We start from the raw sequence: 55,079 nt of genomic DNA on the forward strand, positions 1-55,079 counted from the left end.
AGCTGGCGGAGCTGCAGGGCAGCCTGCCGCCGGGCGTCGAGATCGTCACCACCTACGACCGCAGTGCGCTGATCGAGCGGGCCATCCGCAATCTCACGACCAAGCTGGGCGAAGAGTTTCTGGTGGTGGCGCTGGTCTGCGCATTGTTCCTCTGGCATCTTCGTTCTGCGCTGGTGGCCATCATCTCGCTACCGCTGGGCGTGATGACGGCGTTCCTGGTCATGCGCTACCAGGGCATCAACGCCAACATCATGTCGCTGGGAGGGATCGCCATCGCCGTGGGGGCGATGGTCGATGCAGCGGTAGTGATGATCGAGAACGCCCACAAGAAGCTGGAGGCTTGGCAGCACGCGCACCCGGATCAACGACTGCAGGGCAAGGAGCGATGGGACGTGATCACACAGGCCGCGGAGGAAGTCGGTCCTGCGCTCTTCTTCTCGCTGCTCATCATCACGCTCTCGTTCACCCCGGTCTTCACCCTCGAAGCGCAGGAAGGCCGGCTGTTCGGCCCGCTGGCGTTCACCAAGACCTACGCGATGGCCGCGGCCGCAGGGCTGTCGGTGACGCTGATTCCCGTACTCATGGGCTATTGGATTCGCGGGCGTATCCCGGATGAGCAGAAGAACCCCATCACCCGCATCCTGATTGCAGCCTACCAGCCAGCACTGGAGTGGGTACTGCGCCGGCCCAAGGCGACGCTGCTGATCGCCGTGCTGGCCTTGGCGACCACGGCCTGGCCCTTGGCGCGGCTCGGCGGTGAGTTTCTGCCGAGGTTGGACGAAGGGGACCTGCTCTACATGCCCTCGGCCCTGCCGGGACTCTCGGCGCAGCGCGCCACGGAGTTGCTGCAGCTGAGTAACCGCATGATCAAGACCGTACCTGAAGTGGACAAGGTGTTCGGCAAGGCAGGACGGGCCGAAACTGCGACCGATCCGGCGCCCCTGGAGATGTTCGAGACCACGGTGAAGCTCAAGCCCAGGGAACAATGGCGTCCAGGCATGACGCCCGAGAAGCTCGTGGAAGAGCTGGATCGTGCCGTGAAGATCCCGGGCCTGTCCAATATCTGGATTCCCCCTATTCGCAATCGCATCGATATGCTGGCTACCGGCATCAAGAGCCCAATCGGGGTGAAGGTGACCGGCAACGACCTGGGCGTGATCGATCGCATCGCTGCAGAGGTCGAGCAGGTCGCCAAGGGCATTCCCGGCGTGACGTCGTCACTCGCGGAGCGCTTGACGGGCGGGCGCTACGTGGATGTTCAGATCGACCGCGTAGCCGCCGGTCGCTACGGCCTGAACATCGCCGATGTCCAGGCGGTCATCGCCGGCGCGGTGGGTGGCGAAAACGTCTCGGAAACGGTCGAGGGGCTTGCCCGCTTTCCGATCAATCTGCGCTACGCGCGAGAATGGCGTGATTCACCACAACGGCTGGCAGAACTCCCTATCTTCACACCGATGGGGCAGCAGATTACGTTGGGGACCGTGGCACGCATCGCGATCACCGACGGGCCGCCCATGCTCAAGAGCGAGAACGCACGGCCCTCCGGTTGGGTCTATGTCGATGTGCGCGGCCGTGATCTAGCCTCGGTGGCCAACGAACTGCGCGATGCCATCGGGCAGCAGGTCAAGCTGGAGCCGGGTGTGAGCATCACCTACTCCGGGCAGTTCGAATACATGGAGCGGGCCAATGCACGCCTGAAGGTTGTAGTGCCTGCCACCCTGTTGATCATCTTCGTTCTGTTGTACCTGACCTTCGCGCGTGTAGACGAAGCGGGGTTGATCATGGCGACCTTGCCCTTCGCGCTCACGGGGGGCATCTGGTTCCTGTACCTGCTGAATTACAACCTGTCCATCGCCACCGGCGTGGGATTCATCGCGCTGGCAGGTGTGGCGGCGGAGTTCGGCGTGGTGATGCTCATCTATCTGAAGCAGGCCTTGGCGGAGCGTTGCCCGGATGGCCGCAACCCAACGCGAGAAGAACTGCTCGATGCGATCCGGGAAGGGGCGGTGCTGCGCGTGCGCCCAAAAGCAATGACCGTCGCGGTCATCCTGGCGGGCCTAGTACCCATTGTCTGGAGCAGCGGTACGGGCTCGGAGGTCATGAGTCGCATCGCAGCCCCGATGCTTGGTGGGATGGTGACCGCACCACTGCTGTCGTTGTTCGTGATTCCTGCTGCGTACGTGCTGATGCGCAGGCCGCCCAGGGAGCGTGTCTGATTGCGTGAGCATTGACGCCTCGCTGCACCGAGCGATTTGATGACGTGGCCCATGTGGCCGGCGGCAGGGGCACGCCGCTGGCCCTGAGCCGCCGGACGTAAATTCATGCGTCTATACGACGTGCAGCCATACCGACTCCAAAAGCGGGCGTTACTGGGAGTTCTCTTCAGCGAACCTTCCAAATGCAGGAAGGTCGAAGCTTGTTGGAATGTCGTACAGGAACGGTGCGTCAATGCTCTTTCGCCAATTCCGGCTAAGGTAGGGACCACGGTCCCAAGTCCAGTCTCTTCGGCTTCGCATTACCGATCCGTCACCTCGTAGGATGTGGCCTTGCCCCCGCATAACCGGACACGGTCTATACGCTGGCTGACGCGCTCCCGGTCTGGGCGATTCGCTGTTGATGTTGCCTGAATTCTCTGGGTGACCGCATTCTCAGGCTCGAAGGCGAATGCACATTGTTGAAGTGCTCGAAGGCCAAGTGCAACTGCGCCATGACCGTTGTGGCGTCCGCTAAGTTTATGCGGCTGACGTAGTCGCACTTGAAGGTGTTGATGAAGCTCTCGGCCATGCCGTTGCTTTGCGCGCTGCACGACGGCGTGGTCACTGGCTTGAGGCCAAGGGGCCGAGCAATCGCGCGCGTGTGACCGGCGATGTACGCACCGCCGTTGTCCGTCAGGAGCTCCTGGCGCGGGCTCGCGCTGCGGGCGCAAAGGTCATCCATGTCGTCCATGATGGGGGCCGGGGCTCGCCTTACGACCTCGCCGCCGAGACCGGGCAGATCCATCCCGCCGTTGCATCGCTAGCCGACAAACCCGTCGTAGTCAAGACGGCGCCCAATGCCATCTTCAACACCGACCTGGGCAAGCGCCTGGACGTGGTTGGCAACAAGCAGGTCATCGTCATCTGGTTCATGACCCACATGTGCGTGACCTTCACCGCCGATGGCGCTTTTCCTGCGTGGCAATCAGCCGACCGTCGTGGCGGACGCTTGCGCGACGCGGCCGATCCGCACCGACGCTGTGTATGTGCCAGCCGAGATGCTGCACGAGGCCGCACTGGCGACGATTGCCGACCTCTACGCGGTCGTGGTGCGCTTGGGCGCGTCGTTGAAATAAGGCGAAATGCAGCAGGCCATAGACAGGCACCTGCCGCTGGCCATTGTGCTGCCGCACTTCGTATTACGCCGTCTCAAGCACCGCGGCGCTGTCTACCAGTCGCCGAACGCTCTGCTGCACGTCCTCGGGGATAGGCTTCGGCGGCAGGCCAGCCGTCTGTTGGCGGGTACCCGCGATGATGCGGACGACCAGGCCCAGATTCCCCGGCGTCACGATGTCGACGGCAGGGCGCCCCCCCAAGTCAGGGTGCGGCTGCGTCAGCATGCGATACAGGTCCCAGGAATCCGCCTGCGGGCATTGGTTCATGAGCACCTGGGCCAGCTTGTGCTTGAGCGGCACCAGTTGCCAATCGGGAACTCGCTGCCCCCGGTTGCCCAGGCTGATGGAGAGCAGCTTGCCGGCCTTCAACTCGCGGTTGACCTGGTCCTTGGACTTTCCGGCCAGCTTGCCGAACAAGGGCACCGGCAGACTGCTCGGCGATTCGTAGATGGCCAGCATTTCCTCACGCTCGCGCTGGATGGCGGACACCTCGGGTTCCGGCGCATGCGTCGGAGGCGGTGGCACCTGCGACAGCCGCTGGAAGGTGATTCCCGCGTCGTTTGGCGTCACGACAATGGGGGAGGCCACCACGGGCGGAACGGGAGTCGCAGAAGAGGCTGCAGCGATGTCGTCGGGGTTGTCCTCCCCTGCGATGGCCGGCACGCCCTCGATATGGATGGTGAGGTGGGCACTGGCCGCTTCGACCTGGCCCTGTTCGAGCAAGTCGAGGCGATCTGCCCAGTCCTGCATCATCCGGCGGCGCGGCTCGACGTACTTGGCGTGGTTGTAGGCCGAACTCACCTTGTTCGGGTCCGAGTGCGAAAGCTGCGCGTCCACCCAAATCTTGGGATAGCCGATCTCGTTTAGCGCCGTCGAGATGGTTCCGCGGATGCCGTGCCCGGTCAGTTGATCCTCGTAGCCCATCCGCTTCAAGGCTGCGTTGAGGGTGTTCTCGCTGATGCGCTTCTTGAGTTCGCTGCGGTGCGTGAGCAGATGGATCTGGGCCGGCCTCATCACACCCAACAGGTAGCGCACGATCTCGATGGCCTGGACGGAGAGCGGCACGATGTAGGGCGGCACGTCCTGCGGGCGCTTACCGGCCTTGCGCATCTCGTCCTGGAGTTGCTTGACGATCTGCGGCGGGATGATCCACAGGCCACGGTCGAGGTCGAACTGGTCCGGGGTCGCCAGCCGCAGTTCGCCGGTGCGCACGCCGGTCAGGAACAGTAGCCGGATGCCGAGCTGAGTCTGCCAACCACGAGGGTTGTAGAGCCTGAGCTTCTGCAGGAATTCGGGAAGCGCCGGGAGATGCAGGTAGGGGTTGTGGTTCACAGGGGGCTTGGGCTCGGCCACCACGTCCAGGTCGGAGGCCGGATTGGCTTCCAGCCCCTCCACGATGACAAGGGCATAGCGGAACAACTGCCCCAGCCAGGTGCGGACCTTTTCAGCAGTGGTGAACGCCTTGCGCTCCTCGATCCTCGCCAGGACGCCCAGGAGCTGGGGCCGGCGAATGTCGTAGATCGACATCTGCTTGAGGCTGGGCAGCACGTCCTTGTTGAAGATCCGCAGGATCTGCGACAGCGTGCTGTTCCTGCCTTCCTTGATTTCCTTGCGGCGATGCTCGACCCACGCATCGAAGACGGCCTTGAAGGTGTAGTCGGCCGCCAGCTTGACCGCGTGTCGCTTCTGTTTGCGATCTGTATGGGGGTTGATGCCCTTGGCCAGGAGCGCGCGGGCTTCATCGCGCAAGGCGCGCGCTTCGCGCAGTCCGATCTCGGGGTAGTTCCCGAGGGAGATGCGCTTTTGCTTACCGAGCCAGTAGTAGCGCAAGTGCCAGGACTTGCCGCCAGTGGGGGCAACCACCAAGCCGAGGCCATCGGTATCGGGGATGCTGTGGGTTTTTTCGGCAGCCTTGGCTTGCCGCACGGTCAGATCAGAGAGTGCCATCATCAAGCTCCTAAGTCGTGAGACTTAGGCTCGATGCTGCTGGTCATCCCGGTCCAACCCCAGCAACAACCCGGAACCGGCACCACCCGCATTCTTTGGCCTTGTTTTTGGCCTCAAAAACGCTGGCTGTCGGTGGATTTCCGTGGCTTTTGCTGGAATGAAAAAAGGAGCCGAAGCTCCTCTTTTCAATGACTTACAGACGTCAATGGAAGTCTGCAGATCATAAATTGGAGCGGGAAACGAGACTCGAACTCGCGACCCCGACCTTGGCAAGGTCGTGCTCTACCAACTGAGCTATTCCCGCATCGTCTTGGTGACGGGCGCCATTCTATAGCATCGCGGCGCCGTGTCAACTCCTTGATTCAAAAAAGTTTATTTCTCTTTCGGGGTGGTCGACAGATGCGGCCATGCGGCCAGCAGGTAGTGCACCATGGACCACAGGGTCAGCGCCGCGGAGATGATCAGCAGCACGTAGCCGAGAATCACCCAGAAGGTCATCAGCGGCGGATTCGCCAGGAGAATGACCAGCGCCAGCATCTGCGCCGCGGTCTTCCACTTGCCCAGGTTGGACACCGCGACCTGCGCCCTCGCCCCCAGTTCGGCCATCCACTCACGCAAGGCGGAAACCACGATCTCGCGGCCGATGATGATCACCGCCGGCAGGGTCAGCCACAGGTTGGCGTGCTCTTCCACCAGCAAGACCAGCGCAACCGCCACCATCAGCTTGTCCGCGACCGGGTCGAGGAAGGCGCCGAACGGCGTGCTCTGGCCGAGGCGCCGGGCGAGGTAGCCGTCCAGCCAGTCGGTGGCGGCGGCCAGGGCGAACACGGCACTGGCGGTCAGGTAGCTCCAGGACGTCGGCAGATAGAACAGCAGAATGAAGATCGGAATGAGCAGGACGCGCAGTAACGTGAGCAGATTGGGGATATTCATCGGACCATCTAGGCTGCGAGGTGAGCCGGCATTCTACTCGCTGTGCAGGACGGCATAAATCTGCTCGGCAAGCTTTTTACTGATACCGGGGGCTTTGGCCAGTTCATCGATACTCGCCCGCGACAATTCCTGCAACCCGCCGAAATGCTTGAGCAGGTCGCGCCGACGTTTCGGGCCGACGCCAGGGACGTCCTCCAGCGTCGACGTCCGCCGTGCCTTGCCGCGCCGCGCACGGTGGCCGGTGATGGCGAAACGGTGCGCTTCGTCACGTATCTGCTGGATCAGGTGCAGCGCCGGCGAATCGGCCGGCAGGGTGAACTCGTGGGAGGCATCGTTCAGGTAGAGGGTTTCCAGCCCCGGCTTGCGGGTCACGCCCTTGGCCACGCCGAGCAGGATCAGACCGGCGACCGCCAGTTCCTGGAGCACCTCCTGGGCCATGGCCAATTGCCCCTTGCCGCCATCCACCAGGAGAATGTCGGGCATCTTCCCCTCGCCGTCCTTCAGGCGACTGAAGCGGCGGGTCAGCGCCTGGTGCATCGCCGCGTAGTCGTCGCCGGCCGTGACGCCTTCGATGTTGTAGCGGCGATAGTCCGACTTCAGCGGCCCTTCCGGGCCGAACACCACGCAGGAAGCCACGGTGGCCTCGCCGCTGGAGTGACTGATATCGAAGCACTCCAGGCGTTGCGGCGGCTCCGCCAGGTCGAGCGCCTCGGCAAGGGCTTCGAAGCGTGCCGCCACATGCTGGCGGTTGGCCAGGCGTGCGCCCAGGGCCTGTTCGGCGTTGGTCACCGCCAGTTGCTGCCAGCGTGCGCGGGTACCACGCACCCGGTAGCTGATCTCCAGTTCGCGGCCTCGCGCTTCGGCGATCGCCGAAACCAGCACCGGGAAATCCTCGTGCGTCACGTTGACGATCAACTCCGCCGGCAGGTCGCGCTCCTGGTGGCTGAGATAGTACTGGCCAAGGAACGCCAGCAGCACTTCGCCCACCTCCTCCTCGATCGCGACCTGCGGGAAGAAGTTCTTGCTGCCCAGCACCCGCCCGCCGCGTACGCTGATCAGGTGTACGCAAGCGCCGCCAGGGGTGACGATGGCGGCGACGATGTCGACGTCGCCGTTGCCACCTTCCATGCTCTGCTGGTCCTGGACTCGCCGCAGGATCGCCACCTGGTCGCGCAACTCCGCCGCCTTCTCGAAGTCCAGGCGCATCGCCGCCTGCTCCATGCCGACGTTCAGCTCGTCGGCCAGCGCGTTGCTCCTTCCTTCGAGGAACATCACCGAGTGGCGCACGTCCTCGGCGTACTCCTCAGGACTGACCAGCCCCACGCAGGGCCCCTTGCAGCGCTTGATCTGGTATTGCAGGCAGGGCCGCGTACGGTTGCGGAAATAGCTGTCCTCGCACTGGCGGACGAGAAACGCCTTCTGCAGCAGGTTGAGGCTCTCGCGGATCGCTCCCGCGCTCGGATAGGGACCGAAGTAACGCCCCTTGCGCTTCTTCGCGCCACGGTGCAGGGACAGCCGCGGATACTCGTCCTCGCTGGAGAGGAACACGAAGGGATAGGACTTGTCGTCCCGCAGCAGGATGTTGTAGGGCGGCCGCCACTCCTTGATCAGCGTCTGCTCCAGCAGCAACGCCTCGGTTTCATTGGCGGTGATGGTGGTTTCCACCTGGGCGATCCGCGCCACCAGCGCAGCGGTCTTCGGCGCCAGGCCGGACTTGCGGAAATAGCTGGCCAGGCGCTTCTTCAGGCTCTTCGCCTTGCCCACGTAGAGAAGCTTGGCGTCCGCATCGAACATGCGGTAGACGCCCGGACGATTGCTGCAGGTAGCGAGGAAAGCGCTCGCGTCGAAAACGGCGCTCATCTAGCTGGCGGCATCGACCATGCCGTGGCGGACGGCGAGCAGCGCCAGCTCCACGTCGCTGGTGATCGAGAGCTTCTCGAAGATGCGGTAGCGATAGGTATTCACGGTCTTCGGCGACAGGCACAGCTTGTCGGAGATGCTCTGCACCTTGTGGCAGTTGGCGATCATCAGGGCGATCTGGATCTCGCGCTCGGACAGCGAATCGAAGGGGGAATCGTGCTGCTGCGGCTGGAAGGACTTCAGCGCCAGTTGCTGGGCGATCTGCGGGCTGATATAGCGCTGGCCGGCGAAGACCTGGCGAATCGCCTGGACCATTTCCTCCAGCCCCGCGCCCTTGGTCATGTAGCCGGCGGCGCCGGCCTGCATGAGGCGGGTGGGGAACGGATCCTCTTCGCAGACGGTGACTACCACGACCTTGATGTCGGGCTGGCTGCGCAGCAGCTTGCGGGTCGCCTCCAGGCCGCCGATACCGGGCATCTTCACGTCCATCAGGACGACATCCGGCTTCAGCTCGCGGGCCAGTTTCAGACAGTCTTCACCGCAGTCGGCCTGGCCGACCACTTGCAAGCCTTCGATGTCGGCCAGCATGCGGGTAATACCGGTGCGTACCAGATCGTGGTCGTCGACCACCAGCACCTTAATCACGCTGCACCTCGTCGCGCATTAGCAGACAACCGCCCACACGGGCCCCCAGGAGATTTCGGCAACCTTAACAGAAAGCCATCCCATGACCTAGCTTGGCGCAAAGGCGTCATAAATCAAGCGTCATGGAAACATCATTCGACGGCATCGAACGGGCGCTGCGAAGTATACCGCCAGCCCCCGGCGAGCGGCAGACCGGATCGCAGCAAAAACCGGCGAACCTGTGGAGAGCCCAGCGACGCCGGGCCTGGTAAAGCGCAAGCGCCCTGGTTGCCCGGGACTCCTCCATAGCGACCATCGCCGAAGTCGAAAACAGGCGACCAAGACGCCACTGGCACCGGCGGCTACTGCGCGGCCATCTCACCGACACCGGTGAAAAGACGCTGGTGCAGGCGCCTGCGACTGGCATTCGGCACCAGGCGAACGAGGGTATTCCTCAGCCAGACGCTCCAGGGCGATTCCCACTGACCAAGGCGGCCGACGATCCAGGATTGCTTCCTGATGAACTCGATCCGCGCCTCGCGTTGCTGCTGGAACAGGATCAGCGTCTCGGCGCGCGGCGCCAGGCACCACAGGCGCGCCAGCAGGAAGGCGTCCTCCAGGGCCATGGCCGCGCCCTGCCCCAGGTTCGGCGTCATGGCGTGTGCGGCGTCGCCGATCAGCACTACCCGTCCGCGGCACCAGGAGGCGCCGGCCAACTCCTCGAGGTCGTTGTGCACCAGCGTGGTGGCGCTCGGTATGAGCCGGGCGATGCTCGCGCCGATGCCGTCGAAGTCCGCGTAGTGGGCGGCCAGCCGTTGCGGGGTGACGAAGCCCTCCTCGTCCTCGGGCTCCTCCCGGCGCACCTTCAGGGTCGCGTAGACATACATCTCGCGCGGGCTGATCTGGATGAAGCCGAGGCGCTTGCCGTGCCCCCAGACCTCTCCCGCCAGCTCGGCGTCCTCCAGCCGATGGGGAACGACCAGGCGCCAGCAGGTTTCGCCGGAATGACGCAAGGTCGCCTCCGGCCAGACATAACGTCGCACGCTCGAACGAATGCCATCCGCACCGACCACCAGCGAACAGTCGTGGACAGTGCCGTCGCTCAGGGTCACGCGTTCGTGGTCGAGTCCGTCGAGGATCTGCACGATGGAGACCCCGACCCGAATGCGCGATTCATCCAGCCCCTCCAGTAGCGCCGCATGCAGCTCGTGGCGCTGCAACGCCAGGCCGCCGCGGGAACTCCCACCCAGACTGGAAGGCATCGACATCAGCATCGAACCGTCGTGGGCGTATACGTTGATGCCGGCCAACGGCATGCCACGGCGGAACAGCCGGTCGAGATCCAGGGTGCTGGACAACGCCGTCAACGCATTGCTCGCCAGGGTGATGCCGGTACCGATGGGCCTGATCTCGCTGGCCCGCTCGACCAGCAGCCAGTCGATGCCTGCCTTGGTGAATTCGCGCGCCAGCGCCAGGCCGGCGATCCCGGCCCCCTGGATAAGAACGGTCATCCGTTGCTCCTTAGCAGCGGCATCCGTCGCGACTTCGCGCGGTCGCGACAGGCCTGCCCGAGACGATGAAAATGTCCATCCTAGCCGCCCCGGACAGCCCACCGACCCTATCAGAAGATCGAGTTGACCCTGCTCGCCGACACCTCGCCGCTCGCTTTTCCTGTCCTCCAGGCCACCGGGAGTCCGGCGCGCCGGGAAGGCAAGCGAGGCCCGGGCACGGCACGCGTGGCCGGAAATCCCCGCTAGCCGCCGCCCGCCGCGGCGCTACGGTTTTCCTTGGCCAGCGGCCTCCCGAGCGCCGGCAAGCGGCGATGGCGCCTGAAGCTCAGGGCAACCGGCCCGCGCCACCACCGCCCACGACGATCATCCAGGCGCAGCCACCCCGGCGAGAGTGGCCGGGACGGCAGTGCTCAGCCGGGCCACGGCAAGCATGCACGACTGATCGGCACGGCGTCGCGGAGGCGCGGCTATACGCAGACCCCGCTCCTGTCAACCCCTTACGCAAGGTAGTGATTGCCGGAAGCCCAGCGTACGAAAATCAACCGAAACGACATCCGCATGGAATAACGAAGCCCTGACGCCTTCAGGGCGATAGCATCGCGTGCAAGAGGTAACCGATGAGCCCGTCCGAAAACATCCAGTACGATTTCGAGTGGCGACCACTCAACAACTACCTCGCCGTGCAACGCATCACGCCTCCGGACATGCGTCAGGGTTCGGCTGCCGAGCCGCGCCTGCCCAGCGAAGCGCTCTACGAGTGGATCGTGCTGAACGGACGCTCCCCCCTGGAAGGCCTGAGCCTGGGGGAGCACTACCGCCTTTCCGACTACGGCGTCGCCGGGCTGGCATTGCAGAGTGCCGGCACCGTGGGCGAAGCCTTGCAACTGATCAAGACCAACATGCTGCTGTTCCGCAAGGATATCCGCGGGATCGCGGTGCGACGTTCCAGTTGCGACACCGTGGATGTGGATATCGACCTGCAGGACAAGCCGGACTGGCCGCAGTCGGCCCGGCTGTATCACGCCAACGTCCTGGCGTCGGCCGCCTACGCGGTGTTCCGCGACCTGCTGCTGGGCGAGCTGGAACTGGTCCGCCTGCGCCTCCCGGAAAGGAACGGCGACGTGCGGGCATACGAGGAGTATTTCCGGGTGCCGGTGTATTTCGCCGGCGCAGGCATCACCTTCACCCTCCCCGAGGAATTGCTCGAGGCCGAGATCGCCACTGCCAACTCCGCCGTGTTCCAGGCCTCGCTGGCGCTCGGCAGCAAGGCCTTCAACACCCGCGTCACCCGCGAGATGGGCGGCTACCGCCAACGCATCGTGGCACTGCTGGAGGTGCTACAGGACCGCTACCCGAGCATCGCCTGGGTCGCCCGGCAGTTGAAGGTCACCGAACGGACGCTGCGCCGACGGCTCGCCGACGAGGGCACCAACTACCGGGAAGTGCTCGACCTGGTCCGCCACGACAGGGCGCGCCAACTGCTGCGGGACGAGCGACTGCGCATCGAGGAAGTCGCCGAGAGGCTGGGCTACATGGATACCTCCAGTTTTCGCCACGCCTTCCGTCGCTGGACGGGACAGTGCGCCAACGACTATCGCAAGGCCCGCCTCGCCGGCAAGACCGCGCGGCGCCAGGGCGAACGCTAGCCGGCATGATTCCCTTCAGGGCAATTTCTGCGGATAGGGGCGAAAGGCGAACAGGCTGCACGCAGCCAGGGAAAAAGCCGCGAGCAGCACCCATTCGGCCGTCCCGTAGCCTTCGGCGCGGTCGTACAGCCAGCCCAGCAGGTAAGCGCCGAGACTGATCGACAGGGCGAAGGTGAACGGCTGGATCGAACCGTAGATCACACCGAAGCTGCGCAGGCCGAAGTAGCGCATCAACAGGTACTTGGTGGTGCCGCTTTCCCCTCCTCCACCCAGGCCGACCAGGAACACCGCCAGCCATAGACCGCTCGGTGTGTCGCCCACCAGGAACCAGGCCATGCCGAGCACCGCCGCCAGGGCGAAGGGCAACGCCACCCGAGGCGTCGCCACGCGGTCGAGAAGCCAGCCCATCAGCGGCTGCGACAGCATCATGCCGACCCACAACGCCGACAGCGCGGTGCCCGCCTCGCCCCGGGACAAACCGCGCTCCACCAGCATCGGCACGCCATGGGTCATGATCCCGGACATCACGAACACCGCCAGTACCTGGTTGCCCAGCACCAGCCAGAAACTGGCGCTGCGCCAGGCCTGGGGCGCCGTCGATCCGCTCAGCGCGGTTTCCGCTACGGCCGTGCCGGCGGCCACGCCAGCATCCGGCGCTGGCTCGCGGAACAGCCAGGCCAGCAGCGGCAGCGCCAGGCCCAGTTCGAGCACGCCGTAGACCAGGAAAGCGCCGCGCCAGCCCCACGCTTCGAGGCTCTGGTGGCCGACCAGCAGGCCCAGCGGCCCGCCCACCCCGAAGCCCAGGCCTAGCAGGCCGTAGGCCACGCCCAGGCGTTGGCGGAACCAGAGTCCGAGGATACGTCCGTAAGGCAGGTTGCCTGGCGCCAGCAGGCCGATCAGCAGGAACAGCGCGTAGAGTTGCCAGACGGCATTCACCGCCGCCAGGCCGAGCAGCGGCAGCGACAGGGCGGCGGTCAGCCCGAGCATTGTCCGCCGCGCGCCCCAACGATCGATCAGCCAGCCCTTGAGCGGGCTGGTGATGGCGACCGCCAGTCCGAACAGCGTCACCAGCAACGACACCTCGGCGCGGTCCCAGGCGTACTCGGCGCTCATCGGTGCGATGAACAGACTGAAGGTGTTCAGCAGGATGCCGGTGGGCCCGAGCATGATCGCCACCACCGACGCCAGCAGCACACCGCCGCTGGTCGCGGAAAATTCTCGTTGCGCCACGCCTGGCCCTCTAGAAGCGGTATGCCGCGCGTAGGTAGTAGAAGGCGCCGTTGAAGCCGATCTGCGAGGCATAGGTGTCGTAGCGCAGCACGTCGCCATAGGTGGTGTTCTGCGCGGGCAGCTTGTTCGGACGGACGTCGAACAGGTTGTCGGCGCCGGCGGTCAGCGTCAGGTCGGCGCTGAGCCGGTAGCGCGCGGCGATGTCGGTGATGTACTTCGGGTCGTTGACGAAATGGTTGAATTTCTCCGTCGACCAGGCGTCCGGCCCTACCGTGTAGTCGAGTTCCGAGCTGGTCCGGCCGTAGCGCGTCAGGCGCAGGCTGACCTCCCAGTCCTGGCGGCTCCAGGTGCCGCCGAGGGAAACCTGGCTGCGCGGGGTGGAGCTGGTGATCCAGGCGACCTGCTGGGCATTGAGCAGCGGCTCGCCGTTGGCGCCTCGATGGTTCTTGCGCAAGGTGGTGCGGTTGAAGTTGGCCGACAGTTCCCAGTCGACCTGCCCGTACTCGCCAAGCGCGACGAGGTAGTGACCGGTGATGTCGACACCGCGGGTGCGGGTGTCGGCACCGTTGGCCAGGTAGTGGGTACTGACCGTACTGGCACTGGCCGGCAACGAGATCCCCGCCGCGGCCAGGGCATCGATGGCTTCCTGGCCGGAATAGGTGGCGCTGTCGACGATGCGGTCGCGGATGCTGATCTGGTAGGCGTCGATGTTCAGCCCGACGTTTTCCCACGGGCTGAGTACCAGGCCAAGGTTGAAGCTGGTCGACTTCTCCGGTTGCAGTTCGTCGGCGCCGAGCATCTTCGCCGCCGGCGAGTTGGCCGCCAGCAGGCCAAGGGCGATGGTCGGGCCGACGCTGAGGCCGGTGTAGTGCTCCTGGACCAGGGACGGCGCGCGGAACCCGCTGCTTACGCTGGCGCGCAGCGCCACCCGCGGATCGAACTGGTAACGGGTGGCGAACTTGCCGTTGGTGGTGCTGCCGAAGTCGCTGAATTTCTCGTGGCGCACCGCCACGTCGACCTCCCAGGCTGGGGTCAGGGAGGTACCCAGGTCCAGGTAGGACGCCCAGGCGTGCCGCGACCATTGCCCCTCGCTGAGCGGCGAGAGGCCAGCCAGGGATTCCGCCCCGCCGCTGTAGTAGGACGCCGGGTCGCCGGCGTCGATGCGGTAGCTTTCCCGCCGGTATTCCGCACCCAGCGACAACGCCAGCGGAGCAGCGAGGAAATCCAATTCGAATTCCCGCCCCAGGTCCAGGTTGCTGGTCCATTGGCTGTTGCGGTAGCGCGCCAGGTCGAAGCTTCTCGGGCTGTTGCCGGTTTCACGGTAGATCGCCGCGTTCACCGACTGGGTCATGCCGATATCGGGACGGTCGGCGCCGTAGCCACTGCTCAGGTCCCAGTGCCAGGCATCCAGCAGATGCTCGCCGCGCACCCCGGCGAGGAACGCATAGTCGTCCTCGTCGCTGTTCGGGCGCGGCGTGAAGCCGTCCGGATACAGCGTCGGCGCCACCGAAGCCAGGCGATAGTTGGCCGCCGAAGAGGCCTTGCGCCGAGTATAGGTGCCGAAGCCGTACACCTCGATATCGTCGCCCAACCCGAAACCGGAGTTGAGCGCCAACGATTGCCGGTGGAACGCGGGATCGCCCATGGAAATGTTGTCGCGCCGACCGGTGCGCTCATCGATGCCGCTGCGCATCGTGCGCTCCTGCTCGCGATATTCGGCGGTGAGGTTGACGAAGCCGCTATCGCCGAAGGCCAGCCCGATGTTCCCCCCGCCGCCATGGGTGAAGCCGTCGCCGTCGCCGGTCTGCCCGACGTCAGCGGCCGCCGACCCGCCGCTGTCGGCGGACTTGAGGATGACGTTGATCACCCCGGCGATGGCGTCCGAGCCGTACTGCGCCGAGGCGCCGTCGCGCAGCACCTCGACCCGCTCGATGGCGTTGATCGGGATGGTGTCCAGATCGACGCCGGTGGAGCCCTTCTCCAGCCCCCCGCTGATATTGAGATTGGCCGTTTCGTGGCGACGCTTGCCGTTCACCAGCACCAGCACATGGTTGGGGCTCAGCCCGCGCAGCGACTGCGTGTGGGTCAACGCCGAGGCGTTGAACGGCTGGGCCTGGCGGGTCAGCGAGGGCAACAGTTTGACCAGCGCATCGCGCAGGTCGACCGCACCGCTGCTGCGTAGCTGGGTAGCGCTGACCACATCGATCGGGCTCAGGCTGTCCTGCGCCTTCACATCGCTCTTGCGCGTGCCGGTGACCACCACGGTGGACAAGGTCGGTGCCACCGCCGCACCTCGCGTCTCCTGCACAGGCGCCTGTCCGCGGCGCAGGACGAAGGCACCGCTTTCGTCCTGCGCGTATGCCAGCCCGCTGCCGGCCAGGGCACGCCGCAAGGCGTCCTCGACACTGAGCCGGCCGCGGATATCCGGTCCGCGCAACCCCGCCACCAGGCGCTGGTCGAAGGCGATCGGCACGTGTCCCTGGCGCACGATGTTCAACAACACCTCGGCCAGTTCGCCGGGCGCTATGTCGAATACCCGGGGCGCCGTGGCCGCGTCGCGCGGCCCACCGTCGGCGGCCTGCACCTCGCCCTGCAGCGCGCAGGCGAGCCCCACCGCACAGAGCATGGGGGTCAACGAACGAGAGGAAAGACGTACATCGGGCATGGTCGAATCGTCCTGGATGGAATTCGCCCATGAGTGCAATCCGACGCCGGCTTTTTCAGCGTCGGGCAATATGAATTTCGCATAACCTTATGCGCCCGGATTCCTCCGCAGGCGGCGCACTAGCGTGCGTCGGCGAGCCGCGGCGCGGGCGGGTTGATCAATAGCGCGAATATCTCGGAGTGGGACTTCACGTTCAGCTTCGCGTAGATGTGCCGGCGATGCACCTTGATGGTGGCGATCGACAGCGTCAGCCGATCCGCTATTTCCTTGTTCGAGTATCCATCCAGCATCAGGCGGATGACATCCGACTCCCGCGCGGTCAGCGGCGATATCAACCCTCTCCAGGGCTGGACTTCCACCTCCGCCGCTGCGATCGGTTTCGCCTCCTCCCTGACCGCATCCTCGAAGTGGATGCGTTTTTTCATCAGCGCGATGACCCACGGGCGAAGCAGCTCGAACAGCGCGATCTGCTCGGCGCCGAAGCGGCTCTCGCTGCCCAACGACAGGCACAGGGTTCTTTCACCATCCAGCGGGACGTTATATTGAACTTCGTCCGTCACCACATAATGCGCAAAGTACGTATTGTAATATTCGGTCGTTTCGAAATCTTCGGAGACGATATCCGCAAGATGAAAAAGCCCGCCGCGCCGACAGTTTCTGGATACCTGGTAGAAAGGATCTTGCAGATAGAGTCCGGTTATATATCGACTGATCAGCGGGTCCGGCTCGACTTCTTCTCTCTCCTCCTCCATGAAGGAAAGAATCAAGGGACTGGAATCGCTGAATATCAGGGCCGCCCAGTTGTCGACGGGGGCGAACTGGCCGAGGGTCTGCGCCAGGATCCGCCAGAAGAACGGCCGGTCCAGCGCTTCGAGCAACTTTCCCAGTGACTCGTGCCAGGCGCCGCCGTGCAATGCGATATCCACACAACTACTCCTCTGGGATTAGTCACTCGGCGTTATGTCATGAAGAGTTCCAATGTGCATAATATCGATGCCTTCGAAGATAGCCACAGGTCAGAACTACCAGTTCTGGTAGGTGCAAAATCCAACTTGTTTCGTTTCGGAAAGGAAATCCAATGAAAAAAGTTTGTGCACTGGCGTTATCGATCCTGACGACGATCGGTGCGACAGCGGCGGACAGTGCATGGGCTGCGCAAACCAGCGTCCATCTTTACAACTGGTATGACTTCATCGCCCCGGAAACGCCCAAGGCTTTCCAGAAGGAAACCGGCACCCGTGTCGTCCTCGACACCTTCGACAGCGCCGAGACCGCGCAGGGCAAGCTGATGGTCGGCCGCTCCGGCTACGACGTGGTGGTGATCACCTCCAACATCCTGCCCGGGCTGATCAAGGCGGGCGTCCTCCAGGAACTCGACCGCGACCGGCTCCCCCACTGGAAGAACCTCGACGCGGACATCCTCGGGAAGCTTCAGGCCAACGATCCCGGCAATCGCTATGCCGTACCTTATCTCTGGGGAACCACCGGGATCGCCTACGACGTGGACAAGGTCCGCAAGCTGCTCGGCCCCGACGCGCCGGTCGACTCCTGGGACCTGGTCTTCAAGGAGGAGAACATCTCCCGCCTCAGCCAGTGCGGCGTGGCCACGCTGGACTCCTCCACCGAGCTGGTGTCCATCGCCCTCAACTACCTGGGCCTGCCGCACAACAGCCAGAATCCCGAGGACTACCAGAAAGCCCAGGAACTGTTGCTGAAGGTTCGCCCCTACATTCGCTATTTCGACTCCTCCAGAGTCGACACCGATCTCTCCAACGGCAACGTCTGCGTGGTGGTCGGCTGGCAGGGCACGGCCTACATGGCCCAGGTCAACAACGAACAGGCCGGGAACGGTCGCCATATCGCCTACAGCATTCCCCGGGAAGGCTCGCTGGTCTGGGCCGAGAACATGGTGCTGCTCAAGGATGCACCGCATCCGCAGCAGGGTTATGCGCTGATCGACTACCTGCTGCGTCCGGAGGTCATCGCCAGGACCTCCAACTACGTGGGCTATCCGAATGGCAACCAGGCGGCGCTGCCGCTGGTAGAGCGGAAGCTGCGGGAAAACCCGGCGGTTTACCTGAGCAAGGAAACCATGGCGACCCTCTTCCCGCTGGAAACCCTGCCACTGAAGGTCGAGAGAATCCGTACCCGGGTCTGGAGCCGGGTCAAGACCGGGAGCTGACACCCGCCCGAGACGCCCCCTGGAAGCGCGGGAGCGCCCGGAGCCAGAAAAATCCAGCGAGGTCCGCCAGGACCGGCGTTCGCGTCTTTCACCGGGCGAGGCTCTGCCTCGTCCGTCAGGATGCGGCTTGCCGGCTGACCTGCGACCGATAGAGATACCTCTCCCCCAGGGCGGGAAAGCCCCGGGCATGCCTGATGGAGAAAACCATGCTTATCCATTTCTGCCCCAGGCTGCTGACGCCTGCGGGGTTCGACCTGCCGTGCGAGTTGATCGACATCCGCATCAAGGAGTTCGACCTGCACCTGCTTGGCGGGCGCGACGTGGTGGCGCGTCACCCCCTCCCCGACAAGCGCTACCACGTGGCCTGCCGCAAGTCCGGCTGCAAGGCGGTGAATGGCCTGCTGGTGGACGTGGAAAAGCACGTTCCGCTGTTCACCGTGGACACCCGCTGGAGCATCGACGCCGAAGTGGTCCTGCGCCACCGCGTCGAGTACGTGGTGCTCGACGCCGAGCACGACGCGGTGAGCGACTACATGCTGCTGTGGTGCGACGAGGTGCCCAACTACTTCCTCGGCCAGAGCACCCCGGCCATGCAGGTTCCGTTGATGGAACTGATGCGCGGCAATGCGTTGCAGACCGAGCGGCAGGATGTGTTCCGCCTGCCGACGCTGAGGTCCGAACGCCTGCGCCAGGGCAACGCCGATGCCAACCAGCATCTTCCGAGCCGTGAGCAGGCGTTCCACGTCAAGGCCGAGCAGATCAGCTATGGGCTGGCCTGAAGGACGCGCGCCAGCGGCAAGCTACGCTGGCCGCCGGTGCCGCGCATCACAGGGCAGCCGCGCCGCTCAGTGCCGCGGCTGCCATACCTCCACGGCGCGCGCATCCACCGGTTTGGGTAGCAGTCCCTGGGCGTGGAAGGCGTCGGCGATGCGCTGTTGCTCGTCGAGACCATCTGCGCTCACCGGTTGTACGTCGTAGCTGCGCCGCGCATTCGCCTGCTCGACGGTAGCGGCATCGAGATTGCCCCACAGCGGCCCCAGCACCTTGGCCGCGTCGGCCGGGTGGCTCTTGAGCCAGCGCCCGGTGCGCTGCAGTTCGGCGAAGACCTGCTGGAGCACTTCAGGATGTTTCCTGGCGTAGTCGCTGGAGGCGAGGTAGTAGCGCTGGTAGCTGGCCAGGCCCTGGCCGTCGGCCAGTACCCGCGCGCGTTGCTGGCGCTGGGCGCTTGCCACGTAGGGGTCCCAGGTCACCCAGGCGTCGACCTTGCCGTTCTCGAAGGCGGCGCGGCCGTCGGCTGGCGTCAGGTAGGCTGGCTGGATGTCGGAGAACTCAAGCCCGGCGCTGGCCAGCGCGGCGATCAGCAGGTAGTGGCTGCCGGCGGCCTTGGTCACGGCGATGCGCTTGCCCTTCAGCTCGGCCAGGGACTTCAGCGGCGAATGTTCGCCGACCAGTATCGCCTGCGCCGCGGGCGAAGGTGTTTCGCGGGCGAAGTAGGTCAGGCGAGCACCCGCCGCCTGGGCGAACACCGGCACGGTGTCGGCGACGTCGGCGGAGAGATCGACGTTGCCGACATTGAGCGATTCGAGCAACGGCAGGCCGCTGGGGAACTCATGCCAGGACACCCGGATGCCCTGCCTGGCCAACTCGCGCTCGAAGGTGCCCTGGCTGCGGATCAGGGTCAGCAGAGTCGAGGATTTCTGGAAGCCGATGCGCAGGACCTCCTCGGCCTGTGCGCCACCAATGCCCGACAGGACGACGGAAGCGGCAAACACGATGGCCAAGCGACGCAGGAACGGACGAGACATGCGATGACTCCTGGGATAGGTGCGAGCGCCCGCAGGGACGGGAGTTCCAGCTGCCGGCGACGGAACGGATAGATTATTGGAATAAAAAACAATCGATAAATAACTTATAGTTATCAATTAATGCCCGGGCAGCGCCTACCGGATATCCGCATCCGACGCCTGCCTGACCGCAAAGCCGCTGGCGAAGGTCGGCCGCACATCGAGGCGCTGCGGAATCAATCCATGGGCCTGGTAGAAATCGGCGGTCTCCTGCTGCTGGCCGAGCGTTCGCTCATCCAGCGCCTGCCAACGCAAGCGCCGGCGTTCGAACTGCAAGCGCGCGGCGTCCTCGGGGAAGCCGATGATCTGCGCCAGGCTTCGCGAATACTCGTCCAGGTGCAGGTACGCCCAGCGCTGGGCGCTGGCCAGGCGTTGCAGGTAGTCCTGCAGCACGGCGCGTTTCGCCGGGTCGGCCAGTGCGCTATCGGTAGCAGCGAGGAAGCTGTTGCCAGCCCACAGGCCGCGACCGTCGACCAGTACCCGAGCCTTGTCGGCGGTCTCCGCGAGCGCGGTGTAGGGCTCCCAGGTCGCCCAGGCATCCACGGAACCATTGGCGAGGGCCATTTTCGCGTCCACCGGGCCGAGGAAGCGGAATTCGACGTCCTTCTCGCCCAGCCCGACCGAGGCCAAGGCCTTGAGCGCGACGAAGTGGCCGATGGAACCGCGCCCGGTGGCAATGCGCTGACCTTTCAGGTCGTTGGCCGAGCGCAGCGGCGAATCCCCTCTCACCAGCACGGCGGTACCGTAGGGATCGGATTTGTCGACGGCGATGGCCTTCAGCCGGGCACCGGCGGCCAGGGCGAAGAGCAATGGCGCGTCGCCGATGATGCCGGCATCCACCGCACCGGCATTGAGTGCTTCGGCGAGGGGGGCGGCGGCGGGGAATTCGAACCAGCGGATGTCGTAGGTCAGCTCGTCCAGCGCGCCGGCAGCCTCCAACTGAGCGCGCATGTTGCCCTTCTGGTCGGCCAGGCGCAGGGTCACGCGCTCGTCGGCACAGGCCTGGCCGACGAGCAGGCAGAGAAGCAGGAACAGGCTCAGGGTCTGACGCATTCCGTAACTCCTCAACGCTGGCCGACGCGGAGGTCGGCGGGCAACTGGCGGGCCACTTCGGCGGCACCGGCGGACAGGCTGAAGTCGAACGCCGGGGCGACCTCCAGCGACTTCGGCAGCACGCCTTCGGCATGGAAGAAATCGGCGGCGGTCTGCAGGGTGGCGGCAACCTCCGGACCGAAGACCACAGGACTGATGCGCGCCTCGCCAACCCAGCGCCGAGTGACTTCGCGCGGCATGTTCAGATCCTTGGCCAGGGCCTCGGCGAACGCCTCCGGATGCCTCAGGGCCCAGGCCTGGGCACGCGCCAGGCGGGTCAGCAGGTCGCTGATCGCGGCCTTCTTGCGGGCGATCGCAGCGTCGCTGGCCAGGGCATAGGAGTAGCCGGTCATGATCCCGGCACCGTTGTCGATGACCCGCGCCTGATCGAGCAGCACGGCGCTGGAGGTATAGGGCTCCCAGGGCACCCAGGCGTCTACCGAGCCACGCACCAGGGCGGCGCGGCCGTCCACCGGACCAAGGAAGGAAAAGCTTACGTCCTGCGGTCCGAGGCCGGCGCGACGCAACGCGCCAAGGGCGAGGAAATGCCCCCAGCCGCCGCGATTGACGGCAATGCGCTTGCCCTTGAGGCCGGCCACCGAACGGATCGGCGAGTCCTTGCCGACCACCAGCGCCACGGTCGCCGGGTTGAAGTGCCAGGCGCCCACCGCCTTGAGCGGCGCGCCGGCAGCGTAGACGAAGAGGAACGGGATATCGCCGGTAAAGCCTATGTCCAGGGCCCCGGCGTTGAGCGCCTCGAGCACCGGTGCACCGGAGGGGAACGCCGACATTTCCAGCTTGTACGGCAGGTCGTCGAGCTCGCCGGACGCGCGCAGGGCGGCGTAGCGGTCGCCCTTCACATCGCCCAGGCGCAGGCTGATGAGGTCGGCGGCGCTGGCGGCTCCAGCCAGCAGGGTCGCGGCCAGCAGGCCGGCAAGCACACACAGGGGTCGTTTCATGGGCAATCTCCAGGCAGCTCCGCACGGAGCCGGGGCTATCCTGGGCTATCCGTTCCGCCGGTGCGGTCGCCGACAAGGCCAGGGTCGAGAATCGTGGGAGGTACGTTTCAAAGACTCAGCGCCGCCCTCCCCGCCGCGCTCCAGACGCTATCTTTCTGTGGCGTGTGGACACGTCCGCAAAGCACGTCGCGGTAGTGCCGCTGTAGCGGATTGTGCCGGCTGAGGCCGTGGTTGCCGCTCAGTTCCAGGGCCTTCTCGACCACCGCCAACGCGTTGTCGATGACCGCGACCTTGAGCAGCCCGGAGTCGCTGGCGGGCAACTGTCCGCAGCACGCGGCATCGAGCAGCAGGCGGTTCTGCAGGAGCAGGCCGTCGATCTCGCCGAGCGCCTCCTGCATCCTCGGCAGGCTCGCCAACGGCGCGCCGAGACTGGCCGGCACGCGCTCGCGCAGCCAGCCGACGAGCCACTCGCGGGCGCTCCCGGCGATACCGTCGTAGAGAGCGCCGAGCAACACCGCGCTAGCCTGGGCGAAGTCGCGCAGCACGGCCTGGTCCGGCGCCGGAGGCTGGTCGTGGGGATGCAGGCCGATGGCGTTTTCCAGAGGCACCGCCACCTCTTCGAAGAGCACCTCGTGGCTGCCGCTGGCGCGCATGCCCAGATGGTCCCAGCTCTCCACGATACGGATGCCTGGGCTGTCGCGGCGCACCAGCCAGGTACCCACGCGGGGGATCGGCTCGTCGCTGCGCGCCCATACCGCCAGCCAGGTCAGGCCGGGAATGCCGGTGGTGTAGAGCTTGTGCCCGGACAGCTGCCAGCCGTCGCCGACACGCCGCGCCAGCGTACCCGGCAGACCGCCGCGTGACGGCGAACCCAGCTCGGGCTCCACGCGCAGGCTATTGATCAACGCCCCCTGCTCCAGCACCTCGCGCGCCACGCGCCGCTTGAGCGCGCCGGGCCAATCGGGGTTATCGGCCAGGCGCCGCAAATGCAGGTACTGCATGCACAGCACCAGGGCCGTGGAGGGTTCGCCGCGAGCCACCGCGCCGATTACCCGGCGCAGCTCGCCGAGGCTGGCGCCGGGACCGCCGAGCGCAGGCGGCAAGGCCAGGGCGAGCAGCCCGTGGTGTCGCAGCAGGGCCAGGTTGGCATGGGGAAAATCTCCGCTGCGGTCATGGGCATCGGCGCTTTCCGCCAGTTGCCGGGTCAGTTCTGGCAGCCGTTCATCGAACGCCGCCGAGGGAGTCTGCAGGACGGCCATGGGATCAGGCCGTGGCGCGCCGGCGCTCGCGCTCGGCGACTTTGGCGCGGGTCAGCGGGATCAGCTCGCGGCCATATTCCACGGCATCGGCGAGGGGATCGAAACCGCGAATGAGGATATTGCGCACGCCCAGGTCGTAGTAGGCGAGCAGGGCGTCGGCCACCTGTTCCGCGGTACCAACCAGGGCGGTGGAGTTGTGCCCGCCACCGACCAGCCTGGCGATTCCGGTCCAAAGGCGCTCGTCGAGGCGCTCGCCCTGCTCCACCGCCTTGAGCAGACGCTGGGCGCCGACGCTCTGCGGCTTGCCCTTGGGGAAGCCGGCCTCGCCCAGGCGCGCGCCGGCGCTTGCGCGTATCGCCTCGGCCTTGGCCCAGGCCTCGTCCTCCGTGCGCCCGAGGATGGGCCGGAACGACAGGCTGAATTCCACTTCGCGACCATTCGAGCGCGCCTGTTCGCGCACAGCGGAGATGGTTTCGGCGGCCTGTGCCAGGGGTTCGCCCCAGAGCATGAACACATCGGCCTGCTTGCCGGCGACCTTCAGCGCGGCTTCCGAGGAGCCGCCGAAATACACCGGAATGTGCGGTTTCTGCTGCGGACGGATGGCCGAGAAGGCGTGCTCCACGCGGTAGTGCGCGCCGTGGAAATCGAAGGGTTCGGTGCTGGTCCAGGTGCGCTTGAGCAGTTCGATGAATTCGTCGCTGCGGGCATAGCGCTGGTCGTGGTCGAGATAATCGCCGTCCTTGCGCTGGTCGGCGTCGCTGCCGCCGCTGATGATATGCACCGCCAGGCGCCCGTCGAGGAGGTGTTCGAGGGTCGCCAGCTTGCGCGCGGCCAGGGTCGGGGCGACGAAACCGGGGCGGTGCGCCAGCAGCAGACCGATCCGGGAAGTGGCCAGGCCAGCGGCGGCGGCCACCAGGAATCCATCCGGCTGGTCCGACCAGTAGCCGACCAGGATTCGATCGAAGCCGGCCTCTTCGTGGGCGCGTGCGAAAGCGGCGATGTAAGTCTTGTCGAGGATAGGTCCGACCGGCGCGAGGGTCTCCGAGGCCAGGCGATGGCCGATCATGCCGAGAAACTGGATGCTCATGGTCCGTACTCAGTGGAAGGCTTCGTTGAAGGACGTGTCGATCACCGTGGAAGTGTCGAACGGCTTGGGCAAGGCACCGGTCTGCAGCAGGAAATCCGCGGTCTCCTGGTAGTCGGTGGCGGCCTGGGCGTCTACCGGGCCGACGCTCATGCCGGCCTGGCCGATCCAATGGCGGGAGACTGCCCGGTCGAGATTGGCCTTCTGCGCCCAGAGGTCAGCGTACTGCTCCTTGTGTGCCTCGACCCAGGCCCGTGCCTTGCGCAGGCGGCCGAGGAAGTCGGCGATCTGCGCGCGCCTGGGCTCGATGGAAGCAGCGTTGGCGGCGATGCTGGACAGCCCCGGCATCAGGTCGCGGGCGGTGAGAATCGGCCGTGCGCCGGAAACCACGATCTGCTGCGAGATATACGGCTCCCACACCGGAAAGGCATCGATGCTGCCGCGCGGCAAGGCGGCGGCGGCGTCGATCGGCATCAGCTTGACGAACTCCACGTAGTCCTTCGGCAGGCCGGCTTTCTCCAGCGCGCGCAAGGTCAGTTGCTGGCTCCAGGCACCGGGCCAGTAGGCGACTTTCCTGCCCTTGAGATCGGCAATGCTGCGCACCGGAGAATCCTTCGGCACCAGCAGGGCTATGGTATCGGGGTTCTGCCGCGAGACGCCGACCAGCTTCACCGGCGCACCCTTGGCGGCGAGGAAGATGAAGCCCGAGTCGCCGAGGAAACCCAGGTCCAGCGCTCCGGCCTGCAACCCTTCGGCCACCGGCGCGGCGGACTGGAAATGCTTCCATTCGACCTGGTAAGGCGCGCCTTCGAGAACTCCCGAGGCCTCCATGGAAGCCCGCACGTTGTAGTAGTTCTGGTCGCCCACACGCAACGTCGGCAGCTCTGCGGCCTGGGCCAGGGAGGCACCGAGCAGAAGCGTGGCGAAGCTGGTTAGCAGGTATTGCTTGAGTTTCATCGGAGTTCCTCAACCGGCGTGCCGCAACAGCGGCAGGCGGGCGATATGGTCATGTATGGCGGGAATCAGGCCCTGGCCGTAGCGCACGGCGTCGCCGAGCGGATCGAAGCCTCGAATCAGGAAGGTCGAGACGCCCAGCCGGTAGTACTCGCCAAGCGCAGCGGCAACCTGCTCGGGGGTGCCTACCAGGGCGGTGGAGTTCCAGCGCGCCCCGGTCAGCCGGGCCACGCCGGTCCACAAACGGCTGTCGAGCACCTCGCCCTGCTCGGCGGCGGCCAGCAGGCGCTGCGAACCGACGTTCTGCGGCTGGTGGTCGCGCAGCGGCAGACCGAGGCGCGCACGGTTCTCGCGGACCTGTTCGAGCACCTCGGCGGCACGCTTCCAGGCGGCCTCCTCGGTATCCGCGACGATCGGCCGGAATGACACCGAGAAGCGCGGATCGCGTCCCTGGGCCTTGGCGGCGGCGCGCACTCGGCGGATATGCCCGTCGACCGCGGCCAGCGGCTCGCCCCAGAGCATGTAGGTGTCGGCGTGCCTGGCGGCGACCTCGATGGCTGCGTCGGAGGAGCCACTGAAATAGATCGGTATGTGCGGCGACTGGCGCGGGCGCACCGCTGGCGAGGCGCCCTGGAAGCGGTAGAACTCGCCGTCGAAATCCACCGGTCCCGTGGCGGTCCAGATAGCACGCAGGGCTTGCAGGTATTCGTCGGTACGGGCGTAGCGGCGGTCATGGTCGAGGTAGTCGCCATCGCGCGCGAGGTCCTCGTCGTTACCACCACTGACTACGTTCAGGGCCAGGCGGCCCTCGCTGAACTGATCCAGGGTGGCCAGTTGGCGTGCCGCCAGCGGCGCTGCGATCACCCCCGGGCGATAGGCCAGGAGAACGCCAAGGCGCCGGGTGGCAGCGGCGACGAAGGAACTGACCACCGCGCCCTCGGCGGCATTGCTGAAATACCCCACCAGCACCCGGTCGAAGCCGGCGTCCTCATGGGCCTGGGCGAAACGCCGGACGAAACCGGCGTCCACAGCCTCCCCCAACGGCTGGTCCACCTCGGAACTCGGTGTGGCGGTGATCATGCCGAGAATTTCCACGCTCACGCTGTTGCCCTCGCCTGGGCCGCTCGACTGATAAGGTTGGCGGCTGTCGTTATAAGAAAAACATCTGCATGGGTGCTTTTCTTAGAAGCTACAGGCTGAAACTACATGATGGAAATTCATTTTTGTCATATCTTAATATGCTAAAAGCGCATATTTAGCTTTTCCGTCTTTTCGTTTCCCAAGGCGGACACTATGCGTAGCCGCCCTCGCTCCCTCTTCCCTCTGAAGCGAAAAGGGGCTCGCAGGGGAATGTTGATCCCGACTGCAGCCCCTTCTCATTCACGCTCCCGTCTCCCGGGGATCTCCCGGCGCCGCTACTCAACCGGCTTGCATATCCAACCCCTCGGCCACCGCCCTGCCGAACAGCCGTGCCGGCGTCTCCAGATTGCCCAGCAGGCGCGGACGCACCAGCCAGAGCTGGATCAGCGGCTGGAAATCCTCCAGTTGCAGCACCTGCAACTGATCGCGGTAGCGGCTACGCGCCAGGGCCGGCGCCGGCACCAGGCCGAGACCCCGGCCCGCGACGACCAGGCCCAGTTGCAGCTCGCTGCCGAAAGTCTCTAGGTTCAGTTGCAGGCCCAGGCCCTGATCGGCCAGGGCCCGTTGCAGGCCGGCACGGAAGCCGCAGCCATCGGGGTTGAGCACCCAGCCATGGTGGTAGCAATCGAGCAGGCGTCGCGCCTGGATGGCACTGTCGCGGGCGACCACCACGCAGAGTTCCATGCGCCCTAGGGGCGTGGCGCCGAGTTCTTCGGGGAACACCTTGCTTGGCGGAAACAACACCACTGCCGCGTCCAGTTCGGCATTCTCCAGGCGCGCCAGCAAATGGCTGCCCCAGCCAGTGCCGACCTGCGCGCGCAGCTCCGGGTACTCGTCGGCCAGCCGCCGAAGGGCATCCAGCAACACCACCTCGCCGATACTCTGCGGCACGCCCAGGCGCAGCACGCCACTTGGTGTGGAGTCACCGGCCACCAGTTCGCGCAGGCCATCCACCTCGCGCAGCACCCGCCGGCACTGTTCGTAGACCCGCAGTCCGCTGGCGGTGGGTTTGAGCGGCTTGGTATTGCGGTCCAGCAATGCCACTCCGAGGGACTCCTCCAGGCTCTGTACCCGCCGGGTGATCGCAGACTGGGTCAAACCCAGGCTCTCGGCGGCCTGGCTCAGGGAAGCGTTGCGGATCACCGCGACGAAGGCGTCGATGTCATCGATTTTCATGGGGCCGGCACCAATTGCATTTCTCGCATATTAGCTTAGATTCAAAATGCATTTCAGGAATAAAAAAGCGTTTGCTACCGTACCGCCAGAACTTCCCGGAGTGAATCCCCGCATGTCATCCATCCTGCGCCTCGACCGCCTGCGCCAGTTCATCGGCGAGCTGGCGACACTGCTCGACAGCCGTCCCGACGAATCCACCCTGCTCACCCAAGCCCACCCCCTGCTGGCCGAGCTGGTGCGCCAGGACGACTGGCTGCCGGAAGACTGCGCCCGCCCCGATCCACAGCGCTACCAACAGTACCTGCTGCATGTCGACTCACGGCAGCGCTTCTCGGTGGTCAGCTTCGTCTGGGGGCCAGGCCAGATCACACCGGTACACGATCATCGGGTCTGGGGCCTGATCGGCATGCTCCGCGGGGCCGAATACTCGCAGCCGTACGCCTTCGATGCGGGGGGGCGTCCGCATCCCAGCGGAGCCCGTCGACGCCTGGAGCCCGGCGAGGTCGAAGCGCTGTCGCCACGCATTGGCGACGTGCACCAGGTGAGCAACGCCTTCAGCGACCGCACATCCATCAGTATCCACGTCTACGGCGCCAATATCGGTGCGGTACGGCGTGCCGTGTTCAGCGCCGAAGGTGAGGAAAAACCCTTCATTTCCGGCTATTCCAACAGCCGCTTGCCCAATATCTGGGACCTGTCGAAAGAGAACCCCGCATGAGCCAGATCGCCGTACGCACCTTCCACGATATCCGCGCCGCTCTCCTCGCCCGCCGGGAGCTGGCGCTGCTCGACGTGCGCGAGGAGGACCCGTTCGCCCAGGCCCATCCCCTGTTCGCCGCCAACCTGCCGCTGTCCAGGCTGGAACTGGAGATCCATGCCCGGGTGCCGCGCCGCGACACGCCGATTACCGTCTACGACGACGGCGAAGGCCTGGCGCCGGTCGCCGCGCAACGCCTCCTCGACCTCGGCTACAGCGACGTGGCCTTGCTCGATGGCGGCCTGTCCGGTTGGCGCAACGCCGGCGGCGAGCTGTTCAGGGATGTGAACGTGCCAAGCAAGGCCTTCGGCGAACTGGTGGAGGCCGAGCGCCACACGCCATCGCTGGCCGCGGAGGAAGTACAGGCTTTGCTCGACGCCAGGGCCGACGCGGTGATCCTGGATGCCCGTCGTTTCGACGAATACCAGACCATGAGTATCCCCGGCGGCATCAGCGTGCCCGGCGCCGAACTGGTGCTGCGCGTCGCCGAACTGGCGCCGGACCCGCGCACCCGGGTGATAGTCAACTGTGCCGGGCGCACTCGTAGCATCATCGGTACCCAGTCGCTGCTCAACGCCGGCATCCCCAACCCGGTGGCGGCATTACGCAACGGCACCATCGGCTGGACGCTGGCCGGTCAGCAACTGGAACACGGCCAGACGCGACGCTTCGGTGCGATCTCCCAGGACACTCGCAAGGCCGCCGCCCAGCGCGCCCGTGCCGTCGCCGACCGCGCCGGCGTCGAACGCCTCGACCTGGCCGGTCTGGCCCAATGGCAGGACGAGCACGACCGCACCACCTACCTGCTCGACGTACGCACGCCCGAGGAATACGAAGCCGGTCACCTGCCTGGCTCCCGCTCCACGCCCGGAGGCCAGCTGGTTCAGGAAACCGACCATGTCGCCAGCGTGCGCGGCGCGCGCCTGGTACTGGTGGACGACGATGGCGTACGCGCCAACATGAGCGCCTCCTGGCTGGCCCAGATGGGCTGGCAGGTCGCGGTACTGGACGGACTCTCCGAGGCCGACTTCAGCGAGAGGGGCGCCTGGAGCGCGCCGCTGCCGAGGCAACCCCGGGCCGACACCATCGACCCGACCACCCTCGCCGACTGGCTGGGCGAACCGGGCACCCGGGTGCTCGACTTCACCGCCAGCGCCAACTATGCGAAACGCCACATCCCCGGCGCCGCCTGGGTATTGCGCAGCCAGTTGAAGCAGGCACTGGAACGGCTGGGCACGGCCGAGCGCTACGTACTCACCTGCGGCAGCAGCCTGCTGGCGCGCTTCGCCGTGGCGGAAGTCCAGGCACTCAGCGGCAAGCCGGTGTTCCTTCTCGACGGCGGCACCAGCGCCTGGGTCGCCGCGGGCCTGCCGACGGAAGACGGCGAAAGCCTGTTGGCGTCGCCGCGCATCGACCGCTACCGCCGCCCCTACGAAGGTACCGACAATCCGCGCGAAGCGATGCAGGGCTACCTGGACTGGGAGTTCGGCCTGGTGGAACAACTCGGTCGCGACGGAACCCACGGCTTCTTCGTGATCTGAAGCCATTACCCGACGAAATCGGAGAGTCATCGAATCGACGCCGGGCAGGCTGCGGAAACGATCCGGAAGTGCGGAAGAGCGGCGCCCCGAAAATGCAAAAGCCCCGCTCAGCGGGGCTTTTCAGTACGCGGATATGGCGGAGGCGGTGAGATTCGAACTCACGGAAGAGTCTCCCCTTCGACGGTTTTCAAGTCTATCGCTGAATTCAAGGTTTACGCGGGTTTCGGCTGGATTTCGTTTCCGCAATTTAGCCATTTCTCATTCTCTGGATGCCGCTTGCTGCCTGGGTCAATGAATAAATTGCGGAAATGATTTCAGCCCCCTCCATGGCATGCCCGAGCACCACTCTCCGCTCGTCGGCCGCTCTCGAATATCTGATCGAGCCTCAGCGCTCCGCTTCGTAGGTCGCAACGCCTGAGCCGACGGCGATCCAGCCGTCCTGACTCTGCACGGTGTCGCAGATTGACACCTCAACAGATTGGCCATCTTTAGGCTCGGACGGCAGGATTGCCGCAGTACGCCGCAGGGCGTTCGAAGACGGCGCGAAAGTGCTTTCAGAGCAGTGGAATGCCCATATCCCGTGTTTGCCGGAACTGCCTATCTGCCTGTCGAGCTTCAGCGTCCACTTCCCCGCCAATCGAATCACCAGCATCACCAAGCTCCGTAGGAAAAGGCCGTAGTCTACTCCTACTGGCATGCTCTGTTGGCAGCCAGCAGTTGGGCTTCATACCCGATCCGCTGTCGCCGCTCGGCCAGCAGCGCGCGGACCTTGGTCTGTAGGTCGTCGCTCTTCTTCAGCCCAGCCGCTGCCCAGGCCGGCACCTCGACCGCGGGCGCTCGGCACGGCACCGCCACCGGAACTTCTACGCGCACCGTGCGCGGCTCGGCTTCCTGCCGGCCGGCGCATCCCGCCAGCGCGACAATCATCAGCATCAGCACCACCCTCATAGACCCATCTCCTGATCGATGACCGCCTCGGCGGCCGCACACTGCTCACCGGCGGTTCGCTGACTCAGCAGGCGTTGGGCTCCGGCATACTGCTCCGCGGCCTGCTGCCGCCCTCGATCCACAGCTTGCGCGGCATCCCGGGCGCGCTGCTCGCCGGCCAGGCGCAGCGCGGCAACCTGCCGGACCTGCTCTGCCACTGCGGACTCCAACTCTCCCCGGGAGGCACGGCAGGCAGCCAGATCCGCGCTCGCGGCATCCAACTGCGGCCGGTAGTGTCGCGCACCGAGCCAGACACCGCCGGCGGCGCCGAGGCCGACCAGCACCAGGCAGGTCAGCGCGAACGAGATCACGCGGGCCGAGATCACGACAGCACCCTCTTCGCCCGCTCCCACAGCGCAAGACGCTCCGCATGGCCGTTGAGCCCACCGTTGATCCGGCGGGTGATGGCGGCGAACTCGCCGCGGTCGGCCAGGTCGTTCAAGCCGTGACTGGCCCACCACCAGGCCGCCGACAGCGCAGCGAACTCTGGCTGCTCAAGCAGTTCGGGTTCCTGCTCCAGCGGCTGGCCCAGCCCGGCGCCGGCGGCGCGGTAGTTCGACCGGCCGGTGATCTGCAGCAGCCCGCGCCCGCGGAAGCGCCAGCCGTCGCCGGACGCCTCGTCGCCATTGCCGTTGCGCGAGGCGTAGGCGTTGTTGGCGATGGCTCGGGGGTTGCGCGCCAGGCGCTGCGCCAGGGCGTTGGGCTGGCCGTCGGCGCCGAGGTACCGGCTCGGCCAGGTCGAAGCCAGGCCGCGGGCGCTGTAGTTGAGGTTCTCCACCAGGTGGGTCAACTGGCCGCTTTCGTGGCCAACTTGGGCGAGGAACGCCGCCGCGCGCACAGGCGACGTGATACCGAAGCGCGTCATCCCGCGGTTCAGCGCACCAACAAAAACGCCGGCTCGAGGGCCGGCGTTCGGGAGTATCTGCAGCAGTTGCTGCTCAGTGATAGGCATGTGAGCTCCAGAAACGACGAAGCCCGCGCAGGGCGGGCTTTCGTTCGTCGATAGGTTTGTCAGGTCGGCAGATCAACAGGCCCGTCGAATTCGGCGGGAACATGAACCGGTTCGGGGTACCTGGCAGCATGGGTCGCGCCCGCCGGATATCTGTAGATGATCCACACCGAAATCGTGTCGCCTCGCCGCCGAAGATGGTAGACGGGATATGGATCGGCGAAGTCCTCCATCGTGAGTTCGGCGCCGTCGGCGAGGTCGGGGAACGCATAGTCACGACCCTCGACGGTAAGCACGCCGCCGGAAACCGAGACGGTTGTGTAGTCGCCAAATTCTGCGGGACCATACTGCGGCGAAAGAACAAGCAAGAAGTTCATCAGAACCACCTCCCCATCGCGGATGCCGAGATCACTGTCGCTGTTCCAGCCGCGCGCGAAACAATGTCAAATCCGCGCAACGTAGCCGCCGTCGCGCTTGCGATACCGCCAACAGTGCCCCAGCCTGCTCCAGTCCCCCAGCGAAATAGGCCGGGGTTCACGGTTGGGCTGCCAGAGAAGGCGATAGGAAACGACCACGAACGGGTTCCGGTAAACAGACTTCCATATGGGACATCAATCGCCTGATCAGTAACGCTGGCGTTGAACCAACACATCTGTGTTCCGTCGGCATATCGCACGTAATCGCCATTTGCATTCGCGCCGCGCTCAATGATCGCACCAGACGGTATGCCGCTCGCCTGAGAGACTGCGCCGAGAATGCTGTCTCGCGAGTACAGCGCGCCCGAACCACCAAGTGCCTCCCGTACCGCCGCACTGCCGAGGCCGAGATCCCCCCGCGCTGCCGCCGCATTTGCAGAAAGCGCCCAGGGCTTGATCCCCGCCAGGGTTGCCCCCCACTGGTTGGCGATCAGGTTGAATCGATCTGACAGGTCCTTGTCGTAGCCCAGGATCGGCGCCACCGCATAGGCCTGGCCGCTGGCCGTGCTGCCCTGGTAGTTGGGTTTGATCGAGATGACCGTCGAACTGGCCACGTTTGTGACCTCATACCAGCGCCCATCCGGCCCCTTGAAGGCATCGCCGACCCGGACGTTCGCGGAGAATGTGGTCCCAGTGCCGGTGACTGTCGGCGAATTCAGCGTGACAGCGACCGTGCCGGTGGAATACCAAGCCATATAGTCCTCCAGATATATTTACGCTACTGCAATGAGCGGCCAGTTGAATTGCTGATTAGTTTCCGTCTGAACAATTGATGAAACAAATATCAAGCTCATTGAGTTCTCAAGAAACCCAATACGCGGAGCCTCGGCAGTGATAAATGCGCTTACATTGAAGTGGCTAACTTGAAAGTAAGCCTCAGTTCCGTAGGGGAACGGCAAATACCACGTCTGCAGCGCCAAACCGCCAGGCCAGTTCGGGTTATACGCATATTTATTCCAAACCTGCGCACCACCGAGATAGCGAACGATGTCCCGGTTACTGTCGAACATCACCCGCGACTGGGTGTCGAAAACCTGCATTCCCCACCCTCCGGTTTTCGGCAACATGACCGCGCCCGCCTTCCACTTTCCGCCGTAGACAGGGGGATCCACGTCTCGATAGATGCTCTGCCAGAAGGCGAATCCAGTCCAGTTCCCTGGACTGCCGATATGCCTGAACAAGTAGATCTGATGTGGACCATTGGGCCTAAAGTACACATACGGCTCGTACGGGGACTGGATCGCAGATGGATAACTTACGATAGTTTCGCTAGTTGTCTGTACGCCGTATGTTCCTGATGCCGCAATGTGAATACAAGGGTTCGAGTCATCGATAATTGTCTGCCCACTGTTTCCCCGGATTAATACCCCATAGCTCATGAGAACATCACCGCATGCAGTACATAGGTTGTTCCGGATGAACCGTTCCAGTGGAACGTCACCACGTTGCCGGAAATTGTGTATAGGGGCACTTCACCGAATGCGTTTCCGCTCGCAATGATGAACACAACACCGCGCGCAGGATCGAACCCCGGCACCGTCACCGTCATCCCGTTGGTAATGGCGCCGAGCGATTGCCGGTAAACCGTGCGCGCCGATTGGCCGGTGAGTTCCATCAAGATGGAGCCGGCCGCATTTCTCAGGCGGATGCCGTAGCTCATACGTCGAGATTCCCAATCTGGACTCGTAGAACTAAGTTTCCGTCATACACTTTGATCGCCTCTGCCGTTTGCCGCATAAAACCTCCGCTAGTGGAACTGTTCATCGTCAAGCTCCCCGCTTTATCCAGCTTCCAGAGCGGTTCGCCGTTGGCGCCGAGTGCGGTCGACTGGATCACGTTGCCGATCTTCGCGTTGTTGATCGAACCGTCCTGGATCATCGCGTTGTTGATGAACATCTGGCCGCCGACGATCGAGACCGGCGCCACGGTCTGCCCGCTGGAACTGTTGAACCAGAGGAACCGATCAGCCTGGAACGCCATGGTCGTCACGCTCGTACCGCTGTCGAAGCCCAGTTGCCAGCCAGCGGCGTACTTCTGGCCATTGGCATGCGCCTGGAGCTTCACGCTGTAGAGCGCCTTGACGTTGCCATCCAGCGAGGTAACCGCTTGAGAGGTGGTCTGGATGTTCGCCTCGTTGGTATCGGTGCGCGCACTGACGGTATCCACCCGCTGCCCCAAGGCGGTGTCCGCGTTGGCGCGGACGGTCTGTTCGGTGCTGATGGCCGAGGCGTTGCTCGCAACCTGGCCGGTGAGCTGATCCAATCGCTGGACGGTTACAGTATTGTTCGACGCAACGACCGACTCGACGGTGGCGATCCTGCCCTCCGCAGTCCCGGTACGCGCTTCAAGCAAGCTCGTCCGCTTAGCCTGCGCTTCATCCTCGTTCGCCCGCACGGTGACTTCGGTGGCGGCTCGAGCAATGGTGTCCCAGCCCTTCAGCGCATCCGCCTTCTCTCCCGTCGCCGGCTCCCGGCGGGCGGCAGCCTGCAGAACATCCAGACTCGAAGCCGCCGCTTCGACCTTACCGTCGAGCTCGGTGATATCTGCGGTGTTGGTGGCCACCTGCTGGGCCAGGCCGTTGGCCGTCTCGATCGACTGTCCGATGTCGGCCCAGTAGGTCGCGTTCGGCGGCGAGGCGTTGAGCGGCACCGCCTGCTTCGCTTGATACAGCCGGTTGCCAACCCGCACGATATCGTTCTTCGCGTAGGTCTTCGTCGGGTCGTAGGCCAGCACATCGGTCAGATTGTCGATCTGGTCCTGCAGGCCAGTGATATCGACCTGCATCTGATCGATGTCGGCGAAGAACTGCTCGCCCAGTGCGGACTCGACGTACTCCTTGGTGATCAGTTCGTTGTACTCGCTCGCATCCGTCGAGCTGATGCCGTCGACCCAGGCCGACCAGGGGCCAACGTTGCCGGTCCGGTCGATCAGGCGCCCGCGGAAGGCCAGGCGAGCGCCAGCCGCCAGCGAGGTCAGCGTGTGGGTGTCGGTCGGGTATGCGAACAAGCCCAGGGCAGTTGCGTTCTGCTCGCTGCCGCCCGGGGTGACCGACTGCTGGATCTCGGTGTAGGCGGTGTCCGCCGCGCCACTGGCCGGGAATCCCCATTCCAGACCGATCTTCCATGGTCCGCTGGTGGTACGCAGGAACGCCAGCGCCGGCGGCGCGCCGGTCTTACCGCTGAGCTGGGTCAGGATCGAACTCTTCCAGACCGACGTGATGTCGAAGGCCGAAACCGCGCGCACTCGCGCCAGATATCCACCTGCGTAGATGCCGGTCACATCGACGCTGGTGGTGCCGGCACGCGGCAGGCGGATCCAGTTTCCACTGTCCTTCTTCCACTCGACGTCGTAGGCGACAGCCCCTTCCACGGGGGGCCAGGCGATGGTCATCGTGCTGACCGCCAACCCCTGATCGAACTGGTAGTGCGAGGTCAGCGTGACGCTTGCCGGCGGAGGCACCGTGGTGATCGGGATGACGCTGATCGGGCGATCTTCAAGACGCGCGCCGGTATCGATGTGGTCGAACTTGCTTGGCTCGTACTGCAGGCCGTTGATGGTCCATTGGCCGTTGTCGTCACGCTTGGTGCTCATCACTCGATAGAGCTGGACAGCCAGGTCATCGGCGTCGAGCGCCCAGCACAGTTCCGGCTCCGGCGTCTCCGAGTAGGCAGCAGTGACGGTGACGGCCTTGCCGTTGACCGACTGCACCGTCCGGCCCTCGGCGCGCCCGCTCGGTAGGTTGATGATCAGGCGATCACCGGCCTTGGCTTGAGTGACGCGATCGAGCGTTACCACGCGGCCAGCAACACCCGAGATCCGGCCGCCAATCTCGCGACCAGCCAGCAGCGAATCGGCCACAGGGATGATGTAGCCCGGCAGGGGGATCCGGCCCTCCGTCCCAGTGGTGAAGGAGATTGTCCGATCCTGCACGCTTGTCAGCACCACCCACTTCGCGCGGCGCTGCGCCTCGCTCTCGCGAGTGCAACCAATGGCAGAAATTTCCACCGGGTTGTCGCCATAGCGGCGTAGCAACGTCGTGTCGGAATAGCCCGTCACGTCGGTGTCGTAGTTGTTCGCCGGGTTGTCGTAGCTGACCAGGGCGCGGCTGTATCTGGCGCGAGCCGAGGCGGCGCCGTAGGTCATCTTCCCGTCAATCACGTTCGCCCGGGTAAAGACGTAGTCGAAGTCAGCGCTGCGCGGCATATCAGCCTGGGACACCAATTGCCCCTGCGCCCAGTAGCTCATCCCCCGGTAGATCGCCGCAATGTCCCTCAGCAGCGTCCAGGCTTGGGCGCGAGACTGCAGGTTCAGATCGCACAGAAAGCGCGGCTCCTGGCCACCCTTCCCATCCGGCACCAACTGGTCGCAGTACTGGGCGATCTTGTACATCTCCCACTTGTCCACCATCCAGGGCTTGATCCGCTTGCCCAGGCCGAAACGCGCATTGGTACTGATGTCGTAGGTGACCCATGCCGGGTTGTTGGTCCATGCCTGTTTCATCGTGCCGTCCCAGATGCCGAGGTAGGCCCGGGTCTCCGGATCGTAATTGCTCGGCACTTGAACCTTCCGCCCGCGGCAGTCGACTGTGACGGCCGGAATGTTGCTGAACTGCTCTGCGCTGAACTCGACGTACAGCAGAGCCGTGTTCGGGTAGCGCAGCTTCGCGTCGATCACCTCGGTGTAGCCGGCGACCAGCATGGTGTCGGCGATGCGGTTGTTGTTCTGGTTCGGCGTCAGGCGGCGGACGCGCACCTGCCAGCCATTGGTGGCCGCCGGCAGGTCGATCCGGCGGGAGCGCTCGTAGCGGGTGGTGGTCTTGCCATCGACGGCCTCGCGCAGCACCTCCTGATAGGCGCCGCCGTCGGTTGCCATATCTACGGCATATTCGATCCGGTACCCGCCGATGTTGCCGTTGGTGTCCTGCTGCTGAAGCGCCGGCCAGGCGAAGCGCAGACGCACTGCGGAAAGCTGGGTATTGCTCAGCGAGCGCACCCAGGGCGTATCGCTGCGCAACTCGACGTTGACGCTGGTTTCGTTCTCAACGGCAGGGATGCCCGGGATGTAGTCCTGGTCCACCGCCCCCGCGCGCCACTCCCACTTAACGTTCGGGAAGTTCAGGTTACCGCTCGGGTCCATCAGCGGGGTGTTGTCGAGGTAGATGTCGCGCTCGCTCGGAACGCCGGCGAACTCGCCTTCGCCCACGGCGAGCAGGATCTTGGCCATCGCGACCGAGCGCAGGCTGTCGGGTGCCTCGACCGGCTGTTTCGGCTTGCTACTGCCGCCCTTGCGGCCGGCCAGGTGCTGGTGAACTGCGCCCATGCTTTCCTCCGGGCATGAAAAAGCCCGCGCGAGGCGGGCTGGAAGGTTGTACAGCGTGGATGAAATGCCAGTGGCAACCGCTCTACCGGGGTAGTAGCGTCGTGCCTTCATGCAAGGGTGTCCCGACCCTGAGCGTGCCGGCCCAGGGATCGGGAGGCGCCAATGTCGGCGCGGTTAAAGACCTAGGAGGTCGAAATGAGCGTTAATCTGGAACAACGTATAGCAGCAATTGAAGCCGTTTTTTCCACGCATGCCTCAGCCAACACTAATGCGATTATCGAACTCATCAGTGCCGTGAAGGAAATTCCAGGATTCGAGGCGGCATCATTTAAGAAGGGGCTGCTTGATGCTCGATCGGTAAGCATCGAAGGCGGAAGCCAAGAGCATTACAACCAACTAATCGACAACTTCATAGAAGCTATTGAGAGATAAGCTTAATACCGGCCATATATCTCCCTGACTTATCGAAAAGGATGCGATATTGAAGCTTCTTTTCTTTGCCATCCTTTTCGGTTTTTCCTGCTTCTCTGCTCATAATTTTCTCCCGCGGCCTCGCCGCTCATGGTTGGTTGTTACACCTTGTCCTCGGCGTAAATCGAAGCCGAGATAATCGCCCCGCCCCAGCGGCGCTTCCCATAGCAGATCGGAACCGGGTTCCCGCTGGCGGTGGTGTTTCTGGCGCTACCGAAGGCGTAGCTGGGAAGGTTCTCCGGCGCCGCACTCTGCTTCAGGCCCTGTGCTTGGGGGCTGAGCATTTGGATGACGCCGCCGAGGGCGAGCGAGGCTCCAAGAGATTGCCCCCACCCCTGCATTCCTGGAACGAAGAATGATGCGGTAAAGATCACCGCGCCAAGTATTGTCTGCAGCAGCCCAGCCCGTTTGCTTCCGGTCAGCACTGGAACAATCCGAACTTCACGCGTGCCGCCGGCGCTGAGATCGTCCTGGCCGATGTTCTTGCGGTTGCGGAAGATGGCGAAGCGCATGCCCTTGTTCTGCAGGCGTTGAATGGCTTCCTTGAAACCCGGCAGGGTATTGCGCAGGGCGCTGAATGCTTCCTGTGTGGTCCCGGTGTCGAGGAAGCGTCTGTGCTCCCTGCCAAACTCACGGATCAGCGGCCCCGACAGTTTGATGATGGTCATAGGCTGATGATCCAAAACAGTAGCCGTCATGTCTTTCCTCCAGGCGTAAAAAAGCCGCCCTGCGGCGGCTTCATTGAATTAGAAGGACGTGGGTGAAATCTGAAACCCATTCATGTCCCCAAATATCCTAAATCGTCGGTTCTGTCCTGCGCTGAGGCTGGCTGGAACTTCGCGCATAGCAATACCGCCTATGGCACAAAGTCCATTCCCGTGCGGATCGTCGCCCATGCCAACAAGATGCTCGCCAGCAGGAACCGACAGTTTCACGGTTTCGCCGCCGCCAATCCTTGCAACCAGCTTTCCATCCAAGAACACCCCGATATAGCAACCAGAACCAAGCGCGCCGCCATCACGAGTGATCTGAATACCAGAAACGCCAGTTCCACTGTAGAAAATGCGAGACACCGGCACTTGATCAGCGTTCTCGGCTGAAGTCGGATTTGTCGAGCACCCCGCCAACGCCATCAGCGCTGCCACCCCGATCAACTTCTTCATGGTTCCCTCCTTACAAATCGCTGGAGGTTAGCACAACCTACTGCCTGGCTTGGCGATGCCGAAGTACCAGGCGAGCTCGCTCGTGCCAGTTCCCGCCGTAAACGATGAGCTCACTGGGCTTGCCGTAGAGGTGATGCAGCATGAACGGGCCAAGCCCGAACACTGAGACCTCTTCCCTCGGTAGCGACGGATCGTTGCCAAGGTAGATCCCCGCATGGTTCGGGTGCGCGGTCCGTCCCACTGCCATGACGATCATGTCGCCACGCTGCGGCCGGTCCACCCGGACGAAGCCGGCCCCCTCGAACTGCTGCTCGTAAAGACTTGGACCGTCGGCCCGCTCCCACCAGCCATCGGCACGCTCGAAGTGCGGGAACTCGATGCCCCATTCCCGCTGGTACCAGTCGGCGCAGACCTGCCAGCAATCCCAGACGCCATGAACAAAGGGCCGTCCCAGCAGCGGGATGTTGCCCGCCGGCGCGATCGTCCGCAGGTCGCCTTCCGGCCAACTGAGGATGTGCCACGGCAGGCCAGACGCTTCGCACATGGCCAGGTCGTGCGGCGACGGTCGGCTGGTCGCGTCCGGATGGCTGTGCACGATGGCCACCACCTCGCCCAGGTCCTCCGCCGCAGCGTAGTCCCCCGGATGCATCCGGAACTCTTCCTGCGGCTGTCCGGCCGTGTTACGGCACCGGACGTATTGCTGCGCCTTGCCGGCACCGACGATCACTCCGCAGGCCTCGCGCGGGTACTCCTCGGCCGCGTGCGCCCGAATGGCACTCAGTATCTGCTTGCGCATGGTCAGCTCCGTGCGATCAGGGACACGGCCGGGAAGCCGCCGATGGGTAACTGGTTGCCCTGCCCCCAACGCTTGTTGCAGGACCGATAGAGGCCTGCGCACTGGTCCTTCGCGGGGTCGTCGGTCGGGTTGTCGTCAATGTCGAAATACGGGCCGGTGTATCCGCAGTCAGGACCGCGATAGCCACCGGTCATGCACCAGTGGCACAGCGTCGTCATCTGCCTGCCGACGGCCTCGTTGCCGACATCTCCCGGGCTGGCCAACTCCCAGGTAACAGCCTCGTTGTCCTCTGCGGATTTCTGGTCGATATACCAGACGCTGATGGACTCCTGGGTAGGGTCAGCTTCTGGGTTGCCGTCGGGGAAGTTCTCCGCATCCAGATATTCCGCCAGCGTCTCTCGAATGGTGAGTTGAAAGTTCGCCAGATCGTCGAACGCCAGGCAGAGAGCGGTGATGCTGCCCGTCACGTTGCCTGCTGAGAACTTCGGGCGTACTGCCGTGCCGTTGCCGTTCGCCTCGATGCCGCTGATTTGGACGGGCCAGGCGGAGTACTCCTGTCCCTGCCACCAGATCGACTTCGCAGGTAGTTGGTCTGCGTTTGCGCCAGCGGCTGCTAGCTCCTGCGGAGTGTGAGGGATGGCGTGGCCATGGAAACGCAGCACCTCGGCACCGAACTCGCTACCGTCGAGCTCGAAGAGCATGATCTCGGCGCCCGGCTCCAGTTTCTGAATCTGGGTGTTGATGCTCATGGGTGGTATGCCTGGGTAAAGGTGGCGGTCAGGGTGTAGTAGTCACCCCCTCCTCCGCTGATCGAAGGTGCGGTTCCCCGGTAGAAACCAAGTTCGCCAAGCGGAGGCGTCCAAAGGAACGATTTTGCACCAGCGTGTCGATCAAGGAAGCTCCTGATTTCCTTGATCTTGGTGCCGGTCCCGCTGATGGAAATATTCCAGGACTGCGCGACGTTGTTCAGCCCGTTCTCGGCCACCTGCTCGTAACCATCGCCGAACTTTCTGTTCAGCGTCGCATAGTCCGTTGTTCCAGAAGACTGTGAGTGAACGCACCAAGTAAAGGTCTCAACGGCCATTCTGCATTCTCCAGATGATGCCGCCGGGTTGAGATTCTTGGGCTACTACGCCACGCGCCACATCGGCGATCATCTTCGATAGCTGCATGGCGTAGCTGTCATTGGTGTCCGAAGTGACGGACTGCGAAGTCGTGCCTGCAGTCACCGTGACATTGGTGTTGATCTGGAACGTATTGCCACCAGCACTCTGCGCGCCACCACTCCCAATAGCCCTGACTCCGAGACTGCCATCTGCTGCCCTGGTGAGCGGCATAATGGCCTCCGGCCCGGCCTCGCCAAACACGCCCGCCCCTTTCGCGAAGGCGAAGAACTGCGGGCTGTTGTACACCCCGTTACTGAATGTCGAGAGGCTTGGCGAACTGTAGACACCGCCTTTGGCATTCGCGGTGAAATAACTGCCGATCGCACTGATCACACCGTTGCTGCTCCCAGACATGGACGAGATGAGCGACGTAATGAACTTGTTCTGCGCGATTCTCGCCAAGTCGCTCAGCACCGAAGTGGTGAGGCTACGGAACGAGGCCTTCCCTGTCGTAACGAAGGTATGGAGCTCATCGTTCAACCCATCCAGGCCGCGCATCATCGCCGAACGGGTTTGGCTCGCCGTGTCATCGATCTGTTCGAACCAGGTCCGAGCCCCAGAAGCTGCACCAGCCAGCCAGTCCTGCCGGGCCTTATCCATCTGCTGGTAGCCCTCTTTCTGCGCTTGAATCCGCTTGGGAAGGTATTCACGCTCCAGATCGATCTGCGCCTGAAGCTCCTGACGCTGCTTCTCGGTCGTAGCCTGGGCCAGCTCCGTCTGCAGTTGCAGGACACGGTCATTCGATTGCTGCTCAAGCTGAATGCGCTGCTGATAGCGCTCTGCTTCAAGACCGCCCATACCTACGGCGGCCGCCTGCGCAGCGTATTGCTCACGCTGGAGCAACAACTGCCGCTCAAGCTGCGCCTGGTACTGCTCGGCTGCGGTGAGGCCCTGGGCCCCCTTGATTGCCGCGGCGTAGTTCAGCGAGGCCTGAGCCAGCGCCTTGCTGTACTCCTCGCGAGTGATCTTGCCTCTGGAGAGCGCCAGTTGAAGCTGAGTTTCCTCCTTGGTCAGGGTACGCACAGCCTGGCCGGCCGGGTCGTACTGGGCCAGCAAGCGGGAGGCGGTATTGTCAGCCTCACGCACGCCGACATTCTGGCCGCGGGTCTTCGGCGCGCTCTTCTTCGCCTCACGCGCCTTGATGTCGGCGATCTGCTGCTCGATGTTCTTGCGTGCGACCGCGAACTTGGTCTCCTCCTCGGCTGTGAATCCGCCCGCCTCCATGGCAGCCTTTCGAGCCTTGTCGAGTTCCACCAGTTGCTTCTGGAGCTTCTCGGTCTGCGTCTGCGCGGCGGCGAACGTAGTGTTGATCGTATCGATGCCTTTCTTGCCGGCCGCCTGGATCGCGTTGTTCGTTGCCTGCTCCAGGTTCTTCGCGCCATCGGCGGCGATCTTCGCCTGAAGGTCAGCGGCGCGCTTATACAGCGCATCGAGGCTGGGCTGGCTGATACCCAGGCCAAACGCGGCCCGGCCACCTCGCCCAATGCCCTTCTGGGCATTCTCAATCTGCTTGTAGACCTTCTGAAGTTGCTGTTCCGGCGACTCGGTGCGGCCAACATCGAGCATGGCATCCCATGCTGACTTCGCGGCACTCTTCAGTCCGTTCCAAGCCTGCTCTACCACCCCCAGGTTCTGCTCCATCTCCGTGGAGCGGCTCGCCAGCGCGTTGGCGTATGCCTCGGTCGCAATGCGGGCAGCATCCATTGTGCGCCCCTGCTCCTGCAGCGACTGGATGTTCGCGTACTGGCTTGCGGTCAGGAAGTTGAGCTGGTCGTCGAGCTTCTTCACCGCATCGACTGGGTTTTTGGCCAGGTCATTGAAGCTGTCGACCACCTCCTCGACAGACTGGTCGGTGACCTTCGACCAACTGATCGCCGCGGCGGCGATCTTCGGGTAGAGGATGGTCAGCTGGTTGCCGGCGCCAGCCAGTTGCGTCAACGCACTGGCTGCTTGGGCTACCGTTGCGTTCCCTGCTCCGACCTGCTGCGCGAAGACCGAGAGTTGGCCGGCAGTGGTTCCGGCGGCGTTGCCGTTCTTGACCAGGGCGTTGGTCAAGCGCGACGACTCCACCGAACCCTGGTAGAAAGCCAACGCCAGCACACCAGCGGCGGCGGCGGCGATGGTGTAGGGGTTTACCAGTCCAGCGATGTAGCCCCCGACGGCGCGCGCAGCCGGCCCGATTCCGCCGAACATGTCCTTGAGTTGGCCGCCCTGCTGGAGCAGCACGGTCAGGGGGGCCTGGCCAGAGGACAGGCCGACAACGATGTCCGTGATCTGAGCCGGCAGCATCCGCATGTTCGCCGACAGCGCTTTGGCCGACATCCCGGCGCGGTTCATGCCGCCCTCGGCGTCGCCAAGGGCATTGCGCATTGCCTTCAGCCGCTCGGTGTACTCCGCCACCGTCTCAGCATCGACCAGGCGCAAGTTCTTGTAGCGAGTGAGCCGTTGCTGCATGTCGTCGAGGCGGTCGAGCGCCGCGACAGTGGGATTGATCTGCCCCAGCAGGCGCGCCAGGCCGGCGCGTTCTGCGTCGAGGTCACTCGCGGCTTCGCGCGCGCCGCGGCCCGCACGGCTGGTGGACTGGTCCAGGTTCTGGGTCTCGTCCGCTGCCCGCGACATGTTCGCCGCGATGCGCGATAACTGCGCGTTGATCGCGCTCTGCCCCTGGGAAAACGTGCTGAACGTCGACACCAGATGCGACATCTGGGTGTTCAACTGTCCAAGTTGCGCGTTCGACTGGGTGATGCCGGTGTCGAGCCGACCGATACCCTGGCCCACCGACGACATCGCGTTTTCCAGGGCGACAGCGCGGGAGACAAGCGCCGTCATCTGCGAACTGGTCGACTCCGTCGCGCGCTCGATACGCGACAGCGACGCAACGGTAGCGGCCGCAGCCTTGCTCATGTTCGAGCCCAGGCGGACAGTCACCTCACTGAGGCGAGAGGTGCTGCCGGCGGCTTCGTCCCCGCTGCGCTCAACTCGGTCCAGTGCGTCGCTAAGACTAGTCGCGTTCTTCTCAGCGCCCCGGGAGTCGATGATTATTGAGAGGCGACTTTCTTCCGCCATGGCGGTCTCCGGGTTCTTGTTCAGCAGGTTCTGATTGCGCCGCGGCCCACTGGACGCGGTACTCGTCGTCGATCGCGAGGACCGCCGCCTCGAACTCGGCGATGGGGATGGCGGTGGGGTAACGCAGGAGGTAGGCGTCAATATCGCGGTGAGAAAGCGGGGCCGGCGCGCCGATCATGCCGATGAACTGCCGGCCCCTGCTGATCCGGTGGTAGGCCTCGAACACCTCGGCGCAGACGGCGTCTATGGTGGGCTCCGCGGGGACCGGGAGCCCGAACCGTTCATGCTTCCATCGCTTCTTCTCGTTGTCGGGTCCCGCCCAGTCCCGAGCCCAGCGATACGCGCTCAGGACTTTCCCACGGTCTCCTGGGTACGCAGATCCGCGCGAACCGCGATGTCGGCGCCGGTCTTGAGCGCAAGCCAGTAGGCATCAGGGTGCTGGCGCATGAGCGCCTGGCCGCGCTCCGGCGTGTAGTCGGCGGGCACACCGGGCGCCGCCTCGTCCTGCACACCCTTCCAGTCCTTGATGATGTGCCTGGCCACCAGGCCAATCAGCAGGTCGTCGATATTGTCGAACTGAACATCGGCCAGAGTCAGCGGGCTGAACTGGCTGGTTCCGACGCCGGCCTGAGCATCGATCGCCTGCATGTGGCGGTTGATCATCGCGTGGTGGGATTGGAAAAGCGGATCGCCAGTCGACGCCACCAACAGCGAAAGGTCGGCCTCCGCTTCTACCTCGCAAGGCGACAGATGCCCCTGCTCGTCCAGTTTGAGATGCAGCCAGCGGGTGCCGTACAGGTCGATTTCGGGCTTTTTCTTCAGGGTGATGGCCATGGTGTTCCTCTGCGGTAAAAAGGCCCGGCGCGCACCGCAGGGCGCGTCAGGCAAGGGGTTACGCGGTTACGGTGATCGCGCAGGTATCGGTCTTGGCCGGGTCCGCGGTGCTGGTAGCGGTGATCGTTGCGGTGCCTACGGCCACGCCGGTGACCAGGCCGGTGTCGTTCACGGTGGCGATCGCTGCATCGGAGGTGGACCAGGTGACGGTCTGGCTGGCGCCGGCCGGTAGAACCTCGGCTTCCAGGTCTACGGTTTCACCGGCGGCGACCGAGGCGGTATCCGGCGTGACGGTGACACTTGCAATCACGATCGGCGCCGGCAGGCGGGTGATGGTCGGCGGGATACGGCGCGCGGTGTAGTTCAGTTCGACCTGGACGATTTCCTCGGCGCCGGCATCCGGCCAGGACCCATTGACCTCCATCTCCGGGAGGCTGATGCGATAGCCGCCGTCGGCATTGCTGACGGTGAACTCCAAGCTGATGGCGTCACCGGTCTGCTGTGCCTTCCAGAGCTGATAGGCCATCTTCGACCAACTGATCGTGATCGAGCCCGACGGAGTGAACGTCGTGGGGATGATGTTGCCCGGGAAAGGGTTGCCGTTGCCGATACAGCGCTGGGTCTGTACCGCGTTGTCGAACTGCAGGTTGAAGCTGTCGACGCAGGCATTGCCCTCTCCCACCTGCTGGTCGTTGAGCTTTAGGCCGCTGATGTCCTTGAACGAGTAGCGGCGCTGCGCCGGCTCCGGCTGGGCGTTGACGATGAACGAGGTGTCATCGGCCTTATCGCTCCAACTTGTGGCAGCGAACGTGGTGGTGACGGTGATCTCGTTGTCGCCCGGGAAGTCGAACGCCATCGTCGCAACCTGGGCGCCACGGGCGATACCGGCGACGCCGATATCCGCGGCATAGGTGGCCAGGGAGAAGGAGATGCGGTCGTTACCCATGGTCAGGACGTTCGCGACCCAGTTCTTGCCGAAGCAGGAGGCCATGAATTCATCCAGCGCCCCGTAGCGCCATTTGCTCTCGATGTCACCGCCAACGTCGACGGTGGTCATGGCGGTACCCTGAGCCATACGGTCGGCACCGATCTCGTTGTTGGCCTCGGAGTTGTAGGTCGGTGTCACCCCGTTGCTGATACGGGTGAGCGTGTGCCAGTCGCCCGGCGGGGTGACGCCGGGGGTTACCTCTTTGATCCAGGCAAGCTGGACCTTCGCGCCGCTACTCATGGGGGCGTTTCTCCTGTGATAGGCGAAAAAAAACCGCCGTGCGGCGGTGGGTGAGTCGGGCTCAACCAGCCCGGTAGGGGATCGTCAGGTTGGCCTGGTACCAGCCGTGCCCATCATCGCCGGGAACGGCTTGGGAGACGGCAAAGCACTCGAACGGCAGGACCGGGTCGCTATAGAACTCGAAGTGCTCGCGCAGCGTATCGGCGGTCCGGGTCAGCAGCAGCGTGCCTTTGTAGGTCGGCACGAAGAGCTGCACGATGATCAGGCCGCTGCGGCGAACACAGGGGCCGTTGCCGATCTCGGTAGCCGCAGAGGCGCCAGGGATATCCGCCAGGCGCGCCCAGATCGGCCTCCCGTCCGGCTTGAACGGGCCCTTTGGGTTGTTCGGGTAATCGACGTCATCGCCCGGGATCGCGGCCCATTCGGTCATGCGCGTGATGATGACTGCCCGGATCTGTTCGAAGGTCATGAATGTCTCGCCGTGACGCTATGGAAACTGACGCCATATATGCCCGCCGGGGCCTGGCCGGAGTGACCATCCTCCAACGGCGGCGCATAGATCAGGTTGTTCTGGATGTAGACCACCGAGTACGGAGCCAGGCCGGCCAGGGCCGCCTCGCCATAAGCCAAGGTCTCGTTCCCGTCCTTGTCGTAGCGGTTCACCGAATAGAAGACCGGCTCGCCGACGCTGACCAGGTTATTGGCCTTGAACCGGCCGGTGAGTACCGGTGCGCGGATGGTGATCTGCTCGAGCATTTCGATGGTCAGCCGCCGCTGGTGGTTGGCCACGGCCTGCCCGACATTCTCGGCGAAAGCCGACGGAGGGATGCTCCAGGACCTTCCTCCCTTCCCCTTTGCCATCACGCTTTCCTCAACTGCAGATCGTGATGCACGCCGGCGGGATCACCGCCAACGCGCACGATGCGATAGCCCGCCAACGGCCCACCAAGGATCGGCACCACGTCGGTAGTGCTCAGTTCATGGCCGACGGCGGGCTGGTCCGACACCTCGTTGATCAGAGCGATCAGTTGGATGTCGCCGACCAGGATGTTGATTCCGTCGATGCGGTTGGCCTCGTAGTTGTGGAAGACCCCGCGCCCGGAGTACCGCACGGGTTGGCTGGTGGTGGTCTCGGTGACCGGATCGAAGACGCCCGGCCCCGGATACTCGCCAGCGAACGAGGTCACCGACTCGCTGAACACGCTGTCGAACATCTGGCCGAAAATAGCCTGCATTTCGTCACGCACGGATACCTCCGATTTCGTACTCGACCCAGCACCGGCAGCCGGCGGTTTCGTTGTCGCCGGCCCCAAGCGTCTGGTCACCGGGGAACATCAGCAGCGCGCCACCGCCCGTCACGAACGGACTACCGAGTTGCTGTCGCTGGCCCTGCATCGGCGAATGAGTGTGCCGAACGCGGTTGTCGCCGACGTTGTGCCAGGTCTTCAGGACTCTGCTGCGCTCCAGTCCATTGGCGACGAGTTGCTCGTAGACCTGATCCCGTCCTGCGCTGAAGGCGTCGTGTGCCTCAGTCGCGGCGATCTGCTCGGCACGGGTCCGCAGCAGTCGCTCGGAATAGCGGCCTACGATGCGATCGACATCCGCCGACGGGACCGGGCGACGCGCCTCGACGGCTCGCTCGACCAACCTGTCGAACCGCCGATCCCTGCGAGTGCGTGTCAGGTACTGGCGCATCTGCGCAGGGTCCCCGCTGAGCAACTGGGCGCGGGCGTTGGCCACTGCCTGGGCGTAGTTGCCTGAGAGTCCAGTGATTCCACCGGTTCGCTGCCCGGTCTGCGGGCTTCGCCGGCCGACGATATCGAGTGCTGTCGCGCGCGGCGGGCGCCCCAGGAGGTCGGCCATCTGGATCGTGTGGCGGACAGCCAGGCGCGTAGCATCATCGATGTCGCGCTGCAGGACGCGGGCATGCTCCGATAACCAGGTCGACGGCCCCGGGCCTACAGGGTCGAACTCCGGGACCGGCCGTCCCGGGAAAAACTTGATTTCGAGGGTCGCGCCGGCCAGATAGGTGGACCGCAGTTGCTCCAGGAACACCGCCAGCAACCCCAGCGACAGCACCGAGACAATGGAATCCTCATCCTGCTCGTTGATGTAGCGCTCGATCTCAGCCACGACAGCGGCATCCGTCACCGACCTGACCCGGTCCAGGTACGCCCTCTGCAACGCCGGCTCCTTTCCCTCGATTGCGCGCAGGATCTCGGCTTCGGTCATACCGTGAATACCGCTGGCATCGGGCACCGCAACACCATGATCGGCGCCAAGAGATCGTTGATGACCCCCACGAAGGGCTTGTTGGGCTGCTCGTCGCCTTCGGCTGGGCCGAAGAACTCGGTTTCGAGCGGCCCGACCTTGGCGCGTTTCACCGCGGTGGTCGCAACGTAGTCCGGATTCAGGCTGCCGGGCTTCAACAGTTCGCGCAGCGCGGCCTCGTAGGTGGCCTGCTCGACCTCCCGCGGCACCTCATCAGCCGGAACGGGCTCCCCGTCACGGTCAACGGCGCCTACGCGCGGCCATTGCAGTGCTTGGGCTCGCCCTCCGGCTTTCTTGCCAGGAAAGACCAGCACGCATTCAGAGACCGGCTGTTGGGTGCCGAGGCCGTCGATGTAGGCTGATGCCCGGGCCAGCGCTGCTTCCTTGTCGGCCTCAGCAGCAGCCGCCCAGGCGGCATTGCCCCGGGCCTGGTGGTAGGCATCAGCACCAGCCACGGTGCCGTAGTAGGCGTCAGCCACGGTACAGCCCCATGCGCAGCCCGATGCCGCAGAGACCGAAACCGCTAACGGAGAGAACCCAGAGAGAGCCGGACTTGGTGAACTGCAGCGGTCCGAAGTGCCAGTAGATGGGGCTCATGCAGAATCCTCGAATAGGTGGGCCATCCTGGCCCGGTCGACCATCCGTGAGGCGGGTATTACTGCTGCTCGGCCTGCTTGTCGGCCAGGGCCTTCTGGAGTTCTTCCAGGGAGGCATCAGGACCAGCCGGCACTCCGAGGGTGGCCAGTTGCTCGATCAGCGCTTGTTTCTGAGCCGCTTCGTCAGCGGGCGGCGTGGCCTTGGCCTTGACCTCTGCCAGTTTCGAAACCAGGGTCTCGGTCTTGCTGTTGGCGCCGGCATTCACGCCCAGGGCCTTCAGCTCGGCGAACAGTTGCTGGCGGTACGCCTCTTCGCCGCCCTGGCCGTCGCTCTGCACGCCGCCATCGACCACCAGCACGCCGGTGACCACGTAGAAGGCGAGGTTCTTGCGGTCCTTGATATCGTCCCACTCGGGCACGTCAACAGACGCGCCCGGCGGGATGACGGCACCACTCGGCAGGCCGATGGGGGTGATGCGGTTGGTATTGGTGATGAGCGCCATGGTCCACCCCCGTCAGATGCCGTCGGTGTAGCGAACTTCCGCCGGACGACGGATATCCACGCCACCGAGGCGGAAGATGCCGGGAACTTCCCAGCGGATCGGACCGGCCTGGTACACCGGCAGGAAGCGGTGCGGCATCGGGATATGCATCTTCAGCACCGACGGATCGCGGCGGTAGCTGACCATGCGTGCGGTGCCGCCGGCGCCTGCGGCATCCAGGCCGTTCAGGCCGCGGATGGTGAGCGGGCGACCAGTGGTGGCGGTGTAGACGTTGTTCTTCTGCAGATAGGTGAGGATCGTCTCCAGACCCTGTTCGTTCACCTTGCGGGTGGCGATCAGCAGGAACTTCGCGTAAGGCAGCAGCAGGGTGTCGGAGAACGCGGTGAACAGCGTGCCTTGCGTCTGGAGGGTCAGCGCGGTGTTCGCGTCGGCCAGGATCTGGTCGGCGGTGGCGGTTTCCCAGTTCCCGGTGACGGCGGAGCCCGCGGTAACACCCGGGTAGTTGAAGAGGCCACTGAAGCCCTTGGACGCGTCACCCGCCAGGGCTACGCGGTCCACGAACTCCTCGTAGGCGCGACGCGCGGCGGCGGCATCGTCACCGGTCAGGTTGATGCCGAGCATCTGCGCCTGGCTGATCTCTTCCAGACCATAGCCATAGCCGATGGCAGCCATGTGCACGCTCGACTCGAACTTCGAGCGCTCGGTGCTGGCCAGCGGCAGGTCGTCGGCGTTGCCGTTGACCCAGTCGGCCTTCCCGACCTTGTCGGCGGAGTAGAAGGTGACGGTCTTGATCCACTCGGGCGCCGAGGTGTCGACCGGGATCAGTTGCGGATACTGGATATCCGGGTAGACGATCTCGTTGACCTGGCGCTCGATGTAGGTGGTCTGCGAGACCACGAAGCCCAGGGCGGCCTGGGCGTCGAGCAGCTTGAATCGGCTCATGGTTTCTCCTTAGCCCAGGCGGACTTGAGCGAGTTGATTGGTGCCAGTGGTGCTGGTGTCGAAGCGCGCCCCGGCGACCTGCACGTTGTCGGTCGCGACGTTGGTCCAGGCGCCGGTGGCCGGCACGAAGTAGACCGGATCGCCTGCGGCAACCTGCACGGAAGCGGTCACCCAGATGGCGCCCTCGGTCATGACGCGGGCCGACTCGTACTGGCTGTACTGGTTAGCCTCGGCCTTGACGGAGCGGTCGCGGACGCTGATGCCGACGAACTTCGCGGCGGTATCGCCAGTAGTCGGCGCACGGCCGGCCTTGTCGGCGGTGCCCTGCATGACCGGGATGCCGAACGCCAGGCCGCCAGCGGCCTCGACGGTGCGTGAGATCAGGGTCTTCGGGACTTCGTCGACGATCATGCCCGGCAGGCCGGGGCGGATGTTCGCGCTGTAGGTGGTTTGAACGGCGGGCATTATTTGTCACCTCCTTTCCAGGCGCCGTTGACGCGCGCCTCGTAGGCCGCCTGACCGTTGTCAGCCGGGTTCGACGGTTTGCTGTCTTGCTGTTTCAGGTGGACACGCACCGGGTCGTTACTGGCGGCATCCTCGAGCAGGATGTCGAAGCGGGCGGCGATGTAGGCCTCCGGCTTGTCCTTGATGGCGGCGTCGCCCAGCTTGGCCACGACGGCCGCTTTGCGGATCTCGGCGGCGGACTTGCCGGCATAGTCGCCGTCAGCGATCAGCATCGCGCTGGCGATCAGGTCGGCGCGCTCTCGCACCAGCTTGTCGATGTCGGCGTCGCTCAGTACCTTGGCCTTCAGCCCATCGATTTCGGCGTCCTTCTTCGCCAGTTCGGCGTCTTTCGCTGCCATCGCGGTGGCGTGGGCGTCTTGGATGGTCTTGAGGTTCGCCCCGGCGTCGCCGAGTTGCTTCTGCAGCTTCTCGACGACCTGGGCGCCCTGCTCGGTGGTCTCGATCGTGAGGCCATCGACCAGGAGTTTGCGGAGTGCATCAGCCATGTCATGGCCTCCTGTGGGGGTTGTTTGCGCAGGTTTCTTGGCGCCGGGGGTGCGCGAATCCCCGATGCGCAGTTGCTCGCCGCCCCTGGCGTGATCGACCAGGGCGAGGTGGTTCATTCGCATCGGGCCAAGCCGGGCGTCGTAGGTCTCGCCGGTGGGGGTCACCCCATCCTCGAAAATGACCTCTGCCTCGAGCCCCATGGATAGCTCGCGCTTTCCTGCCTCGTAGTCGCGGATCGCATCGGCATCCATCAACACCAGAGGCACGCGCACGAAGTCGCCGTCTCGCAGGACCTCCGAGCCGGTCTGGCCGATGGCGAGCTGCTTCCAGTTCTCAGCGGTGACCTCGCCGTGGTGGCCGTTGGTCATGGGGCGGTAGGCGTAGGAGCGCATGGCGTCCTCGGCGAAAACCGATTCCGGCGGCCGGTACACGCGGACAATGGGTATGTCGGGCTTGCCGACCTCGGAACCCAGGTATTCCTGGATGCCAGTGCGCGCTACCCGGGCATCGGCCACGAGGTAGCCGTCAGCGGTCCGGCGAACGCCGGACACCGACACGGAGTCATGGAGAAGCATCGTTATTCCTCGTCGAGGCGATCCGCCCAGCCCTCGTCGATCTCCTCGAAGACCTCCGGGCCGAGCTCGATGACGCCGCGGTACGGCTCAACCTGGTCAAGGTCGACGCTGCCGGGCTGGTAGGTGAAGGTGATGTGGGGCTGGTAGTCCGGCCAGTCCCAACTGGCACCGGCATCGCGAATTTCGACGTGCCGCCAGGTCAGGTCAGAGGAGTTGAACAGCAGAACCACAGCCCCTTTGCCGAACTGCTCGACCATGCGCGGGCCGCCGGCGGAACAGGTCAGGTTTCCGTTCGGCTTGACCGTCCAGGCCTGGGTGACCTTCATCCAGTCGACGGGCGTCCGGCTGTAGGCGATGGTGACGTGCAGGTCGTCGGCCGGGAGCGTGGTCTCGAAGCCCTGGTCCTTCGCCCAGTCAATGATCGCGCCGGCGTTCAGCACCCGGCGCGAGACGTACAGCGTGCGAGGTGCCGCGTCGTTCAGCGCCTGGCTGGACGACCGGTTGCCGCCCTCCTCGTCCTGCTCGTCCTCGGGTACTTCGGAGCCGAACTCCTCCAGCGCCGACTCCAGACCGGGCATCACGCTGTTCTCGACCAGCAGGGTCTCGGCAGCCTTGCTGAGCGCCTCCTCGGGGAAGAGCCTTGTCTCGGCGATGGTCTTGATAGTCTCGGCGGTGATCTTCCCGATGTCCGCCCGCTCCTTCGCCGTGGTCTGCCAGAGGCTGTTCCAGACGTAATGGATCTCCGGCGGTCGGCTGCCCAGCGCGGACCGCACCAGGCACTCGTCCAGCACCGACATAGCCGGCGTGATGTCGAGCTCCTGGCTGGACTGGATGCGGTCGTAGTAGTTACGCAGGTCGGCCTCACCAGTGGAGTTCATGCCGGCGGGTGACTGGCTGAGCATGCGCGTAGCCGGAATATCGGCAGCGCCGCAGCCCGCTTGCATGAAGCGGTCCATGATGTCCGGCAGCGTGCCGAAGTTCGCCGATTTGCTGTCGTACTCCTCGTCCTTGTCCAGCATCAGGGTGCCATTGATTCCCTTCGCCATGGCCGCCAGACGCATGCGCTCCAGCACCAGCTTCTCGTACTTCGGGTCCTGCATCCCCTGCATGAAGTCGGGGATACGGATCACGTCGACCTTCGCTTCGAAGATGAGGCTGGCCACGTTGGCCATGGTGCTGTCGATCTGTTGGATGGCCTCGAACACGGCCTGCAGGACCGAGTCTCCCCAGCCGAACTGATTGCCGCTGGCCAGGTCCTGGTCAGGGATGTCGGCGCCGGTGAAGATCACCAGCCGGGACGGGTGAATCTCGATCGCGCTGCCGCCGAGCCGGTAGGCCTTGGGCTTGCCGTAGTTCGGTGACATGACGTCACGATCCTGCTCGGTTGCCGACAGGTCGCGCCGGCTCATCACCGTCAGATACTTGATGCCGCCGGCCTGGACGCGCTCGGGTACCAGAGGCTTGCTGGTGTCAGTTTCGCCGGTACCGATGAAGATCGCTGCGCCGCCCCAGAGCCGCGCCTTGATTAGAGCCTCCATGGTGCGGGCCTGGACCTGAAGGCGCTTCTCCTCGGCCTCGATCTTCTCGATCTGCGCCTTGCTGGCTTGCCATGCCCGCCAACGCCTGGTCGCATCCTTCGCCGGGATATCGACGACCTTGCGCGGGAACCAGGCGCCGCGATACGCGTTGTGCAACTGCTCATCGGTGAGCACGACCGGCGCGTAGAAGCTGCCGGCGGCCTTGTCTCGCTCCGTGCCCAAGTTGGCCACGAAGTTGACCAGCTTGTCAGTGAGGAAGCGCCTTACGCCCATTAGGAAACACCTGCGAGGGAATACTTCGTGATCGGGTATTCCTTGTGGATGAAATAGCCACCCGCATCATTGGGGTGGTCGATGTCGGCGGACTTGTCCGGCTCGCCGTTTGTGCCCCACACCTGCTGTTCCAGGGCGTCGGCATAGGTCGGGCACCGGTCGGGGTTGACCCGATACCGGCGCTCGCCTTTGGCGTTGCAGAACATGGCGTTCATGGAGTTGATCCGGTCCTTGACCGGCGGGTTGGCGGCGGGCGCCGAGACGACGAAGCCGGCCTGCTTGAGCAGCGCGATGTCGGTCTCGCTGGCCCGTACCGACTTGCGCGAGTCGCCGGAGGCGTCGGGATAGATCCTGATCTGGCGGGTCGGCCGATATTCGCCGTCGGCGTACAGCCAGAACCGCTCCTTGATCTGGCGGATCATGTCCGGGGTGTCGTACCCGTTGACGATCTCGTCGACCGCGTGCGGCAGGCCCAGGCGCTTCACATGCACGACGGCGGCCATCTTGCCGACGTTGAAGTCCATACCCACGTATATCGGCTCGCCTGGCTGAACCGTCTCGGGCGAGGCGTTGAGAGTGCGGTCGTAGGCGGTGTAGATGGTGCCCGACGTCAGGTTGACGAACTGGCCGCGCAGGTACGCCGCGATCAGTTGCGGCGGGTACGACTCCATCAGCGAATCGATGTAGTCGTCCGGCAGGTTCGCCTCGTTGTCGTAGGTGCTGGCCTGGACCAGTCCATACAGGTCCTGCAGGTGCGGCTTCTCGCGCAACTGCTTCACGAACTGCTGGAATACGAACTTGAAGCCTTCCGGGGTGGTGGTGACGTCGACACGGTTGCGCAGGCCGTCCACCTTGTAGCGCATCCGCGCGATGATCTTGCGCCAGGCCTGCTGGGCCTTGACCAGCGACAGGACGTCGAGCTCGTCCACCAGGGATCGGCCGACCTTGAAGCCAACGATGGTCTGCGGCTTCTCCATGGAGCGACAGATGATCGTCGTGCGGTAGGCGCTGCCGCTGAAGAGGTGAACCTCGTGGTTCGCCTGGTTGATCCTGGTCCGCAGCCCCCAGTCGAAAGCCACCTCCTCCATCGTTGGGTAGAAGATGTCGCGGATCTGGGCGTAGGTCGGCGCGAAGTAGCCGG

54 protein-coding genes, 1 tRNA gene and 2 pseudogenes (2 of these 57 only partly in view) are annotated in these 55,079 nt (G+C 64.5%); 9 read left to right on the forward strand and 48 right to left on the reverse strand.

Annotation, left to right across the window (positions count from 1 at the left end; all coding sequences use genetic code 11):
• Positions 1–2,216, forward strand: partial view of an efflux RND transporter permease subunit gene (locus HMPREF3014_RS13930; RefSeq protein ID WP_023087252.1) — the 3' portion only. 916 nt of this gene lie to the left of the window's left edge; 2,216 of the gene's 3,132 nt are visible here — the last part of the coding sequence; its start codon lies beyond the left edge, outside the window; it ends in the stop codon at positions 2,214–2,216.
• 355 nt (positions 2,217–2,571) lie between these two features.
• On the opposite strand, the pseudogene HMPREF3014_RS13935 reads toward HMPREF3014_RS13930, so the two are convergent.
• Positions 2,572–2,898 (reverse strand): annotated as a pseudogene (locus HMPREF3014_RS13935) (integrase core domain-containing protein); the annotation flags it as partial.
• On the opposite strand from HMPREF3014_RS13935, the pseudogene HMPREF3014_RS35410 reads away from it, so the two are divergent.
• Positions 2,857–3,108, forward strand: a pseudogene (locus HMPREF3014_RS35410) (isochorismatase family protein); the annotation flags it as partial. The pseudogenes HMPREF3014_RS13935 and HMPREF3014_RS35410 sit on opposite strands and share 42 nt — an antisense overlap.
• 49 nt (positions 3,109–3,157) lie before the next feature.
• Positions 3,158–3,331, forward strand: a complete 174-nt coding sequence (locus tag HMPREF3014_RS35110) for a cysteine hydrolase family protein (protein WP_023087250.1) — start codon at positions 3,158–3,160, stop codon at positions 3,329–3,331.
• A gap of 63 nt (positions 3,332–3,394) precedes the next feature.
• On the opposite strand, the gene HMPREF3014_RS13940 is transcribed toward HMPREF3014_RS35110, so the two are convergent.
• The 6 genes from HMPREF3014_RS13940 to pqsH form a co-directional block, all read right to left on the reverse strand.
• Positions 3,395–5,317: a tyrosine-type recombinase/integrase gene (locus HMPREF3014_RS13940; RefSeq protein WP_023087249.1), complete on the reverse strand. Its 1,923-nt coding sequence runs from the start codon at positions 5,315–5,317 to the stop codon at positions 3,395–3,397.
• Between the two features lie 228 nt (positions 5,318–5,545).
• Positions 5,546–5,621: transfer RNA gene (locus HMPREF3014_RS13945), tRNA-Gly, on the reverse strand.
• 68 nt (positions 5,622–5,689) lie between these two features.
• Positions 5,690–6,250 carry a CDP-diacylglycerol--glycerol-3-phosphate 3-phosphatidyltransferase gene (gene pgsA / locus HMPREF3014_RS13950; RefSeq protein ID WP_003090349.1) on the reverse strand — a complete coding sequence of 187 codons (561 nt, stop codon included), beginning with the start codon at positions 6,248–6,250 and terminating at the stop codon, positions 5,690–5,692.
• Positions 6,251–6,283: 33 nt separating this feature from the next.
• The gene (uvrC, locus tag HMPREF3014_RS13955) at positions 6,284–8,110 is read right to left on the reverse strand and encodes an excinuclease ABC subunit UvrC (protein WP_003097551.1); all 1,827 of its coding nucleotides are present in this window, start codon (positions 8,108–8,110) and stop codon (positions 6,284–6,286) included.
• A complete protein-coding gene (gene uvrY, locus HMPREF3014_RS13960) occupies positions 8,111–8,755 on the reverse strand; it encodes a response regulator transcription factor GacA (RefSeq protein WP_003090351.1) in 645 nt (214 codons plus the stop codon). It lies immediately after the preceding gene.
• A 341-nt stretch (positions 8,756–9,096) separates the two neighbouring features.
• Positions 9,097–10,245: a 2-heptyl-3-hydroxy-4(1H)-quinolone synthase gene (pqsH, locus tag HMPREF3014_RS13965; RefSeq protein ID WP_003119987.1), complete on the reverse strand. Its 1,149-nt coding sequence runs from the start codon at positions 10,243–10,245 to the stop codon at positions 9,097–9,099.
• 617 nt (positions 10,246–10,862) lie between these two features.
• Between pqsH and HMPREF3014_RS13970 the strand changes: the two genes are divergently transcribed.
• The gene (locus HMPREF3014_RS13970; protein WP_034067795.1) at positions 10,863–11,891 is read left to right on the forward strand and encodes an AraC family transcriptional regulator; all 1,029 of its coding nucleotides are present in this window, start codon (positions 10,863–10,865) and stop codon (positions 11,889–11,891) included.
• A gap of 15 nt (positions 11,892–11,906) precedes the next feature.
• Here the strand turns inward: HMPREF3014_RS13970 and HMPREF3014_RS13975 are convergent, their stop codons facing one another.
• The 3 genes from HMPREF3014_RS13975 to vqsR form a co-directional block, all read right to left on the reverse strand.
• Entirely contained in the window at positions 11,907–13,121 is a 1,215-nt protein-coding gene (locus HMPREF3014_RS13975) for an MFS transporter (protein WP_003113355.1), read from the reverse strand.
• Positions 13,122–13,131: 10 nt separating this feature from the next.
• Positions 13,132–15,786: a TonB-dependent receptor gene (locus HMPREF3014_RS13980; protein ID WP_034067794.1), complete on the reverse strand. Its 2,655-nt coding sequence runs from the start codon at positions 15,784–15,786 to the stop codon at positions 13,132–13,134.
• 119 nt (positions 15,787–15,905) lie between these two features.
• A complete protein-coding gene (gene vqsR / locus HMPREF3014_RS13985) occupies positions 15,906–16,712 on the reverse strand; it encodes a transcriptional regulator VqsR (protein WP_003097562.1) in 807 nt (268 codons plus the stop codon).
• A gap of 152 nt (positions 16,713–16,864) precedes the next feature.
• Between vqsR and HMPREF3014_RS13990 the strand changes: the two genes are divergently transcribed.
• Both HMPREF3014_RS13990 and qteE read left to right on the forward strand, forming a co-directional pair.
• Positions 16,865–17,968, forward strand: a complete 1,104-nt coding sequence (locus tag HMPREF3014_RS13990; RefSeq protein ID WP_003090368.1) for a polyamine ABC transporter substrate-binding protein — start codon at positions 16,865–16,867, stop codon at positions 17,966–17,968.
• A gap of 206 nt (positions 17,969–18,174) precedes the next feature.
• Complete coding sequence (gene qteE, locus HMPREF3014_RS13995) at positions 18,175–18,747, forward strand: quorum threshold expression protein QteE (protein ID WP_003090369.1); 573 nt, start codon at positions 18,175–18,177, stop codon at positions 18,745–18,747.
• A gap of 66 nt (positions 18,748–18,813) precedes the next feature.
• Here the strand turns inward: qteE and HMPREF3014_RS14000 are convergent, their stop codons facing one another.
• The 8 genes from HMPREF3014_RS14000 to HMPREF3014_RS14035 form a co-directional block, all read right to left on the reverse strand.
• Complete coding sequence (locus HMPREF3014_RS14000) at positions 18,814–19,773, reverse strand: aliphatic sulfonate ABC transporter substrate-binding protein (RefSeq protein ID WP_003097598.1); 960 nt, start codon at positions 19,771–19,773, stop codon at positions 18,814–18,816.
• A gap of 135 nt (positions 19,774–19,908) precedes the next feature.
• Positions 19,909–20,865, reverse strand: a complete 957-nt coding sequence (locus tag HMPREF3014_RS14005) for an ABC transporter substrate-binding protein (RefSeq protein WP_019726381.1) — start codon at positions 20,863–20,865, stop codon at positions 19,909–19,911.
• Positions 20,866–20,876: 11 nt separating this feature from the next.
• The gene (locus HMPREF3014_RS14010) at positions 20,877–21,863 is read right to left on the reverse strand and encodes an aliphatic sulfonate ABC transporter substrate-binding protein (RefSeq protein WP_003113358.1); all 987 of its coding nucleotides are present in this window, start codon (positions 21,861–21,863) and stop codon (positions 20,877–20,879) included.
• Between the two features lie 107 nt (positions 21,864–21,970).
• Positions 21,971–23,122, reverse strand: coding sequence for an acyl-CoA dehydrogenase family protein (locus HMPREF3014_RS14015; RefSeq protein WP_003143826.1), 1,152 nt, complete (start codon positions 23,120–23,122; stop codon positions 21,971–21,973).
• Between the two features lie 4 nt (positions 23,123–23,126).
• Positions 23,127–24,209 (reverse strand): LLM class flavin-dependent oxidoreductase, encoded by a 1,083-nt coding sequence (locus tag HMPREF3014_RS14020; protein ID WP_023087247.1) that lies wholly within the window; start codon positions 24,207–24,209, stop codon positions 23,127–23,129.
• Between the two features lie 9 nt (positions 24,210–24,218).
• On the reverse strand, positions 24,219–25,163 hold the full coding sequence (locus tag HMPREF3014_RS14025) for an ABC transporter substrate-binding protein (RefSeq protein ID WP_003097609.1): 945 nt from the start codon (positions 25,161–25,163) through the stop codon (positions 24,219–24,221).
• Positions 25,164–25,172: 9 nt separating this feature from the next.
• Positions 25,173–26,240: an LLM class flavin-dependent oxidoreductase gene (locus HMPREF3014_RS14030; protein WP_003130938.1), complete on the reverse strand. Its 1,068-nt coding sequence runs from the start codon at positions 26,238–26,240 to the stop codon at positions 25,173–25,175.
• A 339-nt stretch (positions 26,241–26,579) separates the two neighbouring features.
• Positions 26,580–27,476 (reverse strand): LysR family transcriptional regulator, encoded by an 897-nt coding sequence (locus HMPREF3014_RS14035; protein WP_019726383.1) that lies wholly within the window; start codon positions 27,474–27,476, stop codon positions 26,580–26,582.
• 112 nt (positions 27,477–27,588) lie between these two features.
• On the opposite strand from HMPREF3014_RS14035, the gene HMPREF3014_RS14040 reads away from it, so the two are divergent.
• Positions 27,589–28,194, forward strand: coding sequence for a 3-mercaptopropionate dioxygenase (locus HMPREF3014_RS14040; protein ID WP_017149109.1), 606 nt, complete (start codon positions 27,589–27,591; stop codon positions 28,192–28,194).
• Positions 28,191–29,774 carry a rhodanese-related sulfurtransferase gene (locus tag HMPREF3014_RS14045; RefSeq protein WP_017001968.1) on the forward strand — a complete coding sequence of 528 codons (1,584 nt, stop codon included), beginning with the start codon at positions 28,191–28,193 and terminating at the stop codon, positions 29,772–29,774. Before HMPREF3014_RS14040 ends, HMPREF3014_RS14045 begins: the two co-directional genes overlap by 4 nt.
• A 385-nt stretch (positions 29,775–30,159) precedes the next feature.
• Here the strand turns inward: HMPREF3014_RS14045 and HMPREF3014_RS14050 are convergent, their stop codons facing one another.
• The 9 genes from HMPREF3014_RS14050 to HMPREF3014_RS14090 all read right to left on the reverse strand — a co-directional run bounded on the left by HMPREF3014_RS14050 (position 30,160) and on the right by HMPREF3014_RS14090 (position 37,505).
• Positions 30,160–30,426 (reverse strand): hypothetical protein, encoded by a 267-nt coding sequence (locus HMPREF3014_RS14050; RefSeq protein WP_023109510.1) that lies wholly within the window; start codon positions 30,424–30,426, stop codon positions 30,160–30,162.
• A gap of 35 nt (positions 30,427–30,461) precedes the next feature.
• Positions 30,462–30,722 carry a hypothetical protein gene (locus HMPREF3014_RS14055; protein WP_023109509.1) on the reverse strand — a complete coding sequence of 87 codons (261 nt, stop codon included), beginning with the start codon at positions 30,720–30,722 and terminating at the stop codon, positions 30,462–30,464.
• Complete coding sequence (locus tag HMPREF3014_RS14060) at positions 30,719–31,087, reverse strand: hypothetical protein (RefSeq protein ID WP_023109508.1); 369 nt, start codon at positions 31,085–31,087, stop codon at positions 30,719–30,721. Before HMPREF3014_RS14060 ends, HMPREF3014_RS14055 begins: the two co-directional genes overlap by 4 nt.
• On the reverse strand, positions 31,084–31,713 hold the full coding sequence (locus tag HMPREF3014_RS14065; RefSeq protein WP_023109507.1) for a glycoside hydrolase family 19 protein: 630 nt from the start codon (positions 31,711–31,713) through the stop codon (positions 31,084–31,086). The genes HMPREF3014_RS14060 and HMPREF3014_RS14065 overlap by 4 nt, the downstream gene beginning before the upstream one ends.
• A 59-nt stretch (positions 31,714–31,772) precedes the next feature.
• Complete coding sequence (locus tag HMPREF3014_RS14070; protein WP_023109506.1) at positions 31,773–32,087, reverse strand: hypothetical protein; 315 nt, start codon at positions 32,085–32,087, stop codon at positions 31,773–31,775.
• A complete protein-coding gene (locus tag HMPREF3014_RS14075; protein ID WP_023109505.1) occupies positions 32,087–32,881 on the reverse strand; it encodes a hypothetical protein in 795 nt (264 codons plus the stop codon). The genes HMPREF3014_RS14070 and HMPREF3014_RS14075 overlap by 1 nt, the downstream gene beginning before the upstream one ends.
• Positions 32,882–32,899: 18 nt before the next feature.
• A complete protein-coding gene (locus tag HMPREF3014_RS35115) occupies positions 32,900–33,226 on the reverse strand; it encodes a hypothetical protein (RefSeq protein ID WP_227343481.1) in 327 nt (108 codons plus the stop codon).
• A gap of 335 nt (positions 33,227–33,561) precedes the next feature.
• Positions 33,562–33,846 carry a hypothetical protein gene (locus HMPREF3014_RS14085; RefSeq protein WP_004349473.1) on the reverse strand — a complete coding sequence of 95 codons (285 nt, stop codon included), beginning with the start codon at positions 33,844–33,846 and terminating at the stop codon, positions 33,562–33,564.
• A complete protein-coding gene (locus HMPREF3014_RS14090; RefSeq protein ID WP_034017085.1) occupies positions 33,843–37,505 on the reverse strand; it encodes a TipJ family phage tail tip protein in 3,663 nt (1,220 codons plus the stop codon). The genes HMPREF3014_RS14085 and HMPREF3014_RS14090 overlap by 4 nt, the downstream gene beginning before the upstream one ends.
• Positions 37,506–37,700: 195 nt before the next feature.
• On the opposite strand from HMPREF3014_RS14090, the gene HMPREF3014_RS14095 reads away from it, so the two are divergent.
• A complete protein-coding gene (locus HMPREF3014_RS14095; RefSeq protein ID WP_023109503.1) occupies positions 37,701–37,937 on the forward strand; it encodes a hypothetical protein in 237 nt (78 codons plus the stop codon).
• A 140-nt stretch (positions 37,938–38,077) separates the two neighbouring features.
• Here HMPREF3014_RS14095 and HMPREF3014_RS14100 read toward each other — a convergent pair whose 3' ends face one another.
• The 21 genes from HMPREF3014_RS14100 to HMPREF3014_RS14185 all read right to left on the reverse strand — a co-directional run.
• Complete coding sequence (locus HMPREF3014_RS14100; RefSeq protein ID WP_023109502.1) at positions 38,078–38,674, reverse strand: tail assembly protein; 597 nt, start codon at positions 38,672–38,674, stop codon at positions 38,078–38,080.
• Between the two features lie 48 nt (positions 38,675–38,722).
• Positions 38,723–39,139 (reverse strand): putative periplasmic lipoprotein, encoded by a 417-nt coding sequence (locus tag HMPREF3014_RS34370; RefSeq protein WP_042930035.1) that lies wholly within the window; start codon positions 39,137–39,139, stop codon positions 38,723–38,725.
• A 37-nt stretch (positions 39,140–39,176) separates the two neighbouring features.
• Complete coding sequence (locus tag HMPREF3014_RS14105) at positions 39,177–39,935, reverse strand: C40 family peptidase (RefSeq protein ID WP_023109501.1); 759 nt, start codon at positions 39,933–39,935, stop codon at positions 39,177–39,179.
• Positions 39,936–39,937: 2 nt separating this feature from the next.
• A complete protein-coding gene (locus tag HMPREF3014_RS14110) occupies positions 39,938–40,684 on the reverse strand; it encodes a phage minor tail protein L (protein WP_023109500.1) in 747 nt (248 codons plus the stop codon).
• Positions 40,681–41,019: a phage tail protein gene (locus HMPREF3014_RS14115; protein WP_004349465.1), complete on the reverse strand. Its 339-nt coding sequence runs from the start codon at positions 41,017–41,019 to the stop codon at positions 40,681–40,683. The genes HMPREF3014_RS14110 and HMPREF3014_RS14115 overlap by 4 nt, the downstream gene beginning before the upstream one ends.
• Positions 41,009–44,167, reverse strand: coding sequence for a phage tail tape measure protein (locus HMPREF3014_RS14120; RefSeq protein WP_034017086.1), 3,159 nt, complete (start codon positions 44,165–44,167; stop codon positions 41,009–41,011). Before HMPREF3014_RS14120 ends, HMPREF3014_RS14115 begins: the two co-directional genes overlap by 11 nt.
• On the reverse strand, positions 44,118–44,393 hold the full coding sequence (locus HMPREF3014_RS33525; RefSeq protein ID WP_004349462.1) for a hypothetical protein: 276 nt from the start codon (positions 44,391–44,393) through the stop codon (positions 44,118–44,120). Before HMPREF3014_RS33525 ends, HMPREF3014_RS14120 begins: the two co-directional genes overlap by 50 nt.
• A gap of 119 nt (positions 44,394–44,512) precedes the next feature.
• The gene (locus HMPREF3014_RS14125) at positions 44,513–45,001 is read right to left on the reverse strand and encodes a hypothetical protein (protein ID WP_004349459.1); all 489 of its coding nucleotides are present in this window, start codon (positions 44,999–45,001) and stop codon (positions 44,513–44,515) included.
• Positions 45,002–45,059: 58 nt separating this feature from the next.
• Positions 45,060–46,229 carry a phage tail tube protein gene (locus HMPREF3014_RS14130; protein WP_023109498.1) on the reverse strand — a complete coding sequence of 390 codons (1,170 nt, stop codon included), beginning with the start codon at positions 46,227–46,229 and terminating at the stop codon, positions 45,060–45,062.
• A gap of 61 nt (positions 46,230–46,290) precedes the next feature.
• On the reverse strand, positions 46,291–46,698 hold the full coding sequence (locus tag HMPREF3014_RS14135; RefSeq protein WP_003116769.1) for a phage tail terminator-like protein: 408 nt from the start codon (positions 46,696–46,698) through the stop codon (positions 46,291–46,293).
• Entirely contained in the window at positions 46,695–47,090 is a 396-nt protein-coding gene (locus tag HMPREF3014_RS14140) for a hypothetical protein (protein WP_003116768.1), read from the reverse strand. Before HMPREF3014_RS14140 ends, HMPREF3014_RS14135 begins: the two co-directional genes overlap by 4 nt.
• Complete coding sequence (locus HMPREF3014_RS14145; protein ID WP_003116767.1) at positions 47,090–47,476, reverse strand: hypothetical protein; 387 nt, start codon at positions 47,474–47,476, stop codon at positions 47,090–47,092. The genes HMPREF3014_RS14140 and HMPREF3014_RS14145 overlap by 1 nt, the downstream gene beginning before the upstream one ends.
• A complete protein-coding gene (locus HMPREF3014_RS14150) occupies positions 47,469–48,461 on the reverse strand; it encodes a hypothetical protein (RefSeq protein WP_003116766.1) in 993 nt (330 codons plus the stop codon). The genes HMPREF3014_RS14145 and HMPREF3014_RS14150 overlap by 8 nt, the downstream gene beginning before the upstream one ends.
• Positions 48,458–48,979, reverse strand: coding sequence for a DnaT-like ssDNA-binding protein (locus HMPREF3014_RS14155; protein ID WP_004349449.1), 522 nt, complete (start codon positions 48,977–48,979; stop codon positions 48,458–48,460). The genes HMPREF3014_RS14150 and HMPREF3014_RS14155 overlap by 4 nt, the downstream gene beginning before the upstream one ends.
• Complete coding sequence (locus HMPREF3014_RS35120; protein WP_023109497.1) at positions 48,972–49,097, reverse strand: hypothetical protein; 126 nt, start codon at positions 49,095–49,097, stop codon at positions 48,972–48,974. Before HMPREF3014_RS35120 ends, HMPREF3014_RS14155 begins: the two co-directional genes overlap by 8 nt.
• A 58-nt stretch (positions 49,098–49,155) precedes the next feature.
• The gene (locus HMPREF3014_RS14160) at positions 49,156–49,599 is read right to left on the reverse strand and encodes a hypothetical protein (protein WP_004349447.1); all 444 of its coding nucleotides are present in this window, start codon (positions 49,597–49,599) and stop codon (positions 49,156–49,158) included.
• 12 nt (positions 49,600–49,611) lie between these two features.
• Complete coding sequence (locus HMPREF3014_RS14165) at positions 49,612–50,541, reverse strand: DUF2184 domain-containing protein (RefSeq protein WP_023109496.1); 930 nt, start codon at positions 50,539–50,541, stop codon at positions 49,612–49,614.
• Between the two features lie 9 nt (positions 50,542–50,550).
• On the reverse strand, positions 50,551–51,006 hold the full coding sequence (locus HMPREF3014_RS14170; RefSeq protein ID WP_023109495.1) for a structural cement protein Gp24: 456 nt from the start codon (positions 51,004–51,006) through the stop codon (positions 50,551–50,553).
• Positions 51,006–52,127 (reverse strand): DUF2213 domain-containing protein, encoded by a 1,122-nt coding sequence (locus HMPREF3014_RS14175; RefSeq protein ID WP_004349445.1) that lies wholly within the window; start codon positions 52,125–52,127, stop codon positions 51,006–51,008. Before HMPREF3014_RS14175 ends, HMPREF3014_RS14170 begins: the two co-directional genes overlap by 1 nt.
• A 2-nt stretch (positions 52,128–52,129) precedes the next feature.
• Positions 52,130–53,938 (reverse strand): anti-CBASS protein Acb1 family protein, encoded by a 1,809-nt coding sequence (locus HMPREF3014_RS14180; RefSeq protein ID WP_023109494.1) that lies wholly within the window; start codon positions 53,936–53,938, stop codon positions 52,130–52,132.
• A protein-coding gene (locus HMPREF3014_RS14185; RefSeq protein ID WP_023109493.1) for a terminase large subunit domain-containing protein crosses the window boundary here: on the reverse strand, positions 53,938–55,079 show its 3' portion. The gene runs 145 nt beyond the window's last position; 1,142 of the gene's 1,287 nt are visible here — the last part of the coding sequence; the start codon falls outside the window, past its right edge; its stop codon occupies positions 53,938–53,940. Before HMPREF3014_RS14185 ends, HMPREF3014_RS14180 begins: the two co-directional genes overlap by 1 nt.

Source organism: Pseudomonas sp. HMSC065H01 (assembly GCF_001815235.1).
In the GTDB taxonomy this organism is placed as follows: Bacteria; Pseudomonadota; Gammaproteobacteria; order Pseudomonadales; family Pseudomonadaceae; genus Pseudomonas; species Pseudomonas aeruginosa.

Bases quoted from the DNA above. Each gene is read 5' to 3' on its own strand.
- HMPREF3014_RS14180 (WP_023109494.1), bottom strand. From the start codon at position 53,938: ATGGGCGTAAGGCGCTTCCTCACTGACAAGCTGGTCAACTTCGTGGCC.
- HMPREF3014_RS14160 (WP_004349447.1), bottom strand. From the start codon at position 49,599: ATGGCGCTCATCACCAATACCAACCGCATCACCCCCATCGGCCTGCCG.
- HMPREF3014_RS14010 (WP_003113358.1), bottom strand. From the start codon at position 21,863: ATGAAACGACCCCTGTGTGTGCTTGCCGGCCTGCTGGCCGCGACCCTG.
- HMPREF3014_RS13940 (WP_023087249.1), bottom strand. From the start codon at position 5,317: ATGGCACTCTCTGATCTGACCGTGCGGCAAGCCAAGGCTGCCGAAAAA.
- HMPREF3014_RS14135 (WP_003116769.1), bottom strand. From the start codon at position 46,698: ATGACCTTCGAACAGATCCGGGCAGTCATCATCACGCGCATGACCGAA.
- pgsA (WP_003090349.1), bottom strand. From the start codon at position 6,250: ATGAATATCCCCAATCTGCTCACGTTACTGCGCGTCCTGCTCATTCCG.
- HMPREF3014_RS14100 (WP_023109502.1), bottom strand. From the start codon at position 38,674: ATGACGGCTACTGTTTTGGATCATCAGCCTATGACCATCATCAAACTG.
- HMPREF3014_RS14050 (WP_023109510.1), bottom strand. From the start codon at position 30,426: ATGCTGGTGATTCGATTGGCGGGGAAGTGGACGCTGAAGCTCGACAGG.
- HMPREF3014_RS35110 (WP_023087250.1), top strand. From the start codon at position 3,158: ATGGCGCTTTTCCTGCGTGGCAATCAGCCGACCGTCGTGGCGGACGCT.
- HMPREF3014_RS14110 (WP_023109500.1), bottom strand. From the start codon at position 40,684: ATGAGCATCAACACCCAGATTCAGAAACTGGAGCCGGGCGCCGAGATC.
- HMPREF3014_RS14070 (WP_023109506.1), bottom strand. From the start codon at position 32,087: ATGAACTTCTTGCTTGTTCTTTCGCCGCAGTATGGTCCCGCAGAATTT.
- pqsH (WP_003119987.1), bottom strand. From the start codon at position 10,245: ATGACCGTTCTTATCCAGGGGGCCGGGATCGCCGGCCTGGCGCTGGCG.
- HMPREF3014_RS14045 (WP_017001968.1), top strand. From the start codon at position 28,191: ATGAGCCAGATCGCCGTACGCACCTTCCACGATATCCGCGCCGCTCTC.
- HMPREF3014_RS13980 (WP_034067794.1), bottom strand. From the start codon at position 15,786: ATGCCCGATGTACGTCTTTCCTCTCGTTCGTTGACCCCCATGCTCTGT.
- HMPREF3014_RS14035 (WP_019726383.1), bottom strand. From the start codon at position 27,476: ATGAAAATCGATGACATCGACGCCTTCGTCGCGGTGATCCGCAACGCT.
- HMPREF3014_RS35120 (WP_023109497.1), bottom strand. From the start codon at position 49,097: ATGAGCCCCATCTACTGGCACTTCGGACCGCTGCAGTTCACCAAGTCC.
- HMPREF3014_RS14125 (WP_004349459.1), bottom strand. From the start codon at position 45,001: ATGGCCATCACCCTGAAGAAAAAGCCCGAAATCGACCTGTACGGCACC.
- HMPREF3014_RS14015 (WP_003143826.1), bottom strand. From the start codon at position 23,122: ATGGCCGTCCTGCAGACTCCCTCGGCGGCGTTCGATGAACGGCTGCCA.
- HMPREF3014_RS14090 (WP_034017085.1), bottom strand. From the start codon at position 37,505: ATGGGCGCAGTTCACCAGCACCTGGCCGGCCGCAAGGGCGGCAGTAGC.
- HMPREF3014_RS14150 (WP_003116766.1), bottom strand. From the start codon at position 48,461: ATGACCGAAGCCGAGATCCTGCGCGCAATCGAGGGAAAGGAGCCGGCG.
- qteE (WP_003090369.1), top strand. From the start codon at position 18,175: ATGCTTATCCATTTCTGCCCCAGGCTGCTGACGCCTGCGGGGTTCGAC.
- HMPREF3014_RS14040 (WP_017149109.1), top strand. From the start codon at position 27,589: ATGTCATCCATCCTGCGCCTCGACCGCCTGCGCCAGTTCATCGGCGAG.
- HMPREF3014_RS14115 (WP_004349465.1), bottom strand. From the start codon at position 41,019: ATGGCCGTTGAGACCTTTACTTGGTGCGTTCACTCACAGTCTTCTGGA.
- HMPREF3014_RS14055 (WP_023109509.1), bottom strand. From the start codon at position 30,722: ATGAGGGTGGTGCTGATGCTGATGATTGTCGCGCTGGCGGGATGCGCC.
- HMPREF3014_RS14025 (WP_003097609.1), bottom strand. From the start codon at position 25,163: ATGAAACTCAAGCAATACCTGCTAACCAGCTTCGCCACGCTTCTGCTC.
- HMPREF3014_RS14105 (WP_023109501.1), bottom strand. From the start codon at position 39,935: ATGCGCAAGCAGATACTGAGTGCCATTCGGGCGCACGCGGCCGAGGAG.
- HMPREF3014_RS14005 (WP_019726381.1), bottom strand. From the start codon at position 20,865: ATGCGTCAGACCCTGAGCCTGTTCCTGCTTCTCTGCCTGCTCGTCGGC.
- uvrC (WP_003097551.1), bottom strand. From the start codon at position 8,110: ATGAGCGCCGTTTTCGACGCGAGCGCTTTCCTCGCTACCTGCAGCAAT.
- HMPREF3014_RS14085 (WP_004349473.1), bottom strand. From the start codon at position 33,846: ATGAGCTACGGCATCCGCCTGAGAAATGCGGCCGGCTCCATCTTGATG.
- HMPREF3014_RS14075 (WP_023109505.1), bottom strand. From the start codon at position 32,881: ATGGCTTGGTATTCCACCGGCACGGTCGCTGTCACGCTGAATTCGCCG.
- HMPREF3014_RS34370 (WP_042930035.1), bottom strand. From the start codon at position 39,139: ATGAAGAAGTTGATCGGGGTGGCAGCGCTGATGGCGTTGGCGGGGTGC.
- HMPREF3014_RS14030 (WP_003130938.1), bottom strand. From the start codon at position 26,240: ATGATCACCGCCACACCGAGTTCCGAGGTGGACCAGCCGTTGGGGGAG.
- HMPREF3014_RS35115 (WP_227343481.1), bottom strand. From the start codon at position 33,226: ATGCAGGTTTTCGACACCCAGTCGCGGGTGATGTTCGACAGTAACCGG.
- HMPREF3014_RS14130 (WP_023109498.1), bottom strand. From the start codon at position 46,229: ATGAGTAGCGGCGCGAAGGTCCAGCTTGCCTGGATCAAAGAGGTAACC.
- HMPREF3014_RS14120 (WP_034017086.1), bottom strand. From the start codon at position 44,167: ATGGCGGAAGAAAGTCGCCTCTCAATAATCATCGACTCCCGGGGCGCT.
- HMPREF3014_RS14000 (WP_003097598.1), bottom strand. From the start codon at position 19,773: ATGTCTCGTCCGTTCCTGCGTCGCTTGGCCATCGTGTTTGCCGCTTCC.
- HMPREF3014_RS14140 (WP_003116768.1), bottom strand. From the start codon at position 47,090: ATGGCAAAGGGGAAGGGAGGAAGGTCCTGGAGCATCCCTCCGTCGGCT.
- HMPREF3014_RS14020 (WP_023087247.1), bottom strand. From the start codon at position 24,209: ATGAGCATCCAGTTTCTCGGCATGATCGGCCATCGCCTGGCCTCGGAG.
- HMPREF3014_RS13970 (WP_034067795.1), top strand. From the start codon at position 10,863: ATGAGCCCGTCCGAAAACATCCAGTACGATTTCGAGTGGCGACCACTC.
- HMPREF3014_RS14095 (WP_023109503.1), top strand. From the start codon at position 37,701: ATGAGCGTTAATCTGGAACAACGTATAGCAGCAATTGAAGCCGTTTTT.
- HMPREF3014_RS14165 (WP_023109496.1), bottom strand. From the start codon at position 50,541: ATGAGCCGATTCAAGCTGCTCGACGCCCAGGCCGCCCTGGGCTTCGTG.
- HMPREF3014_RS14065 (WP_023109507.1), bottom strand. From the start codon at position 31,713: ATGCCTATCACTGAGCAGCAACTGCTGCAGATACTCCCGAACGCCGGC.
- HMPREF3014_RS14170 (WP_023109495.1), bottom strand. From the start codon at position 51,006: ATGCCCGCCGTTCAAACCACCTACAGCGCGAACATCCGCCCCGGCCTG.
- HMPREF3014_RS13990 (WP_003090368.1), top strand. From the start codon at position 16,865: ATGAAAAAAGTTTGTGCACTGGCGTTATCGATCCTGACGACGATCGGT.
- HMPREF3014_RS14175 (WP_004349445.1), bottom strand. From the start codon at position 52,127: ATGCTTCTCCATGACTCCGTGTCGGTGTCCGGCGTTCGCCGGACCGCT.